General features: G+C 60.7%; 36 protein-coding genes and 4 pseudogenes. 14 read left to right on the forward strand and 26 right to left on the reverse strand.

Annotated features, from left to right (window positions below):
- Nucleotides 1–203 precede the first annotated feature (203 nt).
- The 4 genes from NKI85_RS28640 to NKI85_RS28655 all read left to right on the forward strand — a co-directional run bounded on the left by NKI85_RS28640 (nucleotide 204) and on the right by NKI85_RS28655 (nucleotide 8,942).
- Nucleotides 204–1,502, forward strand: a complete 1,299-nt coding sequence (locus NKI85_RS28640) for an IS701 family transposase (protein WP_502900736.1) — start codon at nucleotides 204–206, stop codon at nucleotides 1,500–1,502.
- 306 nt (nucleotides 1,503–1,808) lie between these two features.
- Nucleotides 1,809–5,384 carry a TerB N-terminal domain-containing protein gene (locus NKI85_RS28645; protein WP_352779483.1) on the forward strand — a complete coding sequence of 1,192 codons (3,576 nt, stop codon included), beginning with the start codon at nucleotides 1,809–1,811 and terminating at the stop codon, nucleotides 5,382–5,384.
- Nucleotides 5,381–6,703: an ATP-binding protein gene (locus tag NKI85_RS28650; RefSeq protein ID WP_352779485.1), complete on the forward strand. Its 1,323-nt coding sequence runs from the start codon at nucleotides 5,381–5,383 to the stop codon at nucleotides 6,701–6,703. The genes NKI85_RS28645 and NKI85_RS28650 overlap by 4 nt, the downstream gene beginning before the upstream one ends.
- Entirely contained in the window at nucleotides 6,639–8,942 is a 2,304-nt protein-coding gene (locus NKI85_RS28655) for a DEAD/DEAH box helicase (protein ID WP_352779487.1), read from the forward strand. Before NKI85_RS28650 ends, NKI85_RS28655 begins: the two co-directional genes overlap by 65 nt.
- Before the next feature lie 241 nt (nucleotides 8,943–9,183).
- Here NKI85_RS28655 and NKI85_RS28665 read toward each other — a convergent pair whose 3' ends face one another.
- From NKI85_RS28665 to NKI85_RS28675, 3 genes are all read right to left on the reverse strand, one after another.
- Nucleotides 9,184–10,413, reverse strand: a complete 1,230-nt coding sequence (locus NKI85_RS28665) for a DUF6035 family protein (protein WP_352779489.1) — start codon at nucleotides 10,411–10,413, stop codon at nucleotides 9,184–9,186.
- A gap of 77 nt (nucleotides 10,414–10,490) precedes the next feature.
- On the reverse strand, nucleotides 10,491–12,215 hold the full coding sequence (locus NKI85_RS28670; protein WP_352779492.1) for an ATP-binding protein: 1,725 nt from the start codon (nucleotides 12,213–12,215) through the stop codon (nucleotides 10,491–10,493).
- On the reverse strand, nucleotides 12,212–13,498 hold the full coding sequence (locus tag NKI85_RS28675; RefSeq protein ID WP_352779494.1) for an SIR2 family protein: 1,287 nt from the start codon (nucleotides 13,496–13,498) through the stop codon (nucleotides 12,212–12,214). Before NKI85_RS28675 ends, NKI85_RS28670 begins: the two co-directional genes overlap by 4 nt.
- 310 nt (nucleotides 13,499–13,808) lie before the next feature.
- Between NKI85_RS28675 and NKI85_RS28680 the strand changes: the two genes are divergently transcribed.
- Nucleotides 13,809–14,468, forward strand: a complete 660-nt coding sequence (locus NKI85_RS28680; protein WP_352779497.1) for a hypothetical protein — start codon at nucleotides 13,809–13,811, stop codon at nucleotides 14,466–14,468.
- Nucleotides 14,469–14,523: 55 nt separating this feature from the next.
- On the forward strand, nucleotides 14,524–14,973 hold the full coding sequence (locus NKI85_RS28685; RefSeq protein WP_352779499.1) for a hypothetical protein: 450 nt from the start codon (nucleotides 14,524–14,526) through the stop codon (nucleotides 14,971–14,973).
- Here the strand turns inward: NKI85_RS28685 and NKI85_RS28690 are convergent.
- Nucleotides 14,901–15,940, reverse strand: a pseudogene (locus NKI85_RS28690) (IS110 family RNA-guided transposase). The gene NKI85_RS28685 and the pseudogene NKI85_RS28690 overlap by 73 nt on opposite strands.
- A gap of 168 nt (nucleotides 15,941–16,108) precedes the next feature.
- Between NKI85_RS28690 and NKI85_RS28695 the strand changes: the two are divergent.
- The 3 pseudogenes from NKI85_RS28695 to NKI85_RS28705 all read left to right on the forward strand — a co-directional run.
- Nucleotides 16,109–16,393, forward strand: a pseudogene (locus NKI85_RS28695) (helix-turn-helix domain-containing protein); the annotation flags it as partial.
- 124 nt (nucleotides 16,394–16,517) lie between these two features.
- Nucleotides 16,518–16,952 (forward strand): annotated as a pseudogene (locus NKI85_RS28700) (IS21 family transposase); the annotation flags it as partial.
- A gap of 497 nt (nucleotides 16,953–17,449) precedes the next feature.
- A pseudogene (locus tag NKI85_RS28705) lies at nucleotides 17,450–17,569 on the forward strand (SAM-dependent methyltransferase); the annotation flags it as partial.
- 98 nt (nucleotides 17,570–17,667) lie between these two features.
- On the opposite strand, the gene NKI85_RS28710 reads toward NKI85_RS28705, so the two are convergent.
- Nucleotides 17,668–18,798, reverse strand: coding sequence for an endonuclease/exonuclease/phosphatase family protein (locus NKI85_RS28710; protein WP_352779501.1), 1,131 nt, complete (start codon nucleotides 18,796–18,798; stop codon nucleotides 17,668–17,670).
- 298 nt (nucleotides 18,799–19,096) lie between these two features.
- On the opposite strand from NKI85_RS28710, the gene NKI85_RS28715 reads away from it, so the two are divergent.
- Nucleotides 19,097–20,656, forward strand: a complete 1,560-nt coding sequence (locus NKI85_RS28715; RefSeq protein ID WP_352779504.1) for a hypothetical protein — start codon at nucleotides 19,097–19,099, stop codon at nucleotides 20,654–20,656.
- A gap of 159 nt (nucleotides 20,657–20,815) precedes the next feature.
- Here the strand turns inward: NKI85_RS28715 and NKI85_RS28720 are convergent, their stop codons facing one another.
- From NKI85_RS28720 to NKI85_RS28820, 21 genes are all read right to left on the reverse strand, one after another.
- Complete coding sequence (locus tag NKI85_RS28720) at nucleotides 20,816–21,079, reverse strand: pyocin activator PrtN family protein (RefSeq protein ID WP_352779506.1); 264 nt, start codon at nucleotides 21,077–21,079, stop codon at nucleotides 20,816–20,818.
- Nucleotides 21,080–22,805: 1,726 nt separating this feature from the next.
- The gene (locus NKI85_RS28725; RefSeq protein ID WP_352779508.1) at nucleotides 22,806–23,165 is read right to left on the reverse strand and encodes a hypothetical protein; all 360 of its coding nucleotides are present in this window, start codon (nucleotides 23,163–23,165) and stop codon (nucleotides 22,806–22,808) included.
- 2 nt (nucleotides 23,166–23,167) lie between these two features.
- The gene (locus tag NKI85_RS28730) at nucleotides 23,168–25,243 is read right to left on the reverse strand and encodes an eCIS core domain-containing protein (RefSeq protein ID WP_352779511.1); all 2,076 of its coding nucleotides are present in this window, start codon (nucleotides 25,241–25,243) and stop codon (nucleotides 23,168–23,170) included.
- Nucleotides 25,237–25,842, reverse strand: a complete 606-nt coding sequence (locus tag NKI85_RS28735) for a hypothetical protein (protein ID WP_352779513.1) — start codon at nucleotides 25,840–25,842, stop codon at nucleotides 25,237–25,239. Before NKI85_RS28735 ends, NKI85_RS28730 begins: the two co-directional genes overlap by 7 nt.
- Nucleotides 25,843–25,926: 84 nt before the next feature.
- Nucleotides 25,927–28,515: a hypothetical protein gene (locus NKI85_RS28740; RefSeq protein WP_352779515.1), complete on the reverse strand. Its 2,589-nt coding sequence runs from the start codon at nucleotides 28,513–28,515 to the stop codon at nucleotides 25,927–25,929.
- A 10-nt stretch (nucleotides 28,516–28,525) separates the two neighbouring features.
- Nucleotides 28,526–30,076, reverse strand: coding sequence for a phage tail protein (locus NKI85_RS28745; protein WP_352779518.1), 1,551 nt, complete (start codon nucleotides 30,074–30,076; stop codon nucleotides 28,526–28,528).
- Nucleotides 30,073–32,916 carry a baseplate J/gp47 family protein gene (locus NKI85_RS28750; RefSeq protein WP_352779520.1) on the reverse strand — a complete coding sequence of 948 codons (2,844 nt, stop codon included), beginning with the start codon at nucleotides 32,914–32,916 and terminating at the stop codon, nucleotides 30,073–30,075. Before NKI85_RS28750 ends, NKI85_RS28745 begins: the two co-directional genes overlap by 4 nt.
- Nucleotides 32,913–34,136 carry a baseplate J/gp47 family protein gene (locus tag NKI85_RS28755; RefSeq protein ID WP_352779522.1) on the reverse strand — a complete coding sequence of 408 codons (1,224 nt, stop codon included), beginning with the start codon at nucleotides 34,134–34,136 and terminating at the stop codon, nucleotides 32,913–32,915. The genes NKI85_RS28750 and NKI85_RS28755 overlap by 4 nt, the downstream gene beginning before the upstream one ends.
- Entirely contained in the window at nucleotides 34,129–34,569 is a 441-nt protein-coding gene (locus NKI85_RS28760; RefSeq protein WP_352779524.1) for a GPW/gp25 family protein, read from the reverse strand. The genes NKI85_RS28755 and NKI85_RS28760 overlap by 8 nt, the downstream gene beginning before the upstream one ends.
- Complete coding sequence (locus NKI85_RS28765; RefSeq protein WP_352779526.1) at nucleotides 34,566–35,375, reverse strand: phage baseplate assembly protein V; 810 nt, start codon at nucleotides 35,373–35,375, stop codon at nucleotides 34,566–34,568. The genes NKI85_RS28760 and NKI85_RS28765 overlap by 4 nt, the downstream gene beginning before the upstream one ends.
- On the reverse strand, nucleotides 35,372–36,517 hold the full coding sequence (locus NKI85_RS28770) for a phage late control D family protein (protein ID WP_352779529.1): 1,146 nt from the start codon (nucleotides 36,515–36,517) through the stop codon (nucleotides 35,372–35,374). Before NKI85_RS28770 ends, NKI85_RS28765 begins: the two co-directional genes overlap by 4 nt.
- Before the next feature lie 3 nt (nucleotides 36,518–36,520).
- Complete coding sequence (locus tag NKI85_RS28775; protein WP_352779531.1) at nucleotides 36,521–36,853, reverse strand: LysM peptidoglycan-binding domain-containing protein; 333 nt, start codon at nucleotides 36,851–36,853, stop codon at nucleotides 36,521–36,523.
- Nucleotide 36,854: 1 nt separating this feature from the next.
- Nucleotides 36,855–37,490: a hypothetical protein gene (locus tag NKI85_RS28780; RefSeq protein ID WP_352779533.1), complete on the reverse strand. Its 636-nt coding sequence runs from the start codon at nucleotides 37,488–37,490 to the stop codon at nucleotides 36,855–36,857.
- A gap of 4 nt (nucleotides 37,491–37,494) precedes the next feature.
- Nucleotides 37,495–37,740 carry a hypothetical protein gene (locus tag NKI85_RS28785; protein ID WP_352779536.1) on the reverse strand — a complete coding sequence of 82 codons (246 nt, stop codon included), beginning with the start codon at nucleotides 37,738–37,740 and terminating at the stop codon, nucleotides 37,495–37,497.
- Nucleotides 37,737–39,047, reverse strand: a complete 1,311-nt coding sequence (locus NKI85_RS28790) for an ATP-binding protein (protein ID WP_352779538.1) — start codon at nucleotides 39,045–39,047, stop codon at nucleotides 37,737–37,739. The genes NKI85_RS28785 and NKI85_RS28790 overlap by 4 nt, the downstream gene beginning before the upstream one ends.
- On the reverse strand, nucleotides 39,044–39,658 hold the full coding sequence (locus tag NKI85_RS28795) for a Pvc16 family protein (RefSeq protein WP_352779540.1): 615 nt from the start codon (nucleotides 39,656–39,658) through the stop codon (nucleotides 39,044–39,046). The genes NKI85_RS28790 and NKI85_RS28795 overlap by 4 nt, the downstream gene beginning before the upstream one ends.
- Before the next feature lie 948 nt (nucleotides 39,659–40,606).
- Nucleotides 40,607–41,383, reverse strand: a complete 777-nt coding sequence (locus NKI85_RS28800) for a hypothetical protein (RefSeq protein ID WP_352779542.1) — start codon at nucleotides 41,381–41,383, stop codon at nucleotides 40,607–40,609.
- A gap of 2 nt (nucleotides 41,384–41,385) precedes the next feature.
- Complete coding sequence (locus NKI85_RS28805; protein WP_352779544.1) at nucleotides 41,386–41,895, reverse strand: phage tail protein; 510 nt, start codon at nucleotides 41,893–41,895, stop codon at nucleotides 41,386–41,388.
- A gap of 15 nt (nucleotides 41,896–41,910) precedes the next feature.
- Entirely contained in the window at nucleotides 41,911–43,881 is a 1,971-nt protein-coding gene (locus tag NKI85_RS28810) for a phage tail sheath C-terminal domain-containing protein (protein WP_352779546.1), read from the reverse strand.
- Nucleotides 43,882–44,048: 167 nt separating this feature from the next.
- Complete coding sequence (locus NKI85_RS28815; protein ID WP_352779549.1) at nucleotides 44,049–44,249, reverse strand: hypothetical protein; 201 nt, start codon at nucleotides 44,247–44,249, stop codon at nucleotides 44,049–44,051.
- Nucleotides 44,250–44,464: 215 nt separating this feature from the next.
- Nucleotides 44,465–45,322 carry an AfsR/SARP family transcriptional regulator gene (locus NKI85_RS28820; RefSeq protein ID WP_352779551.1) on the reverse strand — a complete coding sequence of 286 codons (858 nt, stop codon included), beginning with the start codon at nucleotides 45,320–45,322 and terminating at the stop codon, nucleotides 44,465–44,467.
- Between the two features lie 519 nt (nucleotides 45,323–45,841).
- Between NKI85_RS28820 and NKI85_RS28825 the strand changes: the two genes are divergently transcribed.
- From NKI85_RS28825 to NKI85_RS28840, 4 genes are all read left to right on the forward strand, one after another.
- The gene (locus NKI85_RS28825) at nucleotides 45,842–47,032 is read left to right on the forward strand and encodes a hypothetical protein (protein WP_352779553.1); all 1,191 of its coding nucleotides are present in this window, start codon (nucleotides 45,842–45,844) and stop codon (nucleotides 47,030–47,032) included.
- 913 nt (nucleotides 47,033–47,945) lie between these two features.
- Nucleotides 47,946–49,610 (forward strand): DUF8508 domain-containing protein, encoded by a 1,665-nt coding sequence (locus NKI85_RS28830; RefSeq protein ID WP_352779556.1) that lies wholly within the window; start codon nucleotides 47,946–47,948, stop codon nucleotides 49,608–49,610.
- Between the two features lie 588 nt (nucleotides 49,611–50,198).
- Complete coding sequence (locus tag NKI85_RS28835; protein ID WP_352779559.1) at nucleotides 50,199–50,786, forward strand: S1/P1 nuclease; 588 nt, start codon at nucleotides 50,199–50,201, stop codon at nucleotides 50,784–50,786.
- A 5-nt stretch (nucleotides 50,787–50,791) separates the two neighbouring features.
- On the forward strand, nucleotides 50,792–51,118 hold the full coding sequence (locus NKI85_RS28840) for a phospholipase C/P1 nuclease family protein (RefSeq protein WP_352779562.1): 327 nt from the start codon (nucleotides 50,792–50,794) through the stop codon (nucleotides 51,116–51,118).
- Nucleotides 51,119–51,197: the final 79 nt, after the last annotated feature.

Below are 51,197 nucleotides of genomic sequence, written 5' to 3' on the forward strand. Positions count from 1 at the left end.
CCTCGCTTCCGCAGAAGCCTGGATATACGTCGCTCACATTCGCCTGCTCACCCGCAGGCTCGCAAGAAGTTGATATCAAAACACTCTTTTTGATTCAGGCTCTTAGCACTACTTTGGCAGATTTTGGCGGGCGAGCACTTTCAGGATTCCCAAGAGGCGTCTTCGGTGATTCATAGGAGGTCGGCTTTTTGGAGGGGCCGGCCATGGATGGGAACTGGCAAGCTGATCTGGCGCGCTGGCTTGCGCCGTTTGTCGCGGCGCTAGGGCACAAGACGCGGGCGCGGATGTGTCCTCTCTATGTCGCGGGTTTGATTGGTCCAGGAGACCGCAAGAGCGTTCAGCCGATGGCGGCGCGCGCTGGCGAGGTCGGCTACGATCAGCTTCATCATTTCGTCGCTGCCGGAGTTTGGGACAGTGCTCCACTCGAGGCTGCCCTGCTGAAGAAGGCAGATGGCCTGGTTGGCGATGAGGCGGGTTTTCTTGTCATCGATGATACGGCGTTGCCCAAGAAGGGACGTCACTCGGTTGGCGTCGCGCCACAATATGCCTCGTCGCTCGGAAAGACTGCCAATTGTCAGTCGCTGGTCTCGGTAACCTTGGCGTCGCGCGAGGTGCCGGTGATGGTGGGCCTGCGGCTATTCCTGCCCGAGAGCTGGACAGATGATCCTGAACGTATGGCGCGGGCTCGTGTGCCGAAGGATAGACAGACTGCTCTGACAAAGCCGGAGATTGCAATCGAGGAGGTCGACCGCGTCATCGCCTCCGGTGCGCGTTTTGGCTGTGTGCTTGCCGATTCAGGATACGGCTCCAGCGGACCCTTCCGTCAGGCTTTGAGTGAGCGCGGTCTGCTGTGGGCAGTGGGTCTGTCGCGACGCCAGAACGTCTATCCCGCCGACGTTGCCCTGATCTTCCCCGTCGCGAAGGCCGGAAAGCCCCGCAAATACCACATCCCTGATCAGCCCCCGGTCTCGGCTGAAACGTTGTTGGCCGAAGGGAAATGGCAAAAGGTCAGCTGGCGGCGGGGCACCAAAGGTCGGCTGACCTGTCTCTTCGCGGCCCGTCGTGTCCGTGTTGCGGATGGCCATAAGCACCGGATGCTCGATAACCGTATGCAATGCATGCCTGGCGACGAGGTTTGGCTCGTCGGCGAGCGGCGGTCGACCGGGGAGCAAAAATACTATGTGTCGAACCTGCCGGCCGATGCCACCATCAAGACGCTCGCTGCCACGATCAAGGCCAGGTGGATCTGTGAACAGGCCCACCAGCAGCTCAAGGAAGAGCTTGGGCTCGACCACTTCGAAGGTAGATCCTGGACGGGATTACATCGACATGCGTTGATGACGATGATCGCCTACGCCTTCCTTCAATCCCGCCGCCTCAAAGCAGCGGGACGGAAAAAAAAGAGTCTCGGGACCGCCACCACAGCCAAGCATGCCGGCCATCAGGCAAGCGATCCTCGACATCTTCGCACGACCTCCACCCCGACGATGTCCTCGCTGTGACATGCTCCTTGCGAATATCCCAGAGCCTAAAGTGCCAAAGTAGTGTTAGGGCCCATCGTTGTCATCGCAGATCGGCTATTGTGAATGGAGATCCTGTTCGGGCTGAACGAGGACGAGTTCGAGGGGGAAGAGTGCAATCAAAGGAGATCGGCAGTTTCTGCTGTTGAACGTCCCCTCATTCGGAGGAAATGTAATAGCGCGAGTTCTCAAAACAACTCATCCCAGCTATGCTTAAACTGGGACGGCGGGGCAAAAGGGATGAGGTTGCCATTTTCTTGGACTGTGGTGGTCGCCTTGGCGACAGCATTGAGCGTCACAGACCCCGCAACTTCACAGGAATCTCAACATTCCGCTCGGCAGATTCAACAAGCGCTTGCCGACCATGGCTACGATCTCGGGACCGCGGATGGAATTTGGGGACGTCGGTCCATCAGTGCGCTCAAGGCTTTCCAGAAAGCGAACAATCTTCCTCAGACCGGTACTTTGGACGAAGCGACGTCAGCCGCACTTTTTCCGCGACCCCAGGTGACGCGTGGCCCGTTGACGCCCATGGCCACGCAATCGCCCCCGTCGCTCTTAAAGAAGCGTGGTGTTCCAACGAAGACAACTCCACAGACAGGTCACGGTGAAGCCCGGCAAGCTGATGGCGATGTCCACCAGGCGCCGCCTTTGGCGGCGCACACTGAGGGGGCGTCAGCCAAATCCGATCGTTTGGAGCCCGAGCCCAATAAGATCGGCGAGGCGCCAACCACCCCCACACCGCGTTTGATCTATTTGAGCCTGCTAGCGGTCGCAATCGCGTTCTTCTTCTTGCGGAGACGGCGAAGAAAGCCGGGCGCGGACCCGGTTCCAGCACGGTCCGGAAGTAAGAGCAGCGAACCTGATGACGGTCTCGACCGGTCGATCAGAAGTAGCAGGCACCGCCTGCGTATTCCGAACGATCGCGTGGTGCCAGCCAGCATTGCTGATAGAAGGCAGCCAGTCGAACAAACGCCGATCCTGTCGCCGAACATTGCGGCTTCAATCGCAGCACACAACGCCGCTGTCCACGATTTCATCCGTCAGAGAGGAGCAATCCGACGGCCAACATCAGGGGCCAATCCTTCAGCCAGGCTGCAGGCACCTCCTGCAAAACCGAGTTGGGAAAGCTTAGAGGCTACCAAGGTCACCCCGGTAACGACAACAAGCGACGGATCGCTCGCATCGCATAATGCTCAGATAGCGGAATCCATTCGAAACCGCGATCCTGTTCTCATTCTACCTACGGCCGCAACGGATCAGATGCAGCCGTCGGGTTCCGAAAGCAAGGGCAACCAACTTGATAGCAGTCTCGACCAATCGGCCAGAAGCAACAGGCACCTCTTGGTTCGGGACGATGTGATCGTTACAGCCAATATTGCAGTTAGAAGACAACCGGTCGAACAGAAACAAACCTTACCATCAGATATTGCGACTTCTGTTGCGGCACATAACAAAGCTGTCCACGACTTCATCAGACAACGCGGAGCCTTTGGACCGCCCGAACCAGCGCCTAATCCTTCAGCCGCTCCCGCAGCAGCGGGTTGGCAAAGCGTTGAGGACACCAAGGTCGCCCCCGCAGCGCCAACAATCGAAGGATCGCTCGCATCGCATAATGCTCAGGTTTCGGATTTCATTCCGCAGCGCGGCCCTATTCTTGTTCCCAACACGGCCGTGTCGGACCAGCCGCGCTGGTTCGACCGGCTACCCCGAGTGCGAGCGAGCCCCGCCGAGAGCCAGGCGCATTGGATTCCGGCTAATTCCGCAACGACGGTCGGAAGCCATAACATTCGCGGGGGCATGATTTATGTAGGTGAGCATCTGCCGAGACAGGGAAGTTCAGTCGACGCGGAGAACTGTCTGATCGATCCGAGGTTGACCGTGGCCGCTCGCGGCGATCCGCTGGGTGAAACGATGGGCTACTGGCCGTCTTACTCCCGCATTTCGCCAGCGGCGCGAAAATCCTATCTGGACTGGCTTGCTGGATCGCGCTCCGATCCCGAAGCCTATATCGGATACGTGTTCCTCTATTTCTACGGTCTCGAACGACGCCTCATGTTGGAGGAAAGCCCAGCCGACGCCGATGGTGTCGTTGCCGAGGTTCGCAGGCTGTTGCAGGTGTACGGAGGGAATGGTTCGTTCAAACGCTATGCCGGTGAGCTGCTTTCGGCTTACCAGCTCAAATCGGCTCAGTTGCCGGAAAAGCTTGATCTGGAGGTCGAGGAAAATAGCTACGACATCCCGATAATGCTGAAGGTTGCCCTCGGGATGCGGGTGCGCAGCGGAGACGCGATAGAGCCAGATCTTTTGCTGGCTTATGTCATCGCCGATCCTGAGACGCGGGTGCGAACGCCGGCGCGACGGGCACAGACTGTATTGCGAGAACTATTCGCAGAAGCGGTGGAGAAGAAATATCCCAATGGTGTGCGCGTTGCGGCAGCCGGAGTGCGAAAACTGAAGGTCAACTACCGTGCGTGCAGCGGGACGTTCGATCTCGACATTCGCCCCCTTGGCGGCGACCTGCCGGACATCACCAACCGCAGCGAACCGATAGGCGGCGCACGCCGCATCTTTGATGACTGCACCGATCGGCTGGACGACTACAGCCGCATGCTCGGCCGTTCGGAAGGACTGAGGCCTACCCTTGCCGCCGTGGCTCAGCTGCCTTTGGGTTTGCGCGTCAAGAATTGTGAAGAGCTTCCTGGTCAGCCCTTAAGCCAGCTGCAAGAACTGTCGAATGATGGTGCGCTGATATCGATCCGTCAACTCGCTGTGTTGGCTGGGATGGAGCCCGACAAAATTGCCGCGCGGGCAAAGCAGAAGGACCTTTCCGGAATTCTGGCCGCCTTTGGCTATGGCAATACTGCCGATCCTTCCTTTTCCTTGAAGACCGCAAAACCAGACGAACTGGCAATGGTCTTTGCCCTCGAGCGTGAAGCTGAAGCTGATCTCGAGCCCGGCGACCACTACCGCCCCATGCAGCTGTCAATCATGCTCGGCATGGTGATCGCTTTCGCCGACGGTCTCCTCCACCCCTTGGAGGAACGCAGGCTCTTCGGCAAGATTGACGAAGCGGCCGGTCTGTCGAGGGACGAGCGTGTACGCCTCAAAGCCGAGCTCAAGGTCTGCGCAGCCGATGCCAGCCGCGTAGCGGATTGGACCAAACGCATAGGAGACGTGCCTGAGGACCGCCGCGAAGACCTTGCCGATGAATTGGTGGCAATCGCCGCGGCAGACGGAACCCTTCACGCACGAGAAGTGTCGCAGCTCGAGAAACTGTTCAGGCTGATGGATCTTGACCAAAACTCCCTATATTTGCGATTGCAGGGGAGTGTTGCGCCGCAGAACAGGCCGCGCGACGGAAATGACGATCTTCCCCTGGTCATCCCCGCCGGGATCCAGCCGCCGAGCATTCCGGTGTCGCCGGCGCCTCCTAGAACACCTGCGACGCGGGTCGACGTCTCGCGTCTCGAAGCGATCCGACGTGAAACCCGGAGCACGTCCAGCGTCCTTGCCGATATCTTCCTGGACGAAGCAGAGCCGCCGATCGAGCTTCAGCCTGCGATCGAGGAAATCGAGAATGGGGATGCGCGCTTCGACGGGTTGGAGCGACGCTATGCGTGGCTTCTGTTGCAACTGATCGAGCAGGAAGCCTGGACGGCTTCGGATTTTGAGCGTTTGGTGCGCGGTGCCGATCTGATGCCGGGCGCGGCGAAGCAAGCATTAAACGATTGGTCCCTCGACCGCTTCGACGAACTGGTCCTGGACGGCGAGGACCCTGTCATCGTCAACGCCAGCCTGTTTTCCGAGACTCCTCCCCAGTCTCCGTCGCTCACCGTCTCTGTCGAAGGAATGTCAGCATGACGACAAAACCTCCACCTATCAAACCAAGAGATCGAGACACCATTATCAGCGCTCTGCGTGCCGGTGTCGTGCCGCGCATCGGTCTCCAGCATATTCAGGTGGGGCGCCAGCGAGAGATCGAAGCGCTTATCCAGGACATAGAGCGGATCGGCAACGGCGGGTCGAGTATCCGTCTCGTCATCGGCGCCTATGGTGCAGGCAAGACCTTCTTCCTGTTTCTTATCCGGCAGATCGCACTTCAGCGCAAGCTCGCCGTCTGCCAGGCCGACCTTTCTCCGGATCGCCGCATCCACGCCACCGGCGGGCAGGCGCGCACGCTCTATGCCGAGCTCGCCACCAGTCTTGCGACCCGTACCGCTCCAGATGGAGGGGCGCTCAAAAACATTCTGGAAAGCTACATACAAAAGGCATCGGAACGCGCTTCCTCAAGCGGGACGACTATTGAAACTGCCATCAAGGAAGGCCTTGGCGATCTTCGCGAGATGGTCGGTGGCTATGATTTCGCAACCGTCATCGTTGCCTATGCGCGGGCCTACGAGGAAGGAAACAGCAATTTGCAGGACGCCGCGCTGCGTTGGTTGCGCGGCGAATACACGACCAAGACAGAGGCGCGAGGCGATCTGGGCGTGCGTACCATCATCGACGACGCGTCCTTCTACGATGGCCTGAGGCTGCTCGCCCGTTTCACAAGGCTCGCTGGTTTTGGCGGCCTGTTGGTCTGCCTCGACGAACTCGTAAATCTCTACAAGCTGCAGAGCGCCCAGGCCCGCAAACAGAATTACGAGCAGATCCTGCGCATCTTCAACGATGTCCTGCAGGGCACGACGCAGGCTATCGGTTTCATTCTGGGCGGCACACCGGAATTTCTGCTCGACACGCGGCGCGGCCTTTACTCCTACGAGGCCTTGCAATCCCGCCTTGCCGGGAACAGTTTTGCCGGCAATGGCCTGGCCGACTATTCCGGTCCGGTGGTCAATCTGCCGAACCTGACGCCGGAGGAACTCTACCATCTCCTGGAGCGGCTACGCGACGTCTTCGCGGCCGGCGATCAGGAAAAATGGCTGGTGCCGGACGAGGCACTCCATGCCTTTATGGACCATTGCGCCAACCGGATCGGCGAGGCTTATTTTCGGACTCCGCGCAACACGGTGAAAGCCTTCGTCGATCTGCTCGCGATCCTCCAGCAAAACCCCGGCACAGATTGGAAAGACATACTCGGCACAATGGACGTCGCGGAAGATCGAGGCGGTGCAGGTGACCAGCCAATCGATGACGCCGAAGGCGGAGCGGACGACGAGCTTGCAACCCTCCGCATTTGACACGCTTTCCGAGCCCGTCAGGCGCTGGATTTGGCAGCGGAAATGGCCGTCGCTACGGGATGTCCAGGAAAAAGCTATTCCGGCCATACTCGCGGGCGGCGATGTCGTGATCTCCGCACGCACTGCCGCCGGCAAGACTGAAGCCGCCTTCCTGCCGTTGTTGACCCGGCATGCCGAGCACGCAGGCAGCGCCGATGGGTTCTCCATCCTCTATGTCAGCCCGTTGAAGGCGCTGATCAACGATCAGCACCGGCGGCTGGAAAGCCTGTGCGAAGGGAGTGGCGTCCTCCTGCACAAATGGCATGGCGACGTGTCGGCGGACGCCAAAACCCGTGCACGAAAGCGACCGTCGGGTGTCGTGCTGATCACCCCGGAATCGCTTGAGGCATTGCTCGTCCGCAGGGGCGGGGAGGTTGCGCAGATGTTTTCGCGCCTCGATGCGGTGGTCATCGATGAGTTACATGCCTTCATTGGCACTGAGCGAGGTATGCAGCTGCAGTCGATACTGAACAGGATCGAAGTGGCGACCGCGCGAGACCGCATCGATCGAATTGGGCTGTCGGCAACACTTGGCGACATGAGCCTGGCTGCCGAGGCGCTGCGGCCCGGCAAGGGCGCTAGCGTCACGATCGTGGAAGGCAAGGACGAGGGAAACGGGGTCCGTTTGCAGATCCGCGGTTACCTGCTGGACGGCACCGCTCCAGGCGATCTCACGGCTACCGCAGACGATAGCGATCCGCCGGGAAAGCCGGCCGAACCTTTTGAACAATCGACGGTCCCAGCGGCGCTTGCGTCCGACTTGTTTCGTCTGCTGCGCGGCCAGAGCAATCTGCTGTTTGCCGGATCTCGCGCCAATGTCGAGGTCTATGCCGACATGCTGCGTTCGATGTGCGACGAAGCGAGCTTTCCAAATGAGTTCTTCCCGCATCATGGCAATCTCGCAAGGGCCATGCGCGAGGAGGTCGAAGCGCGGCTTCGAGACGATCCGCGCCCGACCACGGCGGTCGCGACCACCACCCTGGAACTCGGAATCGACATTGGCGAGGTGGAGACAATCGCCCAGATCGGGCCGGGTTTTTCGGTCGCATCACTTCGCCAGCGCCTTGGCCGATCCGGCCGCAGGGTCGGAAAGCCCGCAACGCTGCGCATGTTCGTCATCGAGCCTCCCATTGGTAAGGGGCGACACCCAATTGATCGCTTACGGCTGGATCTGGTGCAGTCGATTGCGATGGTTGAGTGCCTGCGGGGGGGATGGTGTGAGCCGCCATTGCCAGCTGGCCTGCATCTTTCAACGCTCCTCCATCAAGTGATGGCACTGATAGTACAGACCGGGGGCGTAAGCCCGACGGTCGCCTGGAAACTGTTATGCGAGCGCGGCCCCTTCCGAGCCGTGGACAGGACGCTGTTTGCCGAATTGCTCCGGTGCATGGCCACGCCTGAAAACCAGTTGCTTGAGCAGTCTCCGGAAGGCTTGCTCATGATCGGATCGACCGGGGAAAAAATCACGGAATCGTACGAATTCTATGCTGTTTTCGCCACGGAACGAGAGTACCGCATCATTCACGATGCACGCACACTCGGCACCTATCCGCTGAGTTCCCCGGTTGCACGTGGCGAAACCATCATTTTTGCGGGGCGCCGCTGGCAAGTCAGCGAAATCGACGATCGCGCTCGGGTCATCATGGTCAAGCCGACACGGGCGGGAAAGCCACCGCATTTCAACGGCAAGGGGGCGGCCATCGACGATCACGTGGTGGCAACGATGCGCGCGGTTCTCGCATCCGATGACGCCTACCCCTATCTCGATCTTGCCGCCAACCGGCTGCTGGATGAGGCGCGCAGTTCTTTCCTGGACCTGCAGCTGGATAGCCGTTCAATCATAGCGCATGGGGAGAGCGTCTTGATTTTCCCCTGGGTCGGAACCAGAAAATTACAGACGCTAACCCTGGCATTGCTGTCGCGCAAGTTCAAAGCATCGCATTTCGGGCACGGGATTGAACTTCAGGAATGCGAGGCCGAGAAAGCCATCGAAACTCTACAGGACATAGCTGGTTCGCCGGCGCCAGACGGTGAAGAACTTGCTGCACGATTGGCGCAACCGGCATTGGCAAAGTTCGACACGTTCCTGAGCGATCCCCTGATGACATTGGTCACAATGGTGGAGAGAATCAGCGCCAAGGACTTGCCACTGATCGCCGCCAACGCACTGGGAATCCATACGACGCATGAAGTCGCATAACCCCCGGGATCGGTTGCTCGCACTCGGCGCTGGCAGCCTTCGCATATGTCGAAGGCTGCTATAACGGGCACGTCGACTCGCAACTGTGCTCACCAGACCAGGATGAAAACCAGCATCGATCATTTGCCGGAGCACAAGCAGGAGGAACTGGCCGCGTGGTCGACATCCTGCATGCCGAATTCGAGGACGCGCTGGCGGAAAGCAGTGCGGACTGGAAGAAGAGCGGCCGCATCCTGAAGAATTACCTCCGCCCGACATCTTTAATCACGCGTCGGGGCAGCCGAAAGAGTTCCGGAAATAGCATCAGCGCGACCCTTCCCGTAATGGACTCGGGTCCGTCTTGAATTTCCTGGCCGGCAACTGTGAATTTTTCGAACACGCTTTTCCGTTCAAAGAAAGCCTCGCCTTCTGTCATGAGAACCACCTTTCTCATGAGGCGTGCAAACCCATGCCGTCGATTAGTCGTCAGGAAAGTATTTATGACCTCGACGAGATTGCGCTGTCGTGAGCCGATCGGCCGTCTCAATGTGAATGAGAGAATGCAGTTGAGAAGCGACTCGAAGTCCGCCTCGTTCAATGCTTCGCCATCGACGCCATCCATGTTCACTCTTTTGGCTAACTCGCTGAGAAGCGTCAGACGCTCCGGCCACTGCGTTCCAATCTCCGATGTGGCGGCAAGCCAGCGAGATCGAAAGTCTTCATGCCATGGCGGGCGCGGGGCGACAGCAAACGGAAGACCGGAAGGGGGCCAAGTCAGTTCCGGAAGTCCGGTGATTTTCGATTCCCATCCCGCTTCACCTTCCCAGAAGGCACGAAGACGCAAGGCGGAGCTCGCTCTTCCGAGGGCCACCACTTCTTCGTCGAGGGAGAAGAGGTTCTTGTTGTGGGAATAGAAAATATCTTCGAATGCCGTCAGCATCCGCGATCGCTCTACCGGCTCGAAACACCAAGTCACCCATAGTAGGTGCCGGTGTTCCCGCTCGTAGAACGCTTCGCGTGCAACGATCACCGGAATTTGTGTAGTGGCAAGCTGTATCTCAATTGCAATCGGCTTGTTGTCGTGGACCGCGCGCACGTCTGGGCGCCGGCGTCCGCTGTCGGCGACGACATACTGATCGACAACGACCGATCCCGTTTCGGTAAGCGGATCACTCGTCAACAGTTCCGCGACAATGGTTTTGAGCTTGAGATGTAGTGCGCTCTCTTGCGCTCCCTGAAACTGCGCGGCGCTGACATCATTGATGGAATCAGGATCCCCAGTCCACCAGGGGCAATCGCGCGGTGCCCCTTTGCGATGCCGCCAATACGGCAATCGGGTCGTGGGTTCGCGTGGCGCATAAACAGCGTATCCGCATTTCTCGCAAACAAATACATCGCGCTTTTCATTCCGAGCGCGCGTCGCAGTTCTGCGAATGTCTTGGTACTCGTCGGGGTCCGCCCGAAGCAGGTCGTCACAAGAAATCGCCTTCATTGTGCGAAGGTCGACAACCCTTTTTAGCGTCCGTTGAAGCCGATTACGAACCTTCAAGCCCGGGTCGCGCATTGGAGCTACACGACCTCCCCGTCGGCATGTTCCACCTTCGCTTTTCGATCCTGCCAGTATTTATCGTAATCCGGCCCTCTCGAATCAGGGGCGACTTTTGGCTCATGAATTTGAACAGGCATCGGTGCGGGAAGGTCTGGCCCGACGATGATAGCCTCACCTGGTGCCAGCGTGGGAATGAACATCGCAGCGTTCTTATCGAGGTCTCCGCATGCGCGCTCGACTGCCAGACGGTCCTCGTCATTTGTAAGACGGTGAACGATCAGCGTTCCGAGCTGGCTGAGGACGTCATGAGGGATATCTCGCGGACGCTGTGTCGCCATGAGGCTCGTCAGACCATATTTGCGTCCCTCTTTGGCGATGATCCCAAATGCTTCTAGGCGCACACTGGCGTACTCGTCACCGATCGTACGGCCGAGAAACTGGTGGGCCTCATCGAGCGCGACGATAACAGGCCGGCTTCGGAACAGGCCTTTTCTTGCCTCGCTTAGCAGATAGCGGCCAATCACATTTAGCAGGATCTCGCGTGTGTTGTGCTCGAAGTGTACCGAACGGAAGGAGATGCGGATGATGTCGTCATCCTCCTTCGCAAAGAAGTCCGTCAGGACCTTAACAAGAGACGAGCCGGTTGACCCAAAAAGACAGGACAGCTGATGCGATCCTATCAGCGTTCTAACGCGTGCAACGAGGGTCTCACAATGCGCAACTGAGTTGTCCGACCCGCCCCAATTGTCGGCATTGCCGTTTGCGCTAGACCACACACACTCAGCCGTGACTTGATCCGCTAAACCTTCGATTCTGAAATTGCACAAAGGCGAGTTGATTGCTTCTTTGTGGGCATCGACGGCATCAAAAAATGGCGCACGCGGTCTGTTTGCCTTTTCGATCGTGCCCCCTTTGGTGATGGTCACTCCGTCGGGAGCTTTCGCCTTGCAAGCCCGAACCAGCTTCAAGCTCCGGATAGCTTCTCTTAGTTTTGGGCCTTGAGACTGACCAGAAGGTCGGAAGAGGGCGAACAAATCTTCCTCTGTCGTTTCCGTATAGGGAAAATGGACCCGCTCGGTGCCGTCTTCGCCTTCGTTGAAGGCATAGTGCTTTGAGATTGACGGCAAGCCCGCAAATTCGCCGGTTGGATCAAACAGGATGCATTTTCCGCCGTTCATTTTGATCTGGTCGAGTATGGCCGCGATCGTCCAACTCTTGCCGCCTCCCGTTGCACCAAACACTCCGCAATGTCGCCCAAAGAGTTTTTCGGGCGTCAGGCGCAGATGAATTCCACCACCAGCGCTCAAGAGGCCCAGATCAATCGAAAGTTGATCGCCTTTGGTCAGCGCGTTCGCCGCAAGCTCACCGAACAGCTCTGGTTGAGCTAGGTAGACCGCATCCCCAACCCGTGGGTGAGCACGAAGCCCTCGGACTAACCGTTTCTGACGCTGATCCACTGAAGCCAAAAGCTGAATACGTCCGATAGGATGCGATTCCGGCGGCGTTCCCATGGAAGGTTCGACCGTCAGACGTTCGTTATCCGGGAGTTTTACTTCGATGATGCGTCCGAGCAGTTTGACGCTTTCACAATCGATGAAAACGAAATCGCCGACGGCTCCGCGCGCCAGCGAACGGTGCTCCGGTCGTGCGGTTGCCTGCGGAAGATTCGCCTGAGCGATGGATGCGCTAACAACCGTGATAGTCCCGACATACCGGAGCGGATCGACAAGACTTTGCACTGTCATGCTCCTGCGCCGATGGGCGGTTCGTGCAAGACCTTGATACGCTCGGCGTGACGTTCGCGCTCGGTTTGAGCAACCAAATCCGGTATCGCTTGCGCCAAGTCCTGGAAACGTCCGTTTAAGAGCGAGATGCGCTGATCTCCAATGTCTGCGAGCCTCTTAAGTTTGGCAAAAAACGGACTCGCGTTCTCTTGTGCAGAGCTTTCGGCAGAAAGGATGTGGTCGGCTTTTTCCAGTTCAGTACTGGCGAGGAACGCCATATCGCATACGACAATTCGAAGGGTCATATTGGCTTCGACAGCCGCCATGATCGGCTTGCTGATATGGTCGTCATTGAAGCCGAAGCCGGACACTATCAGGGCCGTATCCGGTTCCCGAATTGCCGTTTGGAATGCGGACATCATGTCGAGGTAGGGGGATTCAAAAGCCTCTTGGTACTTGCTGTCACGCGGATAGATCAAAGCCGGCGTGCCATCGCGATCATCCCGTGACCGGAGCAGCTCTGACCCCTTGCGCCGCCAATCGATGGAACCGTGTAGCTTATGGAGATGAAAGACGTTCTCGATGTAGTCCGGACTATCTTTCCCTCCATCCCGCCGAACGATGTCATGAACGAAATGGCCTCGGTCATAAACCTGCGGAATCGAATGTGAGAAGCCATCGATGACCGTGAAACGCAGGCCCTGTGCGGCATATTCGAAGCAAAGGTCATAGTTGGTCGTAAATATGCGTACGCGGGGTTTGCGAATTCCCCGCCTTGCAATTTTGCGAATAATCGCTTGATGCGCTGTAAGATCGGTGGCTTCGCTTGCAAAATCCACCCGTGCCGCGATCGTCTTCTCGGCGAGAGTGATAAAGTCGGAGACCTCCTTTGCCTTGTCCGCGCCGAACAATTCCAAGTACATTTTGCAGTGTGTGAGGAATTTCTCTATGTTCTTGGCTTCGGCAATCGCTTTTGTGTTCGGAACTTTTGCGGCAATTGCGTCAATGGGTGCCAGGGTGGCTGCGACGACGACCGCGTCCCAAAGGTCACGCATTCCAGGGGCCTGTTTCGCGTCGTCCTTTGGATTTCTCGCACAAAAGGATGAGCCCGCTCCTGTAAGCAGAACTAGGTTTGAGGCATTCAGCGCCAGCGTCAATGTCTCTTCGACGGACCGCGCGCTTCCGCGCTCAACGACTTCGCCCTTGTCGTTTTTCTGATCTTCGCTCGCGCGCCAACCCTCACCCCGCGAGTAGTGTCGGATATTCTCTAACGCTGCCGCCTTACCATCCCAATAGCCCATCATCTCTCCCTCGCATCGCGAAGAACTATACAAATCTTTCCCACTGTCACTAAGTGTTTTGATGAAACCCTAGCGATTATGGGAAGCAAGCTCATCCAGTTGCTATTTTTCTACGAACTCTTATAAATTTGCCGGACGATCGCGAATCGGCGCTGCCTGGTACCGACCAATTCCTACTTTCTTTTATGAGGGGTTCGACTCTGGGATTGCCCCATGCGAGTCGCCGTCTCCGGCAGGCTGCGGAATGGACGAGCGTGCAAACACGCATAAGGCCAATAACGGCGGCTTTCACCTGAGACCGGATTGTCAGCCAATGACCGTCATCTTCGCATGTACGTTCCCCGGCGGCGCTGCCATCGCAGCCGACACGTTGCTGCACAATCCGGACACGATGCAGCCGGTAAAGAACTCGCCGAAAGTGCTGAGCATCAGCCCCCGTGTCGCCATCGCCCAGGCGGGTTCTTTCAATGGAACACAATCGATTTGGGACAAACTGGAGCAGCTGCCGCCGGCAAGCGCCACGCCCACCAGCGTTGCCGACGCGATCATGGAATATGGGCATCCGATCTATCGGCGGAAAAGCGCAATCGAGCCCACTATGATGCGCTACCTCGTGGCCGGGTTGGAAGCAGATGGCGTGCCCGCGATCCGGTGGCTTGAATTCGACACTGAGAAATTCGGCGGTGTGAGTGGTGAATGCCAGATTGCGGCAAGGGGCACACTGCCAAATGTCCAAGAGATCGCCAATGTCGCACTGCGCGGCAGTCTCAAATCAATCTCCAACATCGTTCGGCTGGACGAGTGGTGCAGGCGAGTTGTTGCGGCAGAGGCAACAGCCTCGCCGCAAGCTGTCGGGTTTCCTGCAATTCTGATCGTGATGAAACAGACCGGCGGCTTTGGCAAACAGATAGGCCCGGAAGAGGCGCCGGAACCCGCCTATGAGGTTTTCTGGCCTTATGGCCCCCGACTCTAGTGCTCGCCTAATTCTTCTCGCGCACTGAAAGCGCGTTTGCGTGAAGGACACTATCTTGCCGTACGAGTATTCAGCTCAAAACCATGATTGGGATCTAACGCTCCATGCCGCGGGCGAGCTGATCAAGGTCGGCCTTGCAATGGACAAGCGGCCAAAGACCGGCAACATGTCGATGGGGTTTTCCTTCTTCACCGGAGGCATGGTCTTATCCTTCGCCGCACTTGAGAGCTTCTCAGCATCCGTGGCTTTCTTGATGCGGTCGGATATTCGTTTCGGGGGCTTTGATTACCAGCAATACCGGCAGGCGAGGAGGTTTTGGGACAAGATGCAGTTGCTGATGTCTGCGGCCGGCATCGAGATTGACAAAAGCCAACGCATCTTCCGCGATATTGGGCAGATGCAGCACGGATGTTGTAGAATAGCCCGTTCTTCTCATTCGGCGGCGTTTTCCACAGCCTTCTGCCTTTCCGGCCTCGTTCGCCATCGGGAAGTCGCTGCTGCATAGGCAGCTTCCGCCTTCTCGACGCGGGATCGTTCTTCGGCGCGCTTGGCCGGAATGTTGTAGTCGAAGGCGGTGCCGCGTCTGGCATGGCTGGTCGGAAGGCCGGCACGTAGCTCGACCGATCTGTACTTGCAGGCGAGCAAGGCCGGCCGCCGCGGCCCTGCTTCGTGATGCGCCCGTCATAGGCTGGCCCCTCACCGGACTGCCGCACGCTCGGATTGAGGCCAAGATAGTCAACGAGCTTCTGTGGATCGCTGAAGCGCCGTATGTCGCCGATTGCCGCGGCAACGCTCGCAGCCACGGTGACGTCGAGGCCGGGCAACGTCATCAGGCGGCGGATTGTCGGATCCTGAAGGGCATGTACGGCTATATCCGCCTCGACCACCGTCAACGCCTCGTTGATCTGGTTAATCAAGCCGAGGTGGCGCTCGATGGCGGCGCGCTCATCCGCAGGCAATATTTGCCTCGTCAGCCATTTGCGCCCGCTGATCCCGACGAGGTTCCTATGCGGACACGGCGGGATCAGGTGGGCGTGGAGGATTGACTGGATCAGGTTCTTCAGCCGCGAACGCTGGCGAACCAGCTGTGTCCGCCTGGTGACCTGTCTTCGGAGGGCAAGGGTCCCCGGATCCGGAACCCAGACCTCCGGCAGAAAGCCCGAGGCGTAGAGCTTCGCAAGGACAGTGGCGTCGATGGTGTCAGTCTTCACCTTCGCGTGCGCGATCATGTGCACCTGCTTGGGATTGGCGATCACGATCCGATGGACGTAGGGCGACAGCACTTCAGCGACGGCAGCAGCATTGCCCGTGGCCTCGATCACCACATGATCATCGTGGGTGAGTTCCTTCCTGGCGAACTCCTCGAGCTTATTGCGTAGCATTTGAACGCGGCCGAGCTTGACGACATTGCCATCAAGCAACGACACGACCTCGGCGGCTACGCGGTGTATGTCCATGCCGATAATACGCACGGTTCCCTCCATCGTTGGTCACGTGTCGATGCCGGCTCAATACTCCCCAGAAGTGCCGTTTGAATCTTCCCCAGTATAACGCTGCCGCCGGTCTTCCGGAGCGCGCTCCGGGAGACCGGCGGCGCGTAATGGTTGATGCTTCTCCTGATGGTCGGGAGAGGGATTTCGGTGATCAAGATCGGGGAGATGATGATGATACTGGATTTGCATCGGCAGGGCCTGTCGGTGTCGGCGATCGCCAGGGAGAGCGGGATCGACCGCAAGACGGTGCGCAAATACATTGAGCGCGGGCTCGAGGCTCCGGCCTACGGACCGCGCAAGCCGCGTCAGGCGGTGATCGATCCCTTCACGGCCTATCTTCGCGAACGCGTCACGCGATATCCCGGACTCACCGGCAGCCGGCTTTTCCGGGAACTGAAGGACCTCGGCTATGGCGGCGGCTACACGGCCGTCACCGACTTCCTGTGTTTCGGCGTGGAATAAGGACCCCGTTCAGGGGTGATCGGCGTCCAAAAAGGACCCCTGTAACGCAGGGTTGTCACATTGCCTCCGGGTTCATCGGAGGCATTTGTTTTGGATGTTGGTTGTGGAGACGATTGCAAAGATACGCCGGCTGTCGCTGGTTCATGGGAAGTCGATCAAGGAGATTTGCCGCGAATTGCGGATTTCCCGGAAGGTCGTCCGCAAGGTTCTGCGATCTGATGCGACTGAGTTCCGTTACGAGCGCGAGCGGCAGCCGATGCCGAAGATCGGTCCCTGGCAGGGTCAGCTCGATGGATTTTTGAACGGCAATCACAGCAAGGTTGGGCGCGAGCGGCTAACGCTGATCCGGATCTTTGAGGAGCTTCGCGGTCTCGGATACGACGGCAGCTACGATGCGGTTCGCCGATACGCCAAGAGCTGGGCGAAGGCGCAGGGATCGGCGACGGCGCAAGCCTATGTGCCGTTGTTCTTCCCGCCGGGCGAGGCCTACCAGTTCGACTGGAGCCACGAGATCGTCCTGATCAATGGACCGATATTAGAATCCAGTTCCACCCCGGCGCATTGCATGGAATCAGGATTCAATTTTGGGGTCTCTGCGGAACGCCATCCTACGAAAGTGCCACGGGCGACCGCGACGCGGACTTTTTCAACAATATGGGCCGACAGCAGACTGTCCGGTCGGCGGAAAGGCTTGCCGCTACCAGTTCTGCTCGCGCACTGGATACGTCGCCATTCCTGGCAAGCGCCCCGGCGAGCAGCACACGAACTCGGGCCGAGTGGTAGCGGAGTGTGCGCTGGTCCACAGTTGCCGAGCAAGTGCGAGCAGCCTAAACGCTTCGGGATCACCCGGTGGGCACAGGGCTACCCGCGCCTCCGCTGCAGCAGCGCGGATGGAAGGCTGAGGCCACCGCTCAGGTTGGCTTTCAATTTCTGCAACATGTGACGCGGCATCACATGGTTTGACCTCCAGCGCCGTGGCATGTTGCTTGGGCATGCGGCTCGCATCGCTGCATTGGCCGGACGGGCGGATACGGCGGCGGCGCTCAGGCTGGCGAGGAAAAGTTGACGGAGGTCATCCGGTCCGGTGGCTTTACAAGCATTCGCAGGGCCGCGCAGCCCCCTCTGAACATGGTGCTCGAGGCGACGAGAGGATCGAGATTGCCGCGCTCACATGTTGGGCGCGGCAAAGTTCGGCCCCACACTTGGCACTACGACTAACGCCTCGACTCTATGGGTTGACGAACTCACGGCGAACGAACCCGTATTTCGATCGTCGCGTCGACCCCGAAATGATCTGAAACGAAATGCCTGTCTTTGGCGGCTGCCTTTGGAGGCTCAGCCCAACGCACACGAGAGACGTTTGTCACCACGAGTTGGTACGGGCTGTTTGTCAGCGCCGGATCGGTCACGTGGAAGATGTAGTCAATTCGCTCCTTCCCCAGACACGCTGGTCGGTACTGTGTGTCGCAGCCGCTCGTGTAGCCGGCAGTTGGTACGGTCTGCGGATGCGCGTTCAGCCACAGGTCACTGGGACTGCGCAGGATGCGAACGATGTCCTGATACCCGGGATTTCCTGGCGGGTTGGTCCGCGGCTGCGGGCCACCAATATTGAAATCCCCCATCACGATAACCGGGTTGCCACTGGCCTTACTAAATTGGGCAATCCGTGCCGCAAGCTGCCGCAGTTGGCGCTGACGCCCGGCGACATTGTCTCGGCCTGAGTTCAAATGGACAACATAGGTGTCGATGGCCAGGTCCTTGCCCGGGATTTCGATCCGCGCAAACATAAAGCCTTCGACCGCCTCGAAGAGACCCTGTTGATCGTTACCCCATCGCCAGTCGAGATCAGTCCTGATGCGGTGAAGCGTCAATACACCGACGCCTCCGTTGTGGCGCCCGTCGAACCGCGGTCTAAAGAGGCTGGTGTTGCTTGAGTTGCGGTACATGCCTGTCGACCGCGCTGCCTGGAGGAGCGTGCTGTCGTCGCATACCGTTCCGGCATCGAAGAAATGATCTTCGTAGTATTCCTGCAGTCCGACTATGTCATACGGCTGCCGGCCGGATGACCCGGCCCTTGCCAGCTGAAGCCCGAATCCCCTAGCCCGCTGATCACAAGAATCTTCATCGACGGCGTAGACGTTGTGCGTCAGGAGACGAAGCCGCTTGATCAATTTGCCAAGCGGAGCGCGATCAGGCGGCGCAACGACGCCGCCAGGCGCGGCGGCCGCTGCCCCCTGCGCCGGAGCGACTCTAGGGCGGCCGTCTGCTGCCAGCGCCGTTTCTGCGCCTATGATTTGACAGGTGGCAATCAGTCCCGCGGCTGCGCAGCGCAATCGACTGATTGCGCGCCCTGTTGATGGACGAAGGTGCTGCATAGCGCCAGTCCCTTCTGTAATGCGCTTGCATGTCTTGGTGCCAATGATGCACCTTTGTTTTCGCCAGCGAAAGGTGCAGAATTGCATCGATCTCAACTGTTCGAGGAACAATGAAAGACATACTGTCATACGTTTAAGTTGTTGTGGCGCTTGATCGACAACAAGTAGTTATCGTGAGAAAATTGAGGGGCATACGATGGCACATGGATCATATGCCGGTCTGCGCTTTATCTTGGTCGTGATAGCCGCATGCTGGCTTTGCCTGCCTGCTTCCGCTGCCACCCGGTGCGATGACAGGATGACTGATTGGGTGCGGGCGCCCATCGACCAGAACACGAAGAAGAAGCACTACGACGTGGAGGTTGCCTGCGACCTTGTCCTGGAAGCCGATAACGTCGTGCAGAAGCGGATCGTGATCTCTGGGGCAGTGTCTGGCGTGACGATCGATTGCAACGGCGCCACGCTTAACGGGGGCATTGGCAGCCCGAACGACGGCAAGGACATGATCGATATACGGTCCACCCCCTCTGGAACGGATTGGCTACGACCGACCGACATCACGATCCGTGACTGCAACGTGATCGGGTCGATACGCATCCAAGGCATGGGTCAAAATGGCGAAGCAGATGCGGTCAGAGAATCCTCCCAGAAAGACGATGGTCACGTCGGTCGCTTGCGGCGGGCTGCACCCACCCGCATCGTGCTTGACCACTTTACGATCACGTCTACCGAACGGACCGCGCTCTATGTGTCGCCTGGTGTGACCCGTGTCTCGCTGCTCAATTCCGAGTTGAATGGCAATGGCACTCGCGGTGCAATCTACCTGGACGCCGAGTCCGGCTACAACCTGATCAAGGACAACAAGATCCATGTGAAGGTGTTTGATGAGCGGCTCTTTGGCATCAACAGGCTTGGGCCCCAGATCTCGGTCGACACGTCCAGCTACAACCGCATCATCGGGAACCGTTTCTCAGCACTCGAAGGGGGAGGGGTCTGGCTCTACCGAAACTGCGGCTATCGCGGGACCGTCCATCATGGAACGCCGAGCCACAATCAGATCATCAACAACATCTTCTTTTATGACCACTATGATGGCGCCAATCCGTCCGTGCTTCTGGGCGCTCATGGCGACTGGTGGCGGTCGTTTCCTGGCCTTGGCACATGCGATGATGATGACGGGTTTGAGTGGGGGTCGAGCATAAGCAACGACGATCACGCCACCGACAACGTTGTCATGCAGAATCGCATCATCAAGCGGCTGACGCCGCTGATGATCCGGGAGGGCGATAGCTCCAACCGTCCGAACCTCATCGCGCACAACGAAACCGTCGACAGCGCAAGCCCCCGTCGGTCCGGATGCTACATCCGAAACTCCTACAAAGATCTTCTGCTTGACGGCCACAGTTGGGACGTACGTGAAGGTCCGAAAGCCATTCCAGTATGCATGAGCCAGGCCAAAACCTGCAGTGACGGCGAGCTTACATCGACGTCCACCTGTTCATTGCAGGAGAAGGTCACTGTGTGTGCGGTGGATGGTAACAACCAAGGTTGTCAGCGAACCGCGGCGTGTCCTGCTGGCAAGCGAATAGTTTCGGCTCGCGCTGCCTGCACTCTCGAAACAAGCAGCGTGACGTCCGCGCATCTGTCTAACTTGCCGGGTAACGTGCTTGCGGTCATTGAGCGCTCAGACACCGGGTACGACGGGGTCTGCTGGCTCGGAGATACCTCCAGGCGAAGTGGCCAAGCCAAAATCGTTGGTGTGCTCGGGCGCCGGAACGTGGAGATCGGCTGTAAGGAGTATGACGCGAATGGGGGAGACTGCGAGATTCGCGCGACGCTCTACTGCACGTCACCATAGCCACCGCGTTTGCCCCCGTTGCGGAAGAGTGGGCGTCCGAAGCGCTTGGACAAAAAACGGGCGCATTTCGGGAAGGGGCACGAATGCCGGACGGGAGGTAGCATCCTGTCAGTGACCTAGGGAATGCTGAACTCCAAGCGCAAAGAAGCCACGGGCGCGCTAGCTTCGTCGGAAGGCGCGCACTTCAGACAGTGCGATTTCGCGCCGCTTATCGAGGTATGAAGCTAGGTCCTGGAGATGAACGCCTTTGGCACTCTTCTGGCTTCTTTCTGCTTTGGTTAGCGGAAGCTCAATTTCTCCAATGCTCACTTTGCGTAAGAACTTGGTGAGCGTCAGGTGGGAAAAATAATCCTTGCACACGGTCTCAGCGGGGACAATCACGCGTCCCTCATACTGCGCCATGAGCAGGAAGAGGGTGTTCAATTTCTTCGCTCGCAGCCAGCCATTCGGAGGACAATCAACGGGGTTGCAGCGAAGTTCAATTGGAGCAATCGACGCCAAATGGATAGGGCGGCCGTTCAAAGCGTGTGCAAGGAAAGCACGGCGTGCAAGTTCGCAGTGAAAAAAAGTGATTTGTGCGGAGTGACGCCGCAGCATTCTGGCATGGATAACTCATAACCTGAAGGTCACAGGTTCAAATCCTGTCCTCGCAACCAAAATTAGCCCGCAAGTTCAAACGCTTGCGGGCTTTTGATTCCGGTATGCTTGCTTGTCAAGTTTGGTCCGGAATCAAACCGGAAGCACTTTGGAGCAAGCCCTGGCGCCGAATCGGCGGTAAGCTGACGCGATCTGTGGTTCAAACGTTCAAACCGCCTGCCGGGTACGAGAGACCCGGATGCATGGCGAGACCTGATTCCTGAAACTTGTAAGAGCGCGCCGCTGCAGCGGCTTTTGACGTCTCAGTCTGGTAGGATGAAGCGCTTGAGGCCCGACATCACTGGGACGAGAGTGGTCGACCGTCCGGGCACGACAATATTCCATCCTGATATCCAGCACAGGTGCGCTGCGGGTGATCCAGCGACGGAAATCAGCCTCGGCCGTTAAAGGGATGTCATTTCCGGTGCACGGTCACCGGTGGCGATCGAGCCCTGCTGTCAGTCTCGGCCGACCTCAACGAGCGCGAATGGCAGTGGCGCGCGGTACCGCCTTCCGGCCCTTCCCAATTCTCCGCGCACCTCCATGATGGATTGGACGGATAGATTATATCGGCGAAGAGGCGCGCCAAGGCATGCTAGCGATGATTTGCGAGGCCGTATCCGGCTTCGGCCGCGCCACCGACCGAGCACGCGGTAAGACGCCCAAGGCACGAGGTGGGATGAGCGGTTCATAGCGATCTCCGGCGAGAGCGTGGGGATGGTCGGCGTGGCGAAAATGCTCCAGCGGCGCATTGGAACCGCGGCCAGCAAGCTCTCGACAAGGGTCCTCCCCCCAACTGGCTTGTGGGGCTCTCTGCTCTGCTAAACCCGGCGATGCGGGGCATTCGTACCATTTGCTCGGTGTCACCCTGAACGCCATCAGCGAAGACGCCAGATGTCTGCTTGGCTGGAAGCTGGGTCACCGGAGGAGTCCATTGTGGCGACCGCTGAGAACCTGGTCCAACTGGTCTGCTCGATAGCTCGTAAGGGATCGCCTAAGAACGGTGCGCCGCGAAATCGGTAGGCGCAGCGGGTTCAAAATCTAGTTCCGAGAGGGGTGCCGGTTCGATCCCGGCCACCCGCACCATCTTCTCATCAATTGACTTAGTTGACGGAGGCCTGCCTGCCCCCACTACGCAGATCTCTATGGTGCCCGCTACCCGGGTGGGGCTTCGACAAGGATGATTGTGGATCAAAACACTTCGATTACAATTGTCATACATATCAGATACTTGTGCGACGATTTAGGGAAGCTGGGGTCGTTAGGTGGGGCGTGTATCGGGTGACCAGTTGTTTCTTCACGCTTGGGCATGATCGCATTTTCTTAGTGCTCTGACGTCCCGATCAACCGCGGAGTCCGAACGCTTATCTTCTAAGCAACGGATCGGAACGACTGAACGACTCTCTGCGAATCTAGCGGTGCCGCCTTTTTCCCGCGGCAGTTCGCGTCTGGATCTGCAGACAATGAGGATCGATTTGTCTCAGCGATCCAATCAGCGATCCAAGGAGACAGGCTATTCATTGGGGACCTTGCCGGTAATCACCTGTTCGAAGCGGCGAAGTACGTCCTCGACATCAGGCCGCAGGCGCAATCCGCTTTCGAATTCTTCGAAATAGTCAATCGGGCCGCCATAGGCGGGGCCCGATTGTGCGGCGTAGGCCTTGAAATGAATGCCGCTGTATGTGTCCGCCACGACAACCGAAAAGCCGCCATCGCGCTTGGGCAGGGCACCGAGCGCCTCGCCAATCTGACGGCGGAAAAGGCCAACATCGACAGCGTCCTTGACGGTCAGGTCCGGGTTTACCTGCCTCCGGCCGGCAAGCTTTCCGCCTTTTGCATAGGGGTCGTCGATATAGGTGAACCGCATTGCCATGCCTAGTTCTGAACCGCGGGCGCGGCTAAGGCGCCGCCCGTTGCCAGGGACGCTGCGAGCTGGCGCGCCATCTGTGCGAGCACAGTGGTGAGCCCGCCAAGTAGCGCTTCGTCGCCCGGGACTGGATCGAAGACCGCTAGCACCGTAAGGATGGCGGCGACAACCACCGCGGCGACAAGCAGAATTATGCCTACGACGATGAAGACCTTCGTCAGGAACTCGCCAATCGCTTCCAGCGCGGAGCCGATCGCGGAGACGACAGCTGAGACCAGGTCGACCATAGCCAAGGCAACGGCGGCAAGGACAAGCCGCGGCATCTCCATCTTCAGTCTGTTCTTTATCGTATCGATCACATGAGCGAGCGTGATCGCCGGAACGGTCACACAAAGAGACACCAGGATCTCCTTGATCCAGCCGCGCAGGCTGGCGCGGATCGCGTTGCGAACATGCGACAGGAGTATGCTCTTGATGCGGAAGGCGAGCGTCCTGAGGAGGTCGCGCGAGGACCCCGCCACCCGCTGATCGAGCAGCACAGCGATCTGTTCTATCGTGGCGTCGGACAGCGTGGGGATGACGCTGAGCGGCACCCCGAATGCGTCGGCGATCGCCTGCCGGATGGACGTCTCGCTCCATTTGCGCCCCAGCTGCAGCAGCTTGCGCGCGTCGAGTTCCTTCAGAGCATCGTCGAGAGGCCCCGTGATGGCGTCGGCAACGTATTTATCGATCTCACCCTGAACGGAATAGAGGATCGTGTCGATATATGAATCGAACGCCAACGTGTCGCCGCATTCCAACGTTTCGGATGCGCCGCCCGTACACCAGTAGCCGACCGCTCCGGGTGCAACGAGGCGGGCCTTCAGGGTCCTCGCGCGGTCGCCGTCGAATGGACCGATGACGGTCGTCGCGGGCAGCACGCCGTTGAGTTTTGTGAAGGCTGGCTTCGCCGAGCCACTACGGAACGACCGAACTTGACGATCGAACACGTCATCTTCGCCGACAGTCGGGGGATCAGCGGAACAGCGTCCGGTCTTCGTCACCCTGTCCTGGGCCTGGCCGGAACGCCGGATGTAATGTTCGACCTCTTCGACCGCGAGTGTATTAGCCCGGTAGATGGGCTTGATTTCCGCTAGTTCGACCTGACCGGGACCGAGGCGAAAGAGATCCGTGTAGCCTTCATGCGTGCCTGCCGGCTGGCAGCCGGTTGATGCAATCTTGCGCTTCGTCGCGCGCGGCACCTCAAGCTCGTTGAGCACGCCGCTGGTCAGTAGAGCGGCCTGGATCTGTGTGTGGGCGATCAAACCGGCTTGACGTGGCCCGTCATCGTCCTCGTCGATGGAACTCTGCGGCCCACAGCCGCCGGCCCCGCGCGTCGTGGCGCGGCGGATGTCACGTTCGGCATGTCCCTCGCTTACATGCGCGAGTTCATGGGCGAGCAGTTGGCGGCCTGCGCCGGTCCCCGGACGGTATTCGCCGCTCGCAAAGGCGATCGAATTTCCTAGGGCGAAGGCGCGCGCGCCGATCGACGTCGCTGCGGCATCCGCGGCAAGACCATCGTGGAGGCGAACCCGTCCCAGGTCGCGGTTGAAGCGGGGTTCGAAGAATGCCCGTTCGCCGGGTGGCAGCGGCCTGCCGGGTCCAAGGGACCGTACGGTGCTCTCTGCCCCGCCGCGCAGGGTTGCGCCGACCGGGGAGGGCGCCGCGCGGGTGGCATCGGCCTTTCGGCGCCTGTGTTCGTCCTCGGCCTCGCATGTCGCGCATTTGCGGCGCACGGTGTCCCCGCGGTCGTGTTTGTGATCCTCCGCTTCGCAAACCGCACATTTCCGGCGCAGGATCGCACCGACGGAGCGCGACGGCGGGGCAGGCGGCATGCTGCCGGGCGCCGTCGCCGGCATGCGCATAACCCGGTCGGCGACGCAGTCGGCCTCGACCTCCGCCGGATCGCTGACAGCGCCGACGCGCATCTTCGGGAGGATACCCGCGGCCTTGACGCCGGCCGCCAGAGCCGGCGAGATACCGACCAGCGCGGGACCGGCGTAACGAACCCTCGACTTGTGACCTGCGTGGGTCTTGGTCAGCATCTACTCACTTCTCCAGCGCTGTGTCGGTGCAGGACTAGTTGCGGAAATTGTAGGCGCTGGTAAAGCGCTCCTCGGCGTAGGACAGCCAGTTGATGAATGCTGGTCACATTACCACGGGTCAGCCGCACTTCGTAACAGACGAGGCCGTCGAGCCATTCGTTGATGGTCGGATTGGCGCCCTGGCCGTGGGATCCCTGGCCATGTGGAAAGAGCCTGTCGCCCTTCTTCAGGGTTTTATCGAGGAACAGCGTATCCGCCAGGCTTACGAACTTCTCGAACAGCCCCTGCTCCTTCTTGCTGAGAGCGTGAAGGAATGTCGAGCCGAAATGGGCACGACTCAGAGTCGAAAGGGCAAACTTCGTTTCCTCGCCGACCGGCGAATGGCCGGAAAAATGCCCGCGGAAGACATATGGGCGGGTCTCTAAATCGTCGGCGTCGCAGACCGTGCATTTCGGCCGCAATATGGCTGTGGCCGAAGGCGAGGCGCAGCTGCGCAACTTCGAAGGAACCAGAGGATGACGAACGGCCGTCTTTCGCAGCACGGTCCCCGGCAGAAGATCCATCGGTCTGCGCTTCATCATGGCCACGCGCTCGGTCACAATGGGTGTCCCCTTGACTCGGCCCCGCGAAGGTGTGCCGGCAGTGTAGTGTAGACCCGGGTTGGCGGACAGGTGCATGGAGCCTTAGAACACGAAGTTCGCCGCGATGATCTTCTTCTCGGCCTCGGTCGGTTTGAATTTCCTGATGAAATCCGTCATCGACGTTGCCGCAGCCGCCGCCTGCAGGAAGAGCTGCGCGCGCGCAGGGTCGGTGAAGCCGACGTTGACGAGATCGGGATGTATCAGGAACTTGAGATTTCGATTCGGTGGCTTGCCTACATAGACCCATGCCTCGAAGTCGCTCGGCATGCCAAGCCCCGCTTCGGAGAACGCCAGATGGACTTGGGAACCCTTGGGTAGGCCGGGGACAAATCCATCGAGAAGGCCGGCCTTGGTGCCGATAAATCGACCGAGCAGACGGATGCGAAAACGCATGCCCTCCTTGGGTGCGCACGGCTGGGGTTCAGGAAGACCCGCGAACAAATCCCGCAAACTCGGCTCGTTCGGCACGAACGTGATCTGGTTGTTCTGCGCGGCGGCCATGCCGCAGACCACCAACTGCTGGAAATTCATCCCATCATTATATTCGAATTTTGTTGGCCTCTCCGCCGTGATGATGACGACATCGTTGGAAACCGCCTTCTCAGGCAGAACGTCATCGGTGAGGTAGATGTCGAAGCCCATGAGAAATGTCTCGAACGAGACCGGTACGTCGTTTTCAAACGTCGAGCCGTCTTTCCATTTCAGCACGGCCACCGTCGCCAGCTTTGACTTCGTGCGTTCGACAAGTGTCGCGTAGTACCAGAGGCGGCCGGCATCCGCCTGTGGCGGATTGAGCAGCATCGCTCCCACCGAATGAGTGCCCAGCTTCTGCCCGAGTTTCCACCAGGCCGCCACGTAGCCTTTCGCGTCCGAGACGAGCGTGATCGTCTGCCCGGTATTCGCGGGATCGGTGACGCCGGTCAGTTCATCCCCGCTTCCGCTTGGCTCGACAGTGGCGAGTTCGACCTTCGCGCCCGCGACAGGTTTGCCGTCCTGGTCCTCCACGAGAACGGCGATCGGCCCCTTGAGGGTTTCGCCTTCGAAGCCCTCCTGGCCGGTCCCGGCCGACATGCGCAGCGCCCAATGATTGCGACCGCACAGGCGGTCGAGCGCCTCCTGCACCGTTGTCGCACCCTTCAGGTAATCGCAGGCCGTGGTGTAGGATATCTGCGACGCCTTCACATCGCACAGAAGCCGCAACGCCTCGGCGACTGTCGTGACCTTCACGGCCTGCGGGCTGTCGAAGACCGAGGAAGTGCAATCCGGTTTGAACCCGACATCACCGGCATCGAGGCTCGTCAGATCCGGGAAAGACAGTCGGCGCTTGTCGACGGACAACATATCGACGATATGCGTCCCGCCCTTGTGCTGCCCCAGTACGCAATAGTGATGGCGGATGCCGATAGGCAGGTCCGAAAGTGCACGCACCTTATCGCTCGCCGAAGCGCGCGCGCGCATCACCGCCAGCCAGTAATCGCCGGTGAGGATCGCGGCACGCTTCGAGCCTTCATTCAGCCCTGAGAAATCCAGATCGAGGACCAGTTCGGCGAGATTGATACTGCATGCGGCGTTGGCGATGGAACAGTGCCCATGGGCAGTCGGATCGCCACCTTGGACCAGGTCGACGCCTGCGTCGCGCCCGTTGAGCAGCTTGTCCTGAGCCAGGTCGATGCGGGCATAGCCGTCCCACTTCCTAATGCGGTCAAGTGCCGTCGAGGCGCCGGCAAATCCGGCGGCTGTGGAGACGATAAGGCCGCGCGCTGGCCGGTCGGCCATGCCGCCGGCGGGCATGCCCATCAATAGGCCGTGGCCTTCGTTAAAGAACTCCAGCGCCTGGCCGTCCGGCAGCGTATTGGTCGAGGCGGGACGCGGGTACTGGATGGCGCCGTTCTCGGCCGACCACTTTATGGTCACTTCGCTGGCCCAGCCGTCCGCATCGTAAACCACGTCGTGGATCTCCGCGCGGAAAAGCGCATTGCCGACATTGCGTTCCAGGTCGACTGCATCCGCGCAGGGATCGCAGGCGTCCTTGCCGGCCGGTCCGGTTCGCGGGGCCACCGCAAACTTGCCCGTTCCAATCGCTGGCAGCTTGACCGGGTCGGGTGTCAACCCGCGGTCGTCGGCGACCAGCTGATCCTTCGCGCATTGCTTGATCTGGACGCGCAAGCGGCTGACGAAAGCGGTGTGTGCGCCATGGAGGCCGGGATCGGCGAGGTCGGCGTCGTCATGGGCCGTGACCGTTTCTTCCCAGATGTCGGCATAGAGGAAGTCGAGCTTGAGCGCGGGCGGCTCGGGCAGATCCGCCTGACTCTCGTAATTGAACGGCGGTCCCTTTGGCCCGGGCAACGCCAGGGCGGCGACGCCTTCGGCTGTGACCCATCCGCCGTGGGCGGCGAAAGGCGCGGACCAGAGATGATCGACCCCGTCGGTCTCCAGGCAACCGGCCAGCAGGCCCGCGCGGCGTGGAACGCCGGAATAGTAGGCGCGGGCCGCCGAATTCTCTATGCGGATCTTAAGCCGGTCCGTGGAGGCGTTCCAGTCCCGGTCTGTGATCATAGCGCCCTGCTGCAGGTAAACGCCCGAATAGCGCGCGTGCCGCAGATAGGAGTGGTGAGAGATTTCGGCTTTCATGATAGACCTCTCAAGGCGACTTGGTGATCGCCGGCGGCGGACAGAGCAGACGCGCGTCGTACGTCACGACCGGTTCGATGCCGACCGGCAAATACTCGGAAAGCTTCCCGGTTAGCGCAGTCAGGTTGGCGGCATGCCGCCAGGCATGCCCGCATCCCATCTCACCGCCATCCTCGGCCCCGAGAGCAATCGCCGGATCGCAATCGGGTGCGAGCACGGAACAGCCCGGTTCGCCGAAGACGTCCGAAAGGAAGTGTGGCGGTAGCGTCGTCAGCCGGTTCTTCTGCACAGCCGGCGGTTGTATGGCGAGCCAGGCCTCCGGAACGCGGGTGAAGCGAACGCAATCGCCTTGCGACACCACCGCCGTCACCACCGCGCCGGCGAAGATGCAATCGCTGGCGAGGAGGCGGGCCACGCGAGTCCGGCCGAGCACGGTCGTGTACTCGGCAACGAGCAGGCGTTGGCGAATGTCCACCTCGTCGGCGAGCACGTCACGCAGCGTTAGAGTGCCGCCGGTATCGACCGCAGCAATTTCCCTGACTGCACAGCGGCGGAATTCGGTGTCGGCGGCGCCAAGTTTGATTTTTTCGACGAAGCGGAGCTTCTCGAAGCGTGTCGGCGGCGTTCCGGCGAGGTCCACCGCACCTACGATCTCGACGCTGTCGCCGGTCTTGTTGCGCCAGACACGCGCCGCGCCGTCTATGAAGACTTCAATATAGGCGCCGACCGGAGCGGCAACGCCGCCGGTCACGGGATCGTAGGCCGCGACGACATGTGACCAGTCGAAGGCGATCGGCGTCGGCGTAAAGAAGCCCCAGGGTGGCGGGAGATGGACGGTAAAACGCTTGGGGTGGCAGTGGCCCTGATCCGCGCGGGGCGTGCGCAGGTCCACCGCCCGTCTCGATACATCCTCGTAGGAACCGGGGAAGCATGGTGCGCCTGTGTGATTCGTCTGCTTCCACGAGGTATAGGGAGCACGGCGCGACTCCGGCGCGGCCGCCGCAGGGTCATCGGCCGACCAGACACGTCCGTTCCAGCCGAAGCGAGTCCATTGCGCCTCCGGGTCGTCCGCATCGGCTTGGATCGCCCGGGAGGCTAGGCGTAAGTCCGGTGTCACCGGCGACTCCGGCATACCGATTCGCGCGGTCGTTGCTACAAGCCGGAAGCCCTCGCGAAGTTCGCCTTCCACCTGGGCGATGGCTTCGACGATTTCCTCCGCCGCCGGAAGCGTGCCCTTGCGCTGAGCCCAGCGAACGGCCGAGGCCACTTCGTCGCGCTTGCCATCGGGGAAAGGCGAGCGCAGCCGCACGGCGAGCAGCTCGGCGAAGTACGGCACGAGCCATTCCTGACATCTCCTGTCATTGACCGTCGTGTCGGGGAAGGAATCGTCATAGCGCTGGTCGAGCGTGTGGCGGATCTTGTCCAGCACCTCACCGAACGCGTCCAGATAGGCTTTCAGCGGCCGGAGCGCGTTGGAGGCAGGCGATCGATCCCGATCCCGATAGACTTCCGGGAGGAGCGCGTACAACTGGTCGCCGCTGGCGTTCGGATAGGCGCTCACGAGACCACCTCGCGAATGACATCGAGGCCGCTTCCATCTCCGTCAAGATGGACCACCTGACGGTCAGTCGGACGAACAGTCCAGATCTGGTTTCCGGGACCAAGACGGGAGGGCAGGAGAGGATTTCCGCCGACGCTGATCAATGGTTCCACGGCATTTGGAAACAACACCAGTTCGGAGTTCACGATGCCGGCTACTCGTTCGACCACGGCGTATACCTCGGAGCGGAAAAGGGCTTGTCCCGGGGCGCGCCGCTCCAGCGCAAAGGTCGAGAACAGGGCCGCACGCATATCGGCCTCGACCGCCTCCGGATCGAATTCCTTGGGATTGACGCCCATGCGCACGCCCAAGCGCAACGGAACCGCGTCGAAGCGAAACACGCGGAACTGCATGCCGGGCGCGGCGAGGCTCGCCAGCCGTTCCTCCAGCACCCTGCCGAGGTCGCCCAGCGGCGCGCCGGCGGCAGGGACGACGACCACGTCGATCAGTTCGCGGCGGTCGGCGCCTTCCGATACGCGGAAAGCTCTCGCATTCCAGACACCCGGCTGGGTGCGCGCGATATGCTCGAAGTCGACCAGCGCGACGCCGCGGCCGAGCGCCGCGAGGTAGGCCGGTGCGTTGACCCGGATAACTTCGACATCCTCGCCGTCCTGTCCGCCCCAGGTCGGCAGCGGCTGGCGAACGGAATCGACGCCCGGGTGCGGACGCACCGGCTTGGCGAGCCCATCCGACGGGATGTTGTTGCCGCGTGCGCCCGTGCCGACACGGCAAAAGCAAATCACATTGTTCTTGCCGGTGGGCAGCCGACGCCCGTGGAACCCGTCGCCAAACTGGATGCGGACATGTCCGTCCTCCGTTATTCGGGTCTCGTAGTGGGCATCGTCGCTCTCCGAATCGGCGAGAGTCGACACCTCCTCGTACCGGCCGCCGTCGATGTGGACTTCGACGGCGGCACGCACGCCTGCCTCGATCGTCTGGTCGGCGACGAACGACACCTCCCGCTTGGCGATCAGGAACAGTTGGTTGGTCCGCGACGCGTCGCCATTGCCGAGGATGATCCGGGGGAAGGCTTCACCGTGTCCCACCGCGACGGCGTTGGCTCGGATGATCACGTCCGCGACGGTATATCCTTCGAAGGCATCTGGGGGACAGGATAGCGTCACGCGGCGCGTTACGCGATCCAGCTCGACGATGCTCGCCAAAAACGGCAGGCGGTCGGGCGCGGCGATCTCGGGTTCGATCAGCATCGACTTGCCGGCCGTCAACAGGCCGCTAAGCGCGCCGCTGCCCTCGATCACGAGCGCTGACAAGCCGACCCGTCTCGGGTTGCGATCCCAATCGAGAGGCCGCAGTTCCCGGAGGAAGGGACCGGAGAAGAAGGCGATATCCTCGATATGGCTTGGCCGCTCGGTCAGGACGACATAGAACTCGTCGTCGCGCTCAACGATGGATTCGACCGTCAGCACTTCCTTTTGGCGTTTGGCGTCCTCGGCGAGGACAATGTCGCCGCCGCGCAGCTTGCCCGGGCTGCCGGGAACGACGATCGTCGCCGCCGACTTGCGCCGGATCGAGGTCGCCAATTTCTGCTTATTGTCGGGGTCGAAAACCTTGAGCCATGATGCGGTGACGCCCGCCAGCCGCGTGTAACTGTCGTGACTAGCGTCATTCAAGCGCGCTATTTCCAGGACCGGCACGATCTCGCTGGGATCGAGCGAGCCCTTCGCGGTCGTGCCTATCATGCGAAGCTTCGTGTCCCCGTGGGCGTCGACCGCATCGAGCGGGAAGCGCCATTCGTTGCCATTCGCCTTGAATTGCTCGGGAGTGTTGTCCTGTACGGCATAGAATATGGTCCCCGCGGGAATGGACGACCCCGACGGCCGAACCTCGGCGAGGCGGGCGACACCCCGGTCAACCGCGTCGATGAGAGCGAAACCGGATCCGGCCTCGTTCTCCCAGAACACCGTCTGGCCCGCTACAAAGCGATTCGTGTCATCGACGGCAACGGTCTTCGGGCCATTGAGACGTGGCCGCCACACCTTGTCGGGTTCGAGAAGCAACCTCGTGTCGCCGAGGATCCAGGGGTTTGCTTTCGGCGGATCGTCGTTCGGAGCTGGGAAGAGATCGAGGCCGTCGACCTTTTCGACGACGAGCGCCACGGCCGTCGTGTCCTGAACGAGGATGCAGGGCTGTCCGGCCGACACGGCTTGTTCCTCAGGAAGGCGCCATGGCGTGCGAAAGTCCTGCTTCGTCGCGGTACGTGGCATAGGCTCGAACACGTTGGGATTGTGTTTCCAGCCCGCGATGCGTAGCCCGTTCAGGGCGGGGCCGATCTCGATGTCGGACATCGTCTCGAACACCAGCGGCGCGCCGCCTTTCGGCGGCATGTGCTGCAACTGGAACCCGGCTTCGACCGTGCCTGGATCGCCCTTGGCGATCAGCGCCACCACTGTTTGAGCCGAGGCCGGCGGCCGGGGGCGATAGTCGAGCGGCGCGACGAGTCGCTTCAGGTATTCCCATTGCGTCGCCGTTCCGATGAATCCCTCGTTGGCAAAGGCATCGAGATGCTCGGTGAGGATGTGTGCGGCCCGCGCGAATGTGCGGCCGATCTCCCAACCCAGATCCTGCCGCGATCCACCATAGCGCTCAAGCATCCGCGCGCGGCGGGCAGTGTCCGTGCCGGGACCTGGATCGCCAAGCGCGGACCAATCCGGAAAATGGCCGGCCAGCGCCGCGCGCAGCATTTCGAGATGGGAAACGGCAGTGCCATCGATGTATCGGAAGCGCTGCAGGCCCGCCCTGTTCCACCGCGTCAGATCGCGCAGATTGCCGCCGCCGCTCATCCGCTCAGGCCTCCATGCAGCGTCAAGGACAGGTATCCGCGTTCGAGCCGCGCCGGATTGTTGTCGCAGACGGGTATCTCCAGACCGTCGAGCGCGATCCGCCCCGAGGCCGTCTGATCGGGCTGGTCATTGCCGACGCGCTTGAACCGGAACACGCAGACGTTCTCGACACCATCCAGCGCCATTAGCGCGGCGATGATGTCGCTGGCGAAAAGATCGTCTCCGAAGTTCAACCGACCCGGCTCGAATAAGCCGCCAGGGCGGTCGCTGAGCGCCGCCTTGGCGGCGGACTGAACCTCGGATCGGAAATAGTTCGGTCTGACAACGATCGACATGACGAGCGCGATGCCGACGGGTATTGCGTCGTCCAGCACCACCTCGCGGCCAGCCATGCGCATCCGCTCCACGAATGGCGCCAGCACTTGCCGCAACGTCGGATGCATCGACCAATCCGGCAGGGGCATCTCGTTGCGCTTGTTGAAGCGCTCGATCTCCTCGATCAGTTGCTGCCGTTCGAGTCGTTCCTCCTCGTTCGTGGCATCGGCCGGCAGCGGAACGGCGCTGCCCAGTGAGAGACGCGTGTCGAAGGCGACTACGGCGACGAAAATTGTTTCCCACGAACCCGTCCAGAACGACCGCGCCTTGGCCCTGAGCACGAGCGGGTGATCCTCCACGCGCTCGGCGTGGTCGTTGAGGCTGACCATGCGGTGCTGGGTGCGGATGGCACGCGGTCCGGCCCGTCGCGCCTCGTCCATCTCGTATGGATTCTTTGCCCAGAAGTTCTCAAGCGCCGCGAACCTTTCCTCCGGGCGGGCCGGATCCCAACCGATCTGACCCTTGGCGCTGGCCTCTGCGGCCGCATCATAGCCGATCATCGACAGCAACCTGCGCACCGACGAGGGGATGCGGGCCGTTTCGAGATATGCCTCCGCGAAGGCGCGGTCGGCCATGTCCGACAGCTGGTCGAGCACTGTCGCCAGCGCCTCGACAAGGACGACCTCCATGTCGGCGGGCGTCCAGCGCGTTCGTTCGGGATAGCGCGCCGCTAGTTCCTCCAGCATGAACCGCCGGAAACCATCGAAATCGCGCACCCGCAGATCGATATCGTTGCCAGCGTCGAGCAGGGGCAGCGGCAAGATGGTACGGCGCTCGCCGCAGGCCGCACAGCTTCCACTGTCGGCACCGCTGAAATCGAGGACGGGAACGGGTGTGTCAGCCACCGTTTCCTCCCGTGCCGAGCGATGCGCGATAGCGTTCGCGATAGCTTATGGCCGCAAGCGTGTAGCCGATCTCGATGACCAGCCGTTCGGGAAAGTCGGGATCGGCGCCGGCTGAGACGGTGAGGGACTTCGGGTCGACTTCGCCCTGCAGGGCGGGCGCTAGTGCGGCCTGCAGCCGCCGGGTCAGCAATGCGGCCAGGGTCTGGTCGTTGGGCTCGAATACGAGGCGCTGGACGCCCGCTCCGAAATCGGGCCGGAAGATCCGCTCGCCGGGTGCCGTGAAGAGGATCTGCTCTATCTGTTCGCGGACATGTGCCGCGCGGCCGGACGTCGCCGGTCCACCGGGACCCACCCAGAAGGGAAACGACATGTAAGCCACCGATGGCAGTGTCTGAACAACCTTCGTCGGATTCGTTGTCAGCGCCGGGCTCATGCGCTCATAACCTTGGTTGACAGCGACGTCATCTCGCCTTGTGGGATCGGAGGGCCGGACGGCCCCACGCCTGTCGGATGGATGTGTGTCATGAACAAGCTGAGGAAGCTCTGCCCCTTGATCAGGGGTTCGCCGCCCTGCCCGCCAAGCAGGACCTGCTGTCCGTCCACGACGATCTGCTGGCCCCTTACGGTGATGCCGCTGCCCGCCATGTCGATGCTGTTGCCGTTGCTGTCGGTGACCTTCGTTCCCGATGACGACATAACCAGCGTGTTGCCGTTGGTGTCCGACATCGTGATCTCGCCCGCGTTGGCGTCGATCGTCAGCGTCGCGCCGTTCTTGTCGGTGATGGCGAGGGAGCCCTTTTCGTCCAGCAGCAGTTCGGCGCCAGCGCTGTGGTGAAGCGTGACCCGCTCCTCGCCGGACTTGTCCTGGAAGTAGAGCATATGGCCAGACGGTGTCTTGACGAGGCGGGCGGTCGGCTCGGTGTCAACCTCGGTGAGCGCGTCCGCGACGCCCTGCAGGAACGTACCAGTCCAGACCGGATGGGACAGGTTTCCTTCCTCGAACTCGATCCAAATCTGCGCCCCGACCTCCGGCACCATGAAGAAACTCTGCTGTGCCAGACCGCCGAAGGGAAAACACGGCAGCGCCCAGGCCGTCTCCACCTGCCCGGTGATCGAGGGGACGCGCGCCCGCACCCGGCCGACCTTGTTCGGATCCGCATTGTTGGTGACGAAGCCTCGATACTTGCCATAGAAGGTCGCTGCCTGCGCGCGCGTGGCCTGGGAGACAAGATCGTTCACCACAGCGCTCCGAGGATCGCGTCAAGCACGCCGCCGCCCGCTGCGCCGTCGTCGCCGCGGGCGTTGCGCGACAAGCCGAATGTCTGGCGGTAGCCGGTAGTAGAGAAGCTGTGGGCGACGCGATCGACGTAATACCGTCCACTCCATTCGAAGCCCGCCCCATCCACCACGACGGTCCTACCGACCTGTAGGACGTGGCCGTAGAGTGCGCCGTCCAGCTCGCCGGTGGCGGTCACCCGCATGGCGGCCTCGTTCACGCGTGCCTGCGCGAGGATCTTCGCCGCGTTCTTGTCAGGCGTGGTGGCCCTGCCGAACCGCCAGTCATTGGCGCCAGCGGCGGAGCCCTCGCCAGTCGCGGGCCTGAGGCCCAGCAGTTCGAGGTCAGGCCGGACCGTGATGGTTTCGACCGCATCACCCTCGGTGGCAGCGAGGTCGACGCTGATCGAATCGGGGTTGTGCGCGTCCTCCTGCGGTTCGAAGGACAGGCAGTTCGTCTTCCTCCCGGCGTAGACGAGTATAGGCGCCTGCGGCTCTCCCGCGAGCTGCATCGGCCCAAAATAGACGAAGCCGCCGCGCACGTAGACTTCGTAGCCGTTGGCGTTCGCCCTCTCGCGCAGGAAGGCCATGTCTGAGCTGTTCTGCATCGGCTGGATGCCCGCCTGGCCCTGGCCATTCTCCGGCGACGGCGCGAGGCCGTGCGCTGCGCATATCTGCGCGACGATGGCGCCGTCGGTGGTCGGCGCCTCGTTCTCCCACAGCTTGCAGGCGTGGTTGCGATCGAGGGGAAGCGTGTCGTCCCGACAGGTGTAGACGACACGCGCCTGGCCACGATCGCCCGGATAGGAAGGGTTGATCTGCGAGATGAAGCCGCGGAAGGCCTCGTCTGATTCCGTGCCGAAGATCGCGTCGATGACGACCTTGGCGCCGACTGCAATACCGGCCTCGTCCTGCACCCTCCATGAGCCTCGCTCGTCGACCGGCGCCGCCAGCACAATGCGCGCTGTCGAGGGGATCTCGCGGGAGTTGTTGACTGTCACATCGGTCACGAGCGGATAGAGGTCGGTGATCTCTGCGTCGTCAATCAGGATCCGGCAGCCGGCCGGCTGGCGATGGGCAGCGCTCGACATCGCCCAGTCAAACATCGCCTACTCCTTCACCCTTGGCACAAGCACAACCTGTCCGACCCGGTCGGAGCGGCCAAGCGGATCCGTGCCGGAATCGAATCCGGGACCGGGATCGAACAAAAGGTCGGGGGGGTAGAGCTCGGCGAAATTGGCGTCGGCCAGCCGGTACCAGAGACGATCGTTGTCGTAGTAGTGCGCCGCTATGCGGTCTAAGCGGTCGCCCGACACAACCATATGCTCGACGACCCCGGTGGCCGCCCCGATCTCGCGCGGACGCACGCCGCCAAACGTGCTGTTGCCGCGCGGATCAGGCGCGAATGTCGGCGTCTCGACGTATCGGCTCTTCACTGTCATGTCAGAACAGCCCCGTGATTGCTTCGGCGCCGAGGCGCGCGGTATTCGTGGCGGAGCCGAGCACTTGGCGCAGGGTTTCGAGGTCGTAGAAGGGATTCGAACTCTCTATTACCTGCATCGAGAGCGTCGCTTCCGCGCGATAAGGGAAGAGGGTCGGCAGGTGCGCCTGCTCCTCGATCTCGACCGAGGTTAGGAACACCGGAAGGATCCTGACACCCCAGACAAAGATGATGACCGAGGCGAATTCGCGCGTGGAAAGTGCTCCGGGGGCGCCAAGGCCGAGGCTCGCCAGCAATTGCACGCCACTTGGTCCCTGCGCCTTGGGCTCGACCATTGATCGTAGCGTGTCGATCTCCGGCTGGATGCCAAACATCGTCGCGATCGGCTCGCCCTCGTTCATACGGTCGGTGCCATCGAGCAGGATCGACAGTGTAAAACGTTCGGGCTCCACGGAGACGCCCTGCGCCGCACGCGCCGACTCGGTCGGCAACGCGAAGTCGTATCCGCCGCGCGTCGCGGGAGATTGCGACGTCGTCACGGTTATCGTGCGCGTGCGGCGCATCGACTGCGGATTAAAGTCGAACGCCAGCGCCAGTGGCGGGATCGCCAGCGCATACTCGACGAGGTATCCGCGCATTGAGCTAGCCACCGCCAGATCCTCCGACCCGCTTCGTGGCGTCCATGATCGCCGTGGCGATGTGGTTTCCGATGGCCGCATCGGACCGCGCGGAGGATACCCGAGCGTCGACGGCTCGCAGTTCGCCGACGTGCAGCGGCGTGTCGATGCGCTCGCGCCTCAACGCCTCGCCGACATGGTGCAGGATCGAATCCGTGCGCGACCGAAGGGAGCGCGGAAGGACGATGTTGAGCTCATCGATGCGGATCATGCGCGCTCCCCCTCGATATGGGCCGCGAGCTCGCCGAGTTCGCCCAGTCCAACGGGACGGCCGGCCTTTGCTAGTTCGCGCCAGATGGCGCGTGCGATATGGGAAAGTGTGATAGGCGAGCGGTCGGCCGCTGCCGTCACGGCGGCGTGCAGGGCTGCGTTGCGGATCGACCCGCCGGCAAGGTCGGCCGAGGCCGCGATCATCTCGATGTCTATGTTGGCGGCCATAGGCGCACGCGGCGGCAGCAATCGGCGCCATAACCGCGCCCTCGCGGCGAGGTCAGGTCTGGGGAAATCGATCACGACCTGGAAGCGCCGGGCGAAGGCGGAGTCCAACTGGTCCCGCAGGTTCGTCGTGAGGATGCAGGGGCCGTTGTGGTCCTCGATCCGTGCCAGCAGATGTGAGACCTCCAGGTTCGCGTATCGGTCTCGCGCCTCGCGCACCTCGCCACGCTTGGAGAACAGGCTGTCGGCCTCATCGAACTGCAGCACCATCGGCGCGTCATGGGCTGCATCGAAGAGCGCGTTGAGGTTCTTTTCCGTCTCGCCGATGTACTTGGAGACCAGCCTGCCCAGGTCGACGCGGAACAGCGGCCACCCCAGGCTGTTGGCGATGACCGATGCGGTGAGCGTCTTGCCGGTGCCTGACGGGCCGGCGAACAGAGCCACCGGGCCCGCCGGCGGCTGCGCGCCCCATTCTTCGACCACGGTCGTGCGGCAGATCATATAGGACAGGTACTCGCGTAGCATGTCGATCTGAGCGGCGGGCAGGATAAGGTCATCCCAGCCGGCTTCGTTGCGAACCAGCGTGGCTCCGGGTGGAGGTTCCAGGTCGATCGGCTTGTTCATCAAACGACGGAGGAGCCCCGGCGCCGGCTGAATGACCGCGAACGGTCCCTGTCCGTCGAGCCGGATCAGCCGCTCGTTGCGCAGCCTGCCCCTGTCGTCCAGCGCGTCGTAGAGCAGGGGCGTGTCCTCGGTCGAAATCCCCAGCAACTCGTGCAGGAAATGCATCGACGGGTAGGGGTCCGCTGCTCGCGACGACAGCGACTGGAACAACCAGGCCACGCGCGGGAAAATCTCCGGCGCGACGGCGCAGGCGAGCACGTCATATTCCATTCCGCTCAGCGGCTTCGCCGCGACATTTCGCCAGACGCCCGATTTGCGTGCGGTCTCCACCGCATCCTGATGCGATCGCAGGCGGTCGAGGGAACCCTGCGACGGCGTTCCGTCGCGCCGGGTTTCCGCGACCAGACATGCGAGCGTCTCTACGCGTTGCCATTCGGGATTGAGGTTCGCGAAGATCACGGGACATCCCCGTGGGCATTGACCAGCGAGCCGTCGACCCTAATGACGCGACCGTCCTCGGCAACTGTCTTTGCAGAAGGGCGGCCGCTCCAGGGGGTGATCGGAGCGACGGCGAATTCGTAGAGCAGCGACGAGCGGTAATGCACGTCTCCCTGGGTCGCCCAAATCTGGTTGAGCTCTTCCGTGGTCAGCGGCTTGAGAATGATCTGGAGAAGCGTCTGGAGGGTTTGCTGCTGTCCGTCGGGATTGGTCCGCACCACCGCGACGGTGCGAACCGGATCCTCGTGAAAGGCCTGGATGATTCCTTCCAGCAACCTCAGGCAGATCTCGCCGGCGCCAAGTGTCTCGGCTGAGCCGCCTGCTGTTGTCGACGAGGCGACTGTCGCGTAGGCGGTGATCAGACAATGGATACGGAGATAGATTGGATCGACCGTCGCTGCGTCGGGATAGAACGCCGACGGCTCGAACCGGAATAAGAAAAGGTTGATCACTGGCTGGGCGTCGGCCGCCTTGGCTTCGGCTTCGGCCGGCGGCCCGATCATGACCTGCGGCTTTCCCTCCACCGTGGTCGTGAGGTACTTCGCCAAGTCGCGAGCGATCGCGGAGATCATTCCTGGTTGCGGCAGGCCCATTGTCAGAACCGCCGCAAATAGTGCAGGCTCTCTGCGCGGATCGGCGGGAGAGCCGGCGCCTCCCGGCTTGTCGCACGGGGCCGGTCGTCGATCACCGTGACGTTGACGCGGCCGATATGCACGGCCGGTGCACTTGTCGCCCGCTCAGCAGGACGTGCCCGATTCTCGCTCGGCGTCACGATAGGGCGAACGGCATTGGTTAAGGCGAGAGTGGCGGGGATCGTGGTTGACGACTGACCTGTGGTGCCGTTTGCCATGAGGCCGTTTGCGGTATGTTCGCTCGGCAAACGGGGAGAACCTCGCAGCGCGTTCCGCGATGAAACCACTGTCTGGTTGATGGCGTGAGACACTAGGGTGGTCGTTGTGAAGACTTCATTCGTAGGGACGCCAGCAGGTGCCGCGACGGCGGTGGAAAAGCACGTTTGTGCTTCCCCATTCCTCCGGCAGAACGATTGAGCGGATGCGTGTCGCGCTCCGCTTGCCTGGGTTTCCAGCATCGCGAATGCGTCATCCGGAATGCTGGGGTGATGCCCGCCAATCCTTGGACTAGGCGCAATTCCGGGTCCGTCAGCGCCGATCGAGGCTGTGGCTTCGCCGGGCACATGCGACAATATCGTTTCGGGGCTCGACACATGTGGATGTGGGCGTGCTGTCTTGGTCGTCGGAAAGACAATGGTCGAAGCGGTCCGCGCTACATGCGCCTCATCTGCAACAAACCCCGCGAATGCGGCGGGCTGCCGGGTGTAATCGGGGGCATTTGGTCCAGCGATCGCGGTGCCATTGTCCCGCTCGCGTGGCGGCGGCGATCGCCAAGTGTCCGGAATAGTCGGTCGGGCGGGGGCGGCCGAGAAGGGAAGCTCTTCGCGGCGGCTGCGAGCCTGACTGACCAAGGACGACAAGTATGGGAAGCGTGGAGCTGTCATGGCGTCACCGCATCATGCCGGCGTCTCGATCGATGAGAGCCAGATAGGCGCGCCGCCTGTCGCGTGGCATATCCAGGATCGCCGCTTCCTGCCAATGATAGGCGCTGGCGATGCGGTGGATCTCCTCGAGCGGATCGGCCACAGCCGTAGTCGCACGTGCGAGAATCTCAATACACGCTTCAGCCGAAGCGCCACAGGATGGGCAGGCGGTCTGCGCGGTTTCCGCAATCTCGGGAGAGGCGTCCTGCAGGGACGCGTCGATCTCCGACAGATCGTCGTCTGAGAGCCATTCCGGAAGCGGGTCGACCGCACAACCGCGCACCAGGGCAACCACGGCTTCGCGCACGTCGCCGCTGGGGAGGACGTCGAAATCCAGTTCCGTGGGAATGCGGAACCGGTGTTCGCGTCCACCTATGGTAGCGCTGGCGAACGGATATCCGCCGGCTGCCTGCTTGAAGGGCAGCGACGACAGATCGATGGGGACCTCGAAAACATCCCCGCACGTATCGCATTTGACCGATTGCCAGACCATTGCCGTTCCAAGCTTGGCGGCAAGCTGCGCCAGGAGGAAGCGGCGGTCAGCCGAATTCAGCCCTCGTGCGCCATGAGGGAGCGGCATATCGCAAATCGTCTCGATGAGGGCGTCGCTCGCCGCCTCCACGTTGCTCGCCCGGCTCACCGCCTCGCACAGGGCGAATTCCAGTCGACCGTCGATCGGGCGCAGGACCACGATCTGTTCGACCTGGCCATCTGCGCGGATGATGCCACCGGGGATTCGCATGTTTATACCTCCGCCGGCTCGGAAACGGCCGCATCAAGCTCCCAGCCTTCGTGCTCAAACTTCACGGTCTGGATGCCGACGGCGTTCATCGAATTCGCGTCGAAGTCCGGCAGCGCCTGGAACTCGGAGACCCATGCCCGGTAAACCTTGAACGACATTGCAACGGCACCCTGAAGGTTGATGACATTGATGACGAGATTCGACCGGAAGTTCTTGAGCGACATGCCGGCGTCGCCCTCGATATTGTTCACCCTGTTGGCGAGCTCCAGGAATTGCTTGTCGTGGGTGAGCCCGGCTTCGAGCGAGATCGCCTCGTAATTCGTGCCGCCCGGCAGCTTCCGCTGGTGGGATGGATCGCCGGCGAACCGCCAGCTGACCACTTCGGTGGACTTTTTCAATGCGGACATCTTCGATAATCCGGCTACGACACGCCCATCGATGACGACCTGGAACTTGAAGGTCCGGTAAGGATCGAAGCGGTGCGCATTCACGGGAAAGAGGGGCGCGGCCATGGTTCTGGGTCCTCGCTATTGCTGAGCGACTTTTTGCTGGATGCGGACGATGACGAATTCGGCAGGCTTCAGCGGGGCGAAGCCGACGACGACGATCACGCGACCGCCGTCGATATCGCCCTGGACCATCGTGTCTCCCAGTCCGCAGCGAACGAAATACGCGTCGGACGCTTTCTGGCCTTGGAATGCGCCGGCGCGATGCAGTCCGTCCATAAACGCGCCGACATTAACGCGGAGCGATGCCCAAAGATTGTGGTCGTTCGGTTCGAAGACAGCCCACTGGATGCCCTGAAAAATGCTCTCTTCGATCATCAGGGCGGTGCGGCGTACTGGCACGTAGCGCCATTCCGGATCGGCTTTCGTAGCGAGCGTGCGGGAGCCCCAGATCACTGGCTCCGAGAGGATTGTGCGAAAGCAGTTAACGCCGGAGGGGTTCAGTCCGTCCTGTTCGTCATTACCAACCTTGAACTCTGTGCGCGCCACGCCCGAGAGCCCGGTCGCCAGTCCGGCCGGCGCCTTCCAGACGCCTCGGCGCGCATCAATGCGCGCCCACATGCCCGCCGCAAAACCGGAGGGTGGAACGAGGTAGGTTGCCGGCAGGTTCGGCCGCAACTCGGGGTGATAGTGAGGATTGGCCGTGAACACCCAGGGATAGTAAAGTGTGGTGTAGATCGACGTTGGCAGGCCGAGCGATGCCACGTCACTCTCCGACGTCAGTTCCCTGTTTGGCGGAGGGTCGATGAGGACCATGCAGGTCTTCACCGATTCCGCATGATCGCGCGCTTTCCCGATCACCGCTTTTGAAGGATCGGTCGCCCATTGGTGGTCAGGGATTAGGACGATGTTGACGTCGCGGAACTTCCGCAACTCCGCGAATACAGGCTCGTAGTCCGCGATCGAAGCCGGAGCCAAACCGTCGCTGCCGCCCGACAGCGTGGCCGGGGACTTGGGGCTGAACGTGTCGAAGAAGGACTGCTCGCCGGTCTTCGCGACTACGCCTGCTCCAGTGAGCTTCAGCGCTTCGGCTGCGTCCGGCGTTCCGGCGGAAATGGCTACGGACGACAGCGGCAGTTTCGTGCCGGACGTAAGAACGAGCCTGTTTTGCGACACTTCGGCAGTGAAACCTGATTTAGCCGTCGTGGCAGTGCCGCCGCGCACCACGACCTGTGTCCGTGCAGCGATGAGGGCGAGGCTGGCCTCGGTGGCGGTTAGTTCCACCTCGATGTTGGAATTGCTCTGCGCGTTACCTGTAACGCCAGCGTCGAGGGTCACGATGAGCTTCCTGCCGACCAGACCAATAATATCGGTCGGGGTGAGGGTCGAGAGGTCCGCGCCGGTCAGCCGTCCAATGTAGAACGGGATCTTCTGCGGGCCCGTGATGGTGCTGAAGGCAACCGGTTCGACCTCGATGAGGCCTGACGACTTGTTGACGACATCGGCGATGAAACCTCGATCGCCGAGCACCAGCGTCAAGTCGGAGAAAACCTCTTGGGGCATCAGGTTGTCATTCTGGTCCCTGCGGCCGACGGCCAACCTGTAAGTCGGGGGATTGGCGGCCGTGTTCACAACCGACAACTCGACGGCCAGACCGTCCGCCCACACGCCCTCGGAGGCCGCCTTTATGTTGAGGTAGTTTTGGATGTCGCCGGCGACGGTGGCATTGGCAGGGGCGGTGATCAGCTTGGCGCTCGACTTGAGCGCGCCGGTGGCGAGGCGGACGATGTAGGCCTTGCCACCGCCATTGTCGAAGAATGCCTGCACGGCATGGCCCATGTAGTGAACTGGTTTCGGCAGGCCGAAGAAGTTGCCAATTCCGCCGAATTGATCCGCGTACTGGTCCCACTTAAATAGCAGCGTCGGCGTTTTCATCGGTCCCTTGGTGGCATAACCGATAATGACAGCGGTTGACGTTCCAGCCGACTCTATGGCGCGGGCGCCGCCCGGTATCTCCTCGATGTAGACGCCTGGATGCTGATAGATGGGCATTGCGTCGGTCTCCCTGTCGTCTCAATTCCGTCTCAAGTTCCGGTGATTGGGCGCGATGGCGCGCACCCACCGCGTCACTGGCCAGTCAAGTCACTTGCAAATATTCGAAGTTACGGAATGCCGAGGCGGCAACGCCCGATGCGTGGTTTCGGCACGACGGCGCTCGGTCATTGCGTCGACGCTTGGCGAAGCCTCGCGGCGATGAATTCGCCGACGAGCTTTGGGTCGTCGAAATAGCGCACGTCGCCGCAATTGATGTGGCGTACTTGGAGCCGCCAGACGTCCGGTGTGCCGGCGAGGTTTTGGGCCTCGTTCCAGCACCGGACGATAAAGACCTGGTCGAGATCGACATTACTGACCTCACGCATGGCTTGTCGCCTGCGGTTCCCTCATCAGCCCGAATCATAGCAGGAGAGGGTTCTCGGCAACGCCACACGCACATGGCTGCGTGGTCACCATTGCGTCACCGCAACGTCACCGCTCAAATCTGGCGGAGGTCGAGGTCGCGCAGGGCAAGGAGCCAGAGCAGCGATGTGGGAACAGCAGTGCGGGGAAAATGAAAGGGCGGCCGAAGCCGGCCGGATCAGGCGTCGGGCCTTGGTATGGCGGATATCGCGGAATAAATGCGGGCGCGGCGCTGCTCGTGCTCGCGCAGGATGCCGGTCACCGATGTCGGCGTGAAGGCCGACGGAGCGTCACCGCCGTCGAGAATGTGCTGATATAAATGCGTCGTGTCCGGCATCGGATCGACCGCAAGTTCATCGCGAAGTCGTTGCTTCAATAGGCGGTACTGGATGATCGCCTTGCAGCGCTGGCCGTTCATAACATAGAGCCACATAACTTCGCGCTGGGTGGCTTCGCGCAACTCATCGACTGCAAGGACTTCACTGCCGCATTCCAGCGCGTATTCGATCATGCCCTTGGCGGCATAGTCGCGCATCATTGCGATCAGCCCGCGAATGCGGATCGAACGGAATCGTTCCTGCTCACGCGCCGCCCAATCGCTGCGACTGCCCTCCAGAAAATCGCCGGCCCACGCCGCGAGCGCATCAATCAGCCGATGGCGCACCGACTCGGAGAGGTTCAGCCCCGCTTGCAACTCGCGGCTGGCGTCCTCGACGCTGCCGGCCAGCTCAACGCAGTCGATCCGAACGTCGGTTCCAAGTGCCAGCGCGATGGTCGACTGATGCCGCACTTCTATCGAGAATGAATCATCAAAGCCAGCCTCAGAAAAAGCCTTGTCGATGCGCCAGATTGCAGTCGACAGTGCGGACCGGGACTGGTGCTCGGGCCGATCCGGCCACAGGAGTTCGGAGACCTTTTCCCGACGCTGCGGGGTCTTTCCGTTGACCGCGAGATAGCCAAGGAGATCGACCGACGTACGTGCGAGCTTAGTCGTGATCGCGAACCCCGGCCCGCGCACGGCAAAACCACCAAGCATACAGACTTTAAGCATAACTGCTCTCGTAAGATCAAAAAGTGTATGCTGCGGATCTATTCTATGACTGACACCGAACACGCGAACGCCAGTGTTCTAACGCTCGCATAGAATGCGCTCCAAGTATCAGCCATATTCAAGCAAAGGGGGACGGGTCGTCAAGATGTGGCATCGCCTGACATCGTGCGGCGCTATGCAGACGGAAAGCTATATTTGTGATGGGTGTGACGAGCCGAGACAAAAATATAACAATTTGCAATGCTTAAGATGAAGCCCTACGAAACGACTTCCAGGTAAGCTCCCTCCCGTTGGGAACAAAAAGATGAAAGTTCGCAGCATTGTTGCGTTGATGGGGCGGCATCCCGAAGTTTGCCCGCCCGATTGGATATTTTGCACGTAAGTTCCGAATGACGTTGGGTTCACTACGAGCGATGTGAGCGTTCGTAGAGAGATGACGGCGGGGATTCGCTGGACAGCATGGTTTGTTGCAGTGTTCTCTGTGTGGGCTTGGGAGTGGGGCAAATGACATTTCTTGTCGCGCTATCGGAAGTGCTCTTGGAGTTTTGGCGGTTGACGGCATTGGCCGTCAATTTTGCCTGGGTCGCTCTGAGGTCGACTGCCAAAGCGGCGTTCGTCGTCGTCGCTTTTGTCTGGACAAACATCCTCAAGCTGGTGGTGTTAGGGTGTGTGGCGATTCTGGTGTCGATGCTCGTCGACACATACCGGAATAATGTCTTCCTTCTCAACCGCGTTGATGTCGACGACGCGACGGCGGCCTTGGGGGTTCAGCCATCGGATATCGAGCGCATGATTTTCGGCCACTACTTTACCATACGCTCCTTTCAACCGTTTCCTATCACGGATGTATATCTGGGCCAAACGCAGTACATATTCTTGTTAGACGATCCGCGCGCCAAGCCCGAGGGGCGCGTCGTGCGTTCTTTATGGACCAAGCTTGCGGTTCCGGGAACCGAGTTACGCGCGGATACACTGAATGAGGTCATCGCGTATTTCTTCGGACGGCGGCCACAAGACTTCGACATCGTCATCAACTGCCCAGCGGATTGCTCGCCCGAAAAAACTTATGCCCGGATACTGTTTTACGGGCGAGAGTTCGTCGTCGCAAACGTCAATGCACCATCGGCCGACCTGTTGCTGGCATCCAACACGCTGGTCAAGTCACCACCGAGCGAGCCCCTAGACCGGCTTACCTTGGCTATTGCGTACAACTTGCTCTGCCTAGCTGAGCCATCGATGCGTGCCAGCGCCTATCTGGAGAAAAGCCAAGAGTTAGCAATTAACATGGTCGAGGTCATCAACACGCAGTCACGCCGGGTCATCGAATGTGGAGAAAAGGTCGACACGTTCGGGTTTCTTTACTTGAAGGCTCTGGCCGCGCTCAAAGCGGGATCATGGACGGAAGCCAAACGGGTCATCGGCTCCTATAATGGCAACGATCGGTTGGCTTGGGTCCGTCAACGCGTGCTGGCCGCCATCGTCGATCATCAACTCGGAGACGATGAGGCGGCGAGGTATGAGATCGGTTCGCTCGATCAAGAGATCGTCCAGCTATGCGACGACGCCGCAAATGATAGCACGCGGCGGGTTCTCAACGAGGCGGCCACAAACCTCCTGTTGATCAAACGGGAAGTTGATCCTAGTGGTAGGGCGATCGACCCCGCATCGCTGTGCATGGTTAAAGCCTCCGGCTGAAAAGGCTGATCAGCAGATAGGCCAAGAGATTCCTAGCCAAGCTTGGGGATGCGCACGGGAAGATCATGCTGTGTCTTCCCAGCAATTACTCGACATGGAACTCGCATTCGATGATCGAATCAGACCGTCACGACGAAGCGAAGCAGGACCTCACCCCTCGGGACGCAGCTGTATAGCAGATTGTCAATGTCCCCGGAGTTGCGCCGGAGATGTTCCGCCTTGCAGTATTCATCCGGCAAATAGCCGCGCGTGCCGAATATGTCGCGCGCGGGATGGAGGAAATTCGCCTCCGCCGCGGACGGTGAACGGGACAGCCGTAGAAGCGTCAGCATAGCGCCGGCCGCAGGACGGGGCGCGGGACCGACTGTCCCCGTCCGCGGTGGTCCGCATGCTGCATCAGGGATGGAAGCCGCCCGGCCGAGACCGGATGCGGGCTCGGTTTACGACAGCCCGGCCACCGATCGGCGGCGATGCTCACTGGTTGCGACCGTTCGCTAAGACACTTCGGCACCGCTCCCGCATCGGCGAGCCTGAACGCAATATGGCTAAAGAACTCGACCACGCGCCCAAACTGGGATGGCTAGGTGCTCAATCTTCGTTACTCCTGCTGAAGCTGCGCTGCCGTAGCCTCGCGCCCCAGCCGGCGCTTGCCGCCGCGACATAGATCATCGGTCACAAGACGGTAAATTCAACGGCAGATTGCGTTTCGTCGCTAGCAACAATATCGTGGCGTCGCTGGACTGCATTTCGCGAGGGGTCGAGAATGTATTTCCGTTTGCGTTCTCTCGGTTTAGCCATTGCTGGCGCCACAACAGCTGCGTTCCTTGTCTCGACAATGGCAGTGGCTCAGGAAACGCCGGTGTCCGCGGTACAGGGCGCTGACCACAGATCCCCCGTCGCAGGCGGAGGGGTTTTGACCGTATCGGGCGTAGTGACAGAGTTGTTCGGCGACGGTTTCTTCCTTCAGTCCACGGCGCCGGACAACGATCCGGCCACCTCGGAGGGCCTCTACGTTTTCCTGCGCAACGTCGCGGCCTTCCCAGTTCATGATGTCGGGAGCCTCGTCACAGTGACGGGACGTCCCGTCGAATTCCAGCCCTTCACCGAAGGCTTTCCGCCCAACCGCACTGTGGTTGCCTGCGGGACGATTGAAACGTCGACAGTCCAAAACGAAGACCGCAAAACTTACCTCACGATTACCGAACTTACTAACGTCACGACGATGAGCGTAACCGGCACTGCTGCCGTTCCCGCGCCTGTGCCGCTCATGCCGCCGGGGGCAAAGGCGTCCATCGCTTTTGCGGACGTTCCGAACACGCCGTTCGATCCGGTAGATCATCCCCGTGATTACTTTGAATCCCTCGAGGGCATGCGCGTCAGTATCGATGACGCGTTGGCCGTGTCCGCGCGGGACAACAAGATCGTCTATGTCGCTGCACGCGCGAACCTGCAGCCAGGCGAATTGACCGCCGATGGGCTGCCTATCAGTATCCCTGGCCACATCTTTCCGGAAATTATGCGCGTTCGCTTGCCGGCGACCCAACCAACGATCGTCGTCGATCCTGGCACGCTCCTTGGCGACCTCACGGGCGTCGTTACCTACGAGAATGGCGAGTACATGGTGGCGCTGGACCGCGTGATCGATCCGGCATCCCTGACGCAGCCTGCCGCGCCCGAAGCGCCGCCCGCCCCCGTGCAGGGTTTGCGCATCGCAACGTTCAATGCCGAGAATCTCGACGCGAATGACCCGCCGTCGCGCTTCACTGGCATTGCTGAGCAGATCGTGGGATCGCTCCGCGCGCCGGATATCCTTGCCCTGCAAGAAGTCCAGGACGACGATGGTGTTGATGTCACGATGACGGTCACCGCGGGTGCCACCCTCGCGAAGCTAATTGCCGCGATCGGGGCCGCTAATGGCCCTGCTCACGAGATTGTTGCTCTCGATCCACTGGTGCCCAATGCCGATGGTGGTCAGCCTGGTGGCAACATCCGCAACGTCTATCTCGTCAAGAGCGGGGCGGACGTTGCGGTCGGGGCGGTCGAGCGACTGTTCGATACAGCCGACCGGTGCGAGGAGGGTGTAAATCCGTTCTATCAGTCGAGAAAGCCGCTGCTGGCGACACTTACAGTGAACGGGACGCCTTACGTTCTGCTAAATGTCCACCTGAGCTCAAAGGTCGGGGACCAGGGGCTCTACTCGAAAGCGGAAGATCCCGTGCCGCAGTCGTCGGCAGGGCGACGCGCGCAGGCGGAAGCCATCGTCGCTGAGTTGGAGTCACGTTTTGGCACGAACCCGCCTCGGATTATTATTCTCGGCGACTTCAACGATGTCACAGAGGCCGCCACGCTTGCTCCCTTCGAGGCGGGCAGCCTTGGCCTTACTATGCTCCCGGACAGCCGGGGCGAGAACTACACCTTCTCGTCGCAGTTCCACGGCCTGCGGGAGGCTATCGACCACATAGTCGTGGGCGGTAGCCTGTCGTCGACCGACGTCACCTCGATCACCTACCTGAACCTCAATGCCGACTTCCGTGACCAAACGAGCGACCACAATCCGGTCGTCTTGACGCTCCACTAACCGCCCGTGTTTCGGGGCCGTTTTGTGTGCTCCTACCTGATCGTCACGCTCACTCAGTCGCGTCCATCGTGAGTCGCTTTGATGCACGGCGCACCACAATATTTTTGTTATCCCACATCTCAAGTTCCTCGACCGGGTACAGCACCGCTTTTCCGATTTTGACGTAGGCCGGTCCAATCCTCATGGCTCGCCAGTTTCGAAGCGTCCGCTCTTTCAACTGGCGTGGAGAATCCGAAAGCGATCGGGTTCTGCCGGATTTCGATCAACGACTTGGATTGGAGCCCAAGCCCATTGCCAAACGCTGATGCCCGGCGCGCGGGAGAACTGGATTTGCCTGCGGGTGCCTTCAACTGCAACGTGTGGCCAGGACGTCCAGAAATTTATTGAGCCAATTGCGGTGTTCGATCTTGCCTAAAACAGCGGGCCGGACCGGGTGCGAAATACCTTCAGGCTGTTTGTCGACCCTTCGCAGGACGTCGCCGATACGGGCTGCGAGTAAATGATCGCCTTGTTCGCATCAGTGCTGTTGTCGTCATGCCATGTCGTCTACAATCGACAATCAGCAACGTTGACTTCGGGGAGGAATACATGCGCCGCGCGCTCGTCTTTAGTTCCGCTCTTTCATTGATCCTGTTGTCGGCTCCCGCACTGGCCTGGTGGGACGGAGGCCACATGCAGATCGCTGCCGTGGCCTATTCAAAACTGACGCCCGAGGCGAAAGCCAAGGCCGATGCCCTGATCAAGATGAACCCCGACTATCAGACCTGGGTCGCCGGCGTGCCGGACGACAAGAAGGCGCAATATGCCTTCGTTCATGCCGCGGTTTGGGCGGACGACATCAAGGACCCTGCACACGGCTACACCAACGACGATGACACTCCCACCGGTCAAAACGTCGGCTACGCCGACAAGAACATGCATAAGTATTGGCATTTCAAGGACGTCCGTTTCTCGACCGATACGACGACATTTCCGAACCCGGATCCCATCAACGCCGTCTCTCAAATGAGGCTGTTCATCGCTGCTCTGCCGGCGGCGTCAGGCGCGACCGACGATGTGCGCTCCTATGACATGGTTTGGCTGCTGCATCTTGTCGGCGATATTCATCAGCCGTTGCACGCGACCGAGCGGTTTTCGGCGATCAACACCGACGGCGACCGCGGCGGCACGAGGTAAATGTAATGCAGGCGACCGGCGAAGCGATCGACCTTCACGCGTACTGGGATCGAATGTTCGGTGGCTACGTCTCGGCGCCTGGTGCGATTTTTGATGCCAACGACAAGGCTGGCCTTTCGAAGGTCCAGGTCGACAGGGAAAAGATTAAGATACTGGACCCGGATGTTTGGACCCAGGAGAGTTTCGTTCTTGGGAAAACGTTCGCCTATGCGGAACCCGTGCTGAGCGAAGGCACCGTGTCGGTGCTCCCCCGCTCATATGAAACCGACGCGCGCAACGTGGCGAGAAGCCAGGCAGCACTTGCCGCTGCTAGCCTGAATATCTCAAGGTAAGGGGTGCATCGGCCCCAAGAATCTGAGAAACTTCTTTTGTGACAAAGAGTTACCAGATTCAGGAACGGGGTCCGATGCA

Origin of the sequence: Mesorhizobium sp. M0571, assembly GCF_040320985.1 — a bacterium.
In the GTDB taxonomy this organism is placed as follows: domain Bacteria; phylum Pseudomonadota; class Alphaproteobacteria; order Rhizobiales; family Rhizobiaceae; genus Mesorhizobium.

Coding starts and splice junctions, on each gene's coding strand:
- NKI85_RS28670 (WP_352779492.1), bottom strand. CDS start 12,215: ATGACAGTGCAAAGTCTTGTCGATCCGCTCCGGTATGTCGGGACTATC.
- NKI85_RS28795 (WP_352779540.1), bottom strand. CDS start 39,658: ATGATCTCCGCGATCGCTCGCGACTTGGCGAAGTACCTCACGACCACG.
- NKI85_RS28825 (WP_352779553.1), top strand. CDS start 45,842: ATGACATTTCTTGTCGCGCTATCGGAAGTGCTCTTGGAGTTTTGGCGG.
- NKI85_RS28840 (WP_352779562.1), top strand. CDS start 50,792: ATGCAGGCGACCGGCGAAGCGATCGACCTTCACGCGTACTGGGATCGA.
- NKI85_RS28800 (WP_352779542.1), bottom strand. CDS start 41,383: ATGCGAATCCCCGGTGGCATCATCCGCGCAGATGGCCAGGTCGAACAG.
- NKI85_RS28770 (WP_352779529.1), bottom strand. CDS start 36,517: ATGTTTGACTGGGCGATGTCGAGCGCTGCCCATCGCCAGCCGGCCGGC.
- NKI85_RS28760 (WP_352779524.1), bottom strand. CDS start 34,569: ATGAGCCCGGCGCTGACAACGAATCCGACGAAGGTTGTTCAGACACTG.
- NKI85_RS28715 (WP_352779504.1), top strand. CDS start 19,097: ATGACTGATTGGGTGCGGGCGCCCATCGACCAGAACACGAAGAAGAAG.
- NKI85_RS28820 (WP_352779551.1), bottom strand. CDS start 45,322: ATGCTTGGTGGTTTTGCCGTGCGCGGGCCGGGGTTCGCGATCACGACT.
- NKI85_RS28640 (WP_502900736.1), top strand. CDS start 204: ATGGATGGGAACTGGCAAGCTGATCTGGCGCGCTGGCTTGCGCCGTTT.
- NKI85_RS28680 (WP_352779497.1), top strand. CDS start 13,809: ATGACCGTCATCTTCGCATGTACGTTCCCCGGCGGCGCTGCCATCGCA.
- NKI85_RS28835 (WP_352779559.1), top strand. CDS start 50,199: ATGCGCCGCGCGCTCGTCTTTAGTTCCGCTCTTTCATTGATCCTGTTG.
- NKI85_RS28785 (WP_352779536.1), bottom strand. CDS start 37,740: ATGATCCGCATCGATGAGCTCAACATCGTCCTTCCGCGCTCCCTTCGG.
- NKI85_RS28710 (WP_352779501.1), bottom strand. CDS start 18,798: ATGCAGCACCTTCGTCCATCAACAGGGCGCGCAATCAGTCGATTGCGC.
- NKI85_RS28805 (WP_352779544.1), bottom strand. CDS start 41,895: ATGGCCGCGCCCCTCTTTCCCGTGAATGCGCACCGCTTCGATCCTTAC.
- NKI85_RS28665 (WP_352779489.1), bottom strand. CDS start 10,413: ATGAAGGCGATTTCTTGTGACGACCTGCTTCGGGCGGACCCCGACGAG.
- NKI85_RS28815 (WP_352779549.1), bottom strand. CDS start 44,249: ATGCGTGAGGTCAGTAATGTCGATCTCGACCAGGTCTTTATCGTCCGG.
- NKI85_RS28650 (WP_352779485.1), top strand. CDS start 5,381: ATGACGACAAAACCTCCACCTATCAAACCAAGAGATCGAGACACCATT.
- NKI85_RS28730 (WP_352779511.1), bottom strand. CDS start 25,243: ATGCTGACCAAGACCCACGCAGGTCACAAGTCGAGGGTTCGTTACGCC.
- NKI85_RS28775 (WP_352779531.1), bottom strand. CDS start 36,853: ATGACAGTGAAGAGCCGATACGTCGAGACGCCGACATTCGCGCCTGAT.
- NKI85_RS28740 (WP_352779515.1), bottom strand. CDS start 28,515: ATGAAAGCCGAAATCTCTCACCACTCCTATCTGCGGCACGCGCGCTAT.
- NKI85_RS28750 (WP_352779520.1), bottom strand. CDS start 32,916: ATGAGCGGCGGCGGCAATCTGCGCGATCTGACGCGGTGGAACAGGGCG.
- NKI85_RS28780 (WP_352779533.1), bottom strand. CDS start 37,490: ATGCGCGGATACCTCGTCGAGTATGCGCTGGCGATCCCGCCACTGGCG.
- NKI85_RS28675 (WP_352779494.1), bottom strand. CDS start 13,498: ATGATGGGCTATTGGGATGGTAAGGCGGCAGCGTTAGAGAATATCCGA.
- NKI85_RS28725 (WP_352779508.1), bottom strand. CDS start 23,165: ATGGCAATGCGGTTCACCTATATCGACGACCCCTATGCAAAAGGCGGA.
- NKI85_RS28810 (WP_352779546.1), bottom strand. CDS start 43,881: ATGCCCATCTATCAGCATCCAGGCGTCTACATCGAGGAGATACCGGGC.